This window comes from Mycolicibacterium vinylchloridicum (assembly GCF_013404075.1).
Lineage (GTDB): Bacteria > Actinomycetota > Actinomycetes > Mycobacteriales > Mycobacteriaceae > Mycobacterium > Mycobacterium vinylchloridicum.
The window spans coordinates 114,779-172,449 of the sequence record NZ_JACBJQ010000003.1 but is presented as its reverse complement, the minus strand read 5'-3'; the positions used below and the strand labels follow the sequence as shown (position 1 = coordinate 172,449).

General features: G+C 64.7%; 52 protein-coding genes and 1 pseudogene (2 of these 53 running past the window's edge). 38 read left to right on the top strand and 15 right to left on the bottom strand.

Going from position 1 to position 57,671, the window contains the following annotated elements:
* The 3 genes from HPC46_RS04375 to HPC46_RS04365 all read right to left on the bottom strand — a co-directional run.
* Positions 1-455 carry the 5' portion of a cytochrome P450 gene (locus HPC46_RS04375; RefSeq protein ID WP_179467171.1) on the bottom strand. Its footprint begins 775 nt before the window's first position, so 455 of the gene's 1,230 nt are visible here — the first part of the coding sequence; the start codon lies at positions 453-455; the stop codon falls past the left edge of the window.
* A 30-nt stretch (positions 456-485) separates the two neighbouring features.
* A complete protein-coding gene (locus HPC46_RS04370) occupies positions 486-1,352 on the bottom strand; it encodes an SDR family NAD(P)-dependent oxidoreductase (RefSeq protein ID WP_179467169.1) in 867 nt (288 codons plus the stop codon).
* Between the two features lie 77 nt (positions 1,353-1,429).
* Positions 1,430-1,630, bottom strand: a complete 201-nt coding sequence (locus HPC46_RS04365) for a ferredoxin (RefSeq protein WP_179467167.1) — start codon at positions 1,628-1,630, stop codon at positions 1,430-1,432.
* Between the two features lie 76 nt (positions 1,631-1,706).
* On the opposite strand from HPC46_RS04365, the gene HPC46_RS04360 reads away from it, so the two are divergent.
* The 12 genes from HPC46_RS04360 to HPC46_RS04305 all read left to right on the top strand — a co-directional run bounded on the left by HPC46_RS04360 (position 1,707) and on the right by HPC46_RS04305 (position 17,706).
* On the top strand, positions 1,707-4,109 hold the full coding sequence (locus tag HPC46_RS04360) for a CaiB/BaiF CoA-transferase family protein (RefSeq protein WP_407665463.1): 2,403 nt from the start codon (positions 1,707-1,709) through the stop codon (positions 4,107-4,109).
* Positions 4,106-5,563 carry an aldehyde dehydrogenase gene (locus HPC46_RS04355; RefSeq protein ID WP_179467165.1) on the top strand — a complete coding sequence of 486 codons (1,458 nt, stop codon included), beginning with the start codon at positions 4,106-4,108 and terminating at the stop codon, positions 5,561-5,563. The genes HPC46_RS04360 and HPC46_RS04355 overlap by 4 nt, the downstream gene beginning before the upstream one ends.
* 44 nt (positions 5,564-5,607) lie before the next feature.
* Complete coding sequence (locus HPC46_RS04350) at positions 5,608-7,131, top strand: aldehyde dehydrogenase family protein (RefSeq protein WP_179467163.1); 1,524 nt, start codon at positions 5,608-5,610, stop codon at positions 7,129-7,131.
* A 78-nt stretch (positions 7,132-7,209) separates the two neighbouring features.
* Positions 7,210-7,863, top strand: a complete 654-nt coding sequence (locus HPC46_RS04345; RefSeq protein ID WP_179467161.1) for a TetR family transcriptional regulator — start codon at positions 7,210-7,212, stop codon at positions 7,861-7,863.
* A 713-nt stretch (positions 7,864-8,576) separates the two neighbouring features.
* On the top strand, positions 8,577-9,287 hold the full coding sequence (locus tag HPC46_RS04340; RefSeq protein WP_233716225.1) for an MlaE family ABC transporter permease: 711 nt from the start codon (positions 8,577-8,579) through the stop codon (positions 9,285-9,287).
* Positions 9,284-10,138: an ABC transporter permease gene (locus tag HPC46_RS04335; RefSeq protein ID WP_179467159.1), complete on the top strand. Its 855-nt coding sequence runs from the start codon at positions 9,284-9,286 to the stop codon at positions 10,136-10,138. The genes HPC46_RS04340 and HPC46_RS04335 overlap by 4 nt, the downstream gene beginning before the upstream one ends.
* 23 nt (positions 10,139-10,161) lie before the next feature.
* Positions 10,162-11,475: an MCE family protein gene (locus tag HPC46_RS04330; RefSeq protein ID WP_233716209.1), complete on the top strand. Its 1,314-nt coding sequence runs from the start codon at positions 10,162-10,164 to the stop codon at positions 11,473-11,475.
* Between the two features lie 39 nt (positions 11,476-11,514).
* Positions 11,515-12,543 carry an MCE family protein gene (locus HPC46_RS04325; RefSeq protein WP_179467155.1) on the top strand — a complete coding sequence of 343 codons (1,029 nt, stop codon included), beginning with the start codon at positions 11,515-11,517 and terminating at the stop codon, positions 12,541-12,543.
* On the top strand, positions 12,540-13,805 hold the full coding sequence (locus tag HPC46_RS04320; protein WP_179467153.1) for an MCE family protein: 1,266 nt from the start codon (positions 12,540-12,542) through the stop codon (positions 13,803-13,805). The genes HPC46_RS04325 and HPC46_RS04320 overlap by 4 nt, the downstream gene beginning before the upstream one ends.
* Positions 13,802-15,121, top strand: coding sequence for an MCE family protein (locus tag HPC46_RS04315; protein ID WP_179467151.1), 1,320 nt, complete (start codon positions 13,802-13,804; stop codon positions 15,119-15,121). The genes HPC46_RS04320 and HPC46_RS04315 overlap by 4 nt, the downstream gene beginning before the upstream one ends.
* Positions 15,118-16,257, top strand: a complete 1,140-nt coding sequence (locus tag HPC46_RS04310; protein ID WP_179467149.1) for an MCE family protein — start codon at positions 15,118-15,120, stop codon at positions 16,255-16,257. Before HPC46_RS04315 ends, HPC46_RS04310 begins: the two co-directional genes overlap by 4 nt.
* Positions 16,258-17,706, top strand: a complete 1,449-nt coding sequence (locus HPC46_RS04305) for an MCE family protein (RefSeq protein ID WP_179467147.1) — start codon at positions 16,258-16,260, stop codon at positions 17,704-17,706. It abuts the gene before it with no gap.
* Here HPC46_RS04305 and HPC46_RS04300 read toward each other — a convergent pair.
* Genes HPC46_RS04300 through HPC46_RS04290 form a run of 3 tightly spaced genes read right to left on the bottom strand, consistent with a single transcriptional unit; the run spans position 17,703 to position 21,141 of the window.
* Positions 17,703-19,034, bottom strand: a complete 1,332-nt coding sequence (locus HPC46_RS04300) for a protoporphyrinogen/coproporphyrinogen oxidase (RefSeq protein ID WP_179467145.1) — start codon at positions 19,032-19,034, stop codon at positions 17,703-17,705. The two genes, HPC46_RS04305 and HPC46_RS04300, sit on opposite strands and share 4 nt — an antisense overlap.
* Positions 19,031-20,047 (bottom strand): LLM class flavin-dependent oxidoreductase, encoded by a 1,017-nt coding sequence (locus HPC46_RS04295; protein WP_179467143.1) that lies wholly within the window; start codon positions 20,045-20,047, stop codon positions 19,031-19,033. Before HPC46_RS04295 ends, HPC46_RS04300 begins: the two co-directional genes overlap by 4 nt.
* On the bottom strand, positions 20,044-21,141 hold the full coding sequence (locus HPC46_RS04290) for an LLM class flavin-dependent oxidoreductase (RefSeq protein ID WP_233716208.1): 1,098 nt from the start codon (positions 21,139-21,141) through the stop codon (positions 20,044-20,046). Before HPC46_RS04290 ends, HPC46_RS04295 begins: the two co-directional genes overlap by 4 nt.
* 67 nt (positions 21,142-21,208) lie before the next feature.
* Here HPC46_RS04290 and HPC46_RS34845 point away from each other — a divergent pair, with 67 nt between their 5' ends.
* Both HPC46_RS34845 and HPC46_RS04285 read left to right on the top strand, forming a co-directional pair.
* The gene (locus HPC46_RS34845) at positions 21,209-22,117 is read left to right on the top strand and encodes a DUF1295 domain-containing protein (RefSeq protein WP_233716207.1); all 909 of its coding nucleotides are present in this window, start codon (positions 21,209-21,211) and stop codon (positions 22,115-22,117) included.
* Entirely contained in the window at positions 22,117-23,673 is a 1,557-nt protein-coding gene (locus HPC46_RS04285) for a phytoene desaturase family protein (RefSeq protein ID WP_325096565.1), read from the top strand. Before HPC46_RS34845 ends, HPC46_RS04285 begins: the two co-directional genes overlap by 1 nt.
* Positions 23,674-23,695: 22 nt before the next feature.
* On the opposite strand, the gene HPC46_RS04280 is transcribed toward HPC46_RS04285, so the two are convergent.
* Both HPC46_RS04280 and HPC46_RS04275 read right to left on the bottom strand, forming a co-directional pair.
* Positions 23,696-25,141: a carotenoid oxygenase family protein gene (locus HPC46_RS04280; protein WP_233716206.1), complete on the bottom strand. Its 1,446-nt coding sequence runs from the start codon at positions 25,139-25,141 to the stop codon at positions 23,696-23,698.
* Between the two features lie 340 nt (positions 25,142-25,481).
* A complete protein-coding gene (locus HPC46_RS04275) occupies positions 25,482-26,801 on the bottom strand; it encodes a protoporphyrinogen/coproporphyrinogen oxidase (protein ID WP_179467137.1) in 1,320 nt (439 codons plus the stop codon).
* Positions 26,802-26,907: 106 nt separating this feature from the next.
* Here HPC46_RS04275 and HPC46_RS04270 point away from each other — a divergent pair, with 106 nt between their 5' ends.
* Together HPC46_RS04270 and HPC46_RS04265 are read left to right on the top strand one after the other, a co-directional pair.
* Complete coding sequence (locus HPC46_RS04270) at positions 26,908-28,059, top strand: acyl-CoA dehydrogenase family protein (RefSeq protein WP_179467135.1); 1,152 nt, start codon at positions 26,908-26,910, stop codon at positions 28,057-28,059.
* A gap of 49 nt (positions 28,060-28,108) precedes the next feature.
* Positions 28,109-28,774, top strand: a complete 666-nt coding sequence (locus HPC46_RS04265) for a hypothetical protein (protein WP_233716205.1) — start codon at positions 28,109-28,111, stop codon at positions 28,772-28,774.
* A gap of 5 nt (positions 28,775-28,779) precedes the next feature.
* On the opposite strand, the gene HPC46_RS04260 is transcribed toward HPC46_RS04265, so the two are convergent.
* Positions 28,780-29,805 carry an LLM class flavin-dependent oxidoreductase gene (locus HPC46_RS04260; RefSeq protein WP_179467130.1) on the bottom strand — a complete coding sequence of 342 codons (1,026 nt, stop codon included), beginning with the start codon at positions 29,803-29,805 and terminating at the stop codon, positions 28,780-28,782.
* 61 nt (positions 29,806-29,866) lie between these two features.
* Complete coding sequence (locus HPC46_RS04255) at positions 29,867-30,508, bottom strand: TetR/AcrR family transcriptional regulator (RefSeq protein ID WP_179467128.1); 642 nt, start codon at positions 30,506-30,508, stop codon at positions 29,867-29,869.
* A 96-nt stretch (positions 30,509-30,604) separates the two neighbouring features.
* Here HPC46_RS04255 and HPC46_RS04250 point away from each other — a divergent pair, with 96 nt between their 5' ends.
* From HPC46_RS04250 to HPC46_RS04200, 11 genes are all read left to right on the top strand, one after another.
* Positions 30,605-31,711, top strand: a complete 1,107-nt coding sequence (locus HPC46_RS04250; protein WP_179467126.1) for a spirocyclase AveC family protein — start codon at positions 30,605-30,607, stop codon at positions 31,709-31,711.
* Positions 31,708-33,063: a protoporphyrinogen/coproporphyrinogen oxidase gene (locus tag HPC46_RS04245; RefSeq protein WP_179467124.1), complete on the top strand. Its 1,356-nt coding sequence runs from the start codon at positions 31,708-31,710 to the stop codon at positions 33,061-33,063. The genes HPC46_RS04250 and HPC46_RS04245 overlap by 4 nt, the downstream gene beginning before the upstream one ends.
* Entirely contained in the window at positions 33,060-33,872 is an 813-nt protein-coding gene (locus HPC46_RS04240; RefSeq protein WP_179467122.1) for a hypothetical protein, read from the top strand. Before HPC46_RS04245 ends, HPC46_RS04240 begins: the two co-directional genes overlap by 4 nt.
* The gene (locus tag HPC46_RS04235; protein WP_233716204.1) at positions 33,869-35,443 is read left to right on the top strand and encodes a phytoene desaturase family protein; all 1,575 of its coding nucleotides are present in this window, start codon (positions 33,869-33,871) and stop codon (positions 35,441-35,443) included. Before HPC46_RS04240 ends, HPC46_RS04235 begins: the two co-directional genes overlap by 4 nt.
* Before the next feature lie 23 nt (positions 35,444-35,466).
* Positions 35,467-36,210 carry a hypothetical protein gene (locus tag HPC46_RS04230; RefSeq protein ID WP_179467120.1) on the top strand — a complete coding sequence of 248 codons (744 nt, stop codon included), beginning with the start codon at positions 35,467-35,469 and terminating at the stop codon, positions 36,208-36,210.
* Between the two features lie 194 nt (positions 36,211-36,404).
* Complete coding sequence (locus HPC46_RS04225; RefSeq protein WP_179467118.1) at positions 36,405-37,979, top strand: AMP-binding protein; 1,575 nt, start codon at positions 36,405-36,407, stop codon at positions 37,977-37,979.
* Positions 37,980-37,981: 2 nt separating this feature from the next.
* Entirely contained in the window at positions 37,982-39,145 is a 1,164-nt protein-coding gene (locus HPC46_RS04220; protein ID WP_179467116.1) for an acyl-CoA dehydrogenase family protein, read from the top strand.
* Positions 39,142-40,281: an acyl-CoA dehydrogenase family protein gene (locus tag HPC46_RS04215; protein ID WP_179467114.1), complete on the top strand. Its 1,140-nt coding sequence runs from the start codon at positions 39,142-39,144 to the stop codon at positions 40,279-40,281. Before HPC46_RS04220 ends, HPC46_RS04215 begins: the two co-directional genes overlap by 4 nt.
* Positions 40,282-40,299: 18 nt before the next feature.
* Positions 40,300-41,106, top strand: a complete 807-nt coding sequence (locus tag HPC46_RS04210) for an enoyl-CoA hydratase/isomerase family protein (protein ID WP_179467112.1) — start codon at positions 40,300-40,302, stop codon at positions 41,104-41,106.
* A 37-nt stretch (positions 41,107-41,143) separates the two neighbouring features.
* Entirely contained in the window at positions 41,144-41,812 is a 669-nt protein-coding gene (locus tag HPC46_RS04205; protein WP_179467111.1) for a hypothetical protein, read from the top strand.
* 8 nt (positions 41,813-41,820) lie between these two features.
* Positions 41,821-43,017: an aminoglycoside phosphotransferase family protein gene (locus tag HPC46_RS04200; RefSeq protein WP_179467109.1), complete on the top strand. Its 1,197-nt coding sequence runs from the start codon at positions 41,821-41,823 to the stop codon at positions 43,015-43,017.
* Here the strand turns inward: HPC46_RS04200 and HPC46_RS04195 are convergent.
* A complete protein-coding gene (locus tag HPC46_RS04195; protein ID WP_179467107.1) occupies positions 43,006-43,731 on the bottom strand; it encodes a hypothetical protein in 726 nt (241 codons plus the stop codon). The two genes, HPC46_RS04200 and HPC46_RS04195, sit on opposite strands and share 12 nt — an antisense overlap.
* A 6-nt stretch (positions 43,732-43,737) precedes the next feature.
* Complete coding sequence (locus HPC46_RS04190; protein ID WP_179467105.1) at positions 43,738-45,057, bottom strand: protoporphyrinogen/coproporphyrinogen oxidase; 1,320 nt, start codon at positions 45,055-45,057, stop codon at positions 43,738-43,740.
* A 111-nt stretch (positions 45,058-45,168) separates the two neighbouring features.
* Here HPC46_RS04190 and HPC46_RS04185 point away from each other — a divergent pair, with 111 nt between their 5' ends.
* Positions 45,169-45,795 carry a TetR/AcrR family transcriptional regulator gene (locus HPC46_RS04185; protein ID WP_179467103.1) on the top strand — a complete coding sequence of 209 codons (627 nt, stop codon included), beginning with the start codon at positions 45,169-45,171 and terminating at the stop codon, positions 45,793-45,795.
* A 72-nt stretch (positions 45,796-45,867) separates the two neighbouring features.
* On the opposite strand, the gene HPC46_RS04180 is transcribed toward HPC46_RS04185, so the two are convergent.
* A complete protein-coding gene (locus HPC46_RS04180) occupies positions 45,868-46,611 on the bottom strand; it encodes a hypothetical protein (RefSeq protein ID WP_179467101.1) in 744 nt (247 codons plus the stop codon).
* A 71-nt stretch (positions 46,612-46,682) separates the two neighbouring features.
* Here HPC46_RS04180 and HPC46_RS04175 point away from each other — a divergent pair, with 71 nt between their 5' ends.
* The 8 genes and pseudogenes from HPC46_RS04175 (at position 46,683) to HPC46_RS04145 (ending at position 53,311) form a co-directional block, all read left to right on the top strand.
* Positions 46,683-47,315, top strand: coding sequence for a TetR/AcrR family transcriptional regulator (locus HPC46_RS04175; protein ID WP_179467099.1), 633 nt, complete (start codon positions 46,683-46,685; stop codon positions 47,313-47,315).
* 210 nt (positions 47,316-47,525) lie between these two features.
* Positions 47,526-48,704 (top strand): spirocyclase AveC family protein, encoded by a 1,179-nt coding sequence (locus tag HPC46_RS04170; protein WP_179467097.1) that lies wholly within the window; start codon positions 47,526-47,528, stop codon positions 48,702-48,704.
* A 22-nt stretch (positions 48,705-48,726) separates the two neighbouring features.
* Complete coding sequence (locus HPC46_RS04165) at positions 48,727-50,427, top strand: nitric oxide reductase activation protein NorD (RefSeq protein ID WP_179467095.1); 1,701 nt, start codon at positions 48,727-48,729, stop codon at positions 50,425-50,427.
* The gene (locus tag HPC46_RS04160) at positions 50,408-51,232 is read left to right on the top strand and encodes a CbbQ/NirQ/NorQ/GpvN family protein (protein ID WP_179467093.1); all 825 of its coding nucleotides are present in this window, start codon (positions 50,408-50,410) and stop codon (positions 51,230-51,232) included. The genes HPC46_RS04165 and HPC46_RS04160 overlap by 20 nt, the downstream gene beginning before the upstream one ends.
* Positions 51,225-51,407 (top strand): annotated as a pseudogene (locus HPC46_RS34835) (helix-turn-helix domain-containing protein); the annotation flags it as partial. The gene HPC46_RS04160 and the pseudogene HPC46_RS34835, both read left to right, overlap by 8 nt.
* 12 nt (positions 51,408-51,419) lie before the next feature.
* Positions 51,420-51,866 (top strand): hypothetical protein, encoded by a 447-nt coding sequence (locus HPC46_RS04155; RefSeq protein ID WP_233716203.1) that lies wholly within the window; start codon positions 51,420-51,422, stop codon positions 51,864-51,866.
* Between the two features lie 120 nt (positions 51,867-51,986).
* Complete coding sequence (locus HPC46_RS04150; protein WP_179467091.1) at positions 51,987-52,691, top strand: hypothetical protein; 705 nt, start codon at positions 51,987-51,989, stop codon at positions 52,689-52,691.
* A gap of 23 nt (positions 52,692-52,714) precedes the next feature.
* Entirely contained in the window at positions 52,715-53,311 is a 597-nt protein-coding gene (locus HPC46_RS04145) for a TetR/AcrR family transcriptional regulator (protein WP_179467089.1), read from the top strand.
* Positions 53,312-53,324: 13 nt separating this feature from the next.
* On the opposite strand, the gene HPC46_RS04140 is transcribed toward HPC46_RS04145, so the two are convergent.
* Positions 53,325-54,398: a spirocyclase AveC family protein gene (locus HPC46_RS04140; protein ID WP_179467087.1), complete on the bottom strand. Its 1,074-nt coding sequence runs from the start codon at positions 54,396-54,398 to the stop codon at positions 53,325-53,327.
* Positions 54,399-54,672: 274 nt separating this feature from the next.
* Here HPC46_RS04140 and HPC46_RS04135 point away from each other — a divergent pair, with 274 nt between their 5' ends.
* Positions 54,673-55,443, top strand: coding sequence for a hypothetical protein (locus tag HPC46_RS04135; RefSeq protein WP_179467085.1), 771 nt, complete (start codon positions 54,673-54,675; stop codon positions 55,441-55,443).
* 11 nt (positions 55,444-55,454) lie between these two features.
* Positions 55,455-57,050 carry a phytoene desaturase family protein gene (locus HPC46_RS04130; RefSeq protein ID WP_179467083.1) on the top strand — a complete coding sequence of 532 codons (1,596 nt, stop codon included), beginning with the start codon at positions 55,455-55,457 and terminating at the stop codon, positions 57,048-57,050.
* A 7-nt stretch (positions 57,051-57,057) separates the two neighbouring features.
* On the opposite strand, the gene HPC46_RS04125 is transcribed toward HPC46_RS04130, so the two are convergent.
* Positions 57,058-57,671, bottom strand: the 3' portion of a protein-coding gene (locus tag HPC46_RS04125) for a hypothetical protein (protein ID WP_179467081.1). 145 nt of this gene lie beyond the right edge of the window; only the last 614 of its 759 coding nucleotides appear in the window; its start codon lies beyond the right edge, outside the window — the gene reads right to left on this strand; it ends in the stop codon at positions 57,058-57,060.

Sequence of the window (57,671 nt, the reverse complement as noted above, 5' to 3'; positions counted from 1 at the left end):
AGAAAGATCTTCGCCGGCAGCTCATGAGCGAACTCGGAGACGAACTCCGCCTCACCCCTGGCGGCGAACTTGTCGATGAGGTCATTGACCACACCGCGGATATCGTCCGAGAGCCGTTTCATCCGCTGCGGGCTGAAGAGCGGCTGCAGCGCGTGGCGATAGGCGGTGTGCTCTGGCGGATCGATCTCCAGCGGAATGAACCTGCCGAAGTCGGCCGGGGTGACGAGGTTGTTGGGGTAACTCGAGAACGTCGCCGGGTCGGTGAGTACCTCGTGAATCTCCTTGTATCGCGTCACAATCCAGTGGCCGCCGTGGGCGGTCGAATACACCACCGGACCCATCGCGGCCAGTTCGGCCATCTTGGCCTGCATGACATCCACCGGTTCGGCCAGGCTCGGGTCATAGACGTCGAAATCCGTCACCAGGTGAGCGGGAACTTTCTCAATCGTCGTCATGTCAAAGTCTCCTCGGCGATCGTCAGGCGGTCAGGCGACGGGCTGCGGGTTGAGGTCATCGGGGAACCACATGCCGACGCGGGCCAGCGTGCCGCCGTCGGTCGCGCCGATGACCGCGCCGGAGATGTACCCCGAGTCGTCGGACACCAGGAACAGCGCGACCTTCGCGTTGTCCGACAGTGACGGCGGCCGGGGCAGCTTCAGCGGGATGGGTGACACGGTCGGGTTCCACGGCCCCGCCGATTCCTCGTAGGACATTCCGACCACCGGCGAACCGGGCGGCATGAGGAAGTTCGGCGACATCCCGTGCGTCGGTGCGATCGCGTTGACGCGAATGCCGTACCGGCCCAGATCCAGGCTCAGCCCGCGCACCAATCCGTTGACGCCCGCTTTGGTCGCGCAGTAGAACGCGATGCTCGGATAGGCCACCAGGGACGCCGCCGACGACGTGGCCAGGATGGTGCCGCCGCCATTGGCCTTGAGATGCGGGACCGCAGCCTGGGCGGTGTAGATGACGCCGCTGAGGTTGACGCCGAGAACGTCCTGCCAGTCGGCTTCGGTCATGTCTTCGAAGGCGACGGCATCCTCGCGACCGAGTGCCGCCGCGCCGCCGCGGGACACGATCCCGGCGTTGGCCCAGGCGATGTCCAGCTTGCCGTAGTGCTCGACCGCCTGGTCGATCGCCGCGGTGATCTGGGTCTTGTCCGACACGTCGGCGGTGATGGCTATCGCGTCACCACCGTCTTCGGTCACCAGCTTCAGAGTCTGCTCGGCACGATCGGAGTCGATGTCGACGATCGCAACCTTGGCTCCCTCGGCACTGAACAGCTGCGAACAGTGCCGGCCAAGGCCCGAACCGGCGCCGGTGATGACGGCGACCTTGCCCTCAAGTCTCATGCCCTCTCCTCTGTCGTCGGCAGATCGTGTGACGTGCCACACTTGTCGATAAACCTTACGTGCGTAGGTTTACTGCGTCAATCAGAATCCTCGTCGATGACCAGTGCCAGCTCCGGACAGGACGTTGCGCCGGCACGCGCCGCTTCCACTTCAGCAGCCTCGACGACGCGTTCCTCGAGGATGCAGAAGCCTTCGTCGTCGATCGGAAAGATATCGGGCGCAATGGCATAACACTGCGCGTGGCCCGCGCACTTCGCGCGAATCAGCCGGATCTTCATCGGTCGACATCCCCTTCGGTCATCATGATCTGTAAAACTATAGTCGTTAGGTAATAGCGCGAACGAGGAGATCTGCGTGTCGATGCCCGATGCCCCACTGACAGGCCTGCGGATTGTCGACCTCACCGAGGGGCCGGCCGCCCAGACGGCACGCATCCTGGCCGACCTCGGCGCGGACGTTCTCATCGTCGAACCGCCAGACGGCTCCCCGTCACGACGGGCAGCCCCACTCATCGGCACCCAGAGCCTGCCGTTCGCACTGCACAACGCCAACAAGCGCAGCGTTGCCCTCGACGGCGGCAAGAAACGCGACCGGCGGAGGTTCTTCGATCTGGTCGCAGGCGCCGACATCCTCATCGACAGCGGAATCCCCGGACATTCAGCGGATTTCGGCACGTCGTGCATCGAGCTCGCCGACACCTATGAGCAGTTGGTCGTCATGTCCATCACCGATTTCGGTGCTACCGGCCCCCGGGCGAGGTGGACCGCAACCGACCCGGTCCTGTATGCGCTGTCGTCGGTCCTGTCACGGTCGGGCCCGCCCGGTGGCACGCCAGTGCTCCCGCCGGACGGCATCGCATCGGCCACCGCGTCGGCACAGGCCGCGTGGGCCGTTCTGGTCGCCCACTACCAACGGCTGCGTACCGGGCGCGGCGACTACGTCGACTTCTCCCGCTACGAGGGGGTCTTGCAGGCGCTGGACCCGCCATTCGGCTCTCACGGCCAGGCCGCGGCGGCGCGCGGCGTGAACAACGCCCGACGCGACCGGCCCAGAGCGCAGGATTCCTACCCGATCGTCGCCTGCCGAGACGGGTGGGTGCGCATCTGTATCCTCGCGCCCAGGCAGTGGCGTGCCATGCGGGCCTGGCTGGGTGAACCCGAACAGTTCCAAGATCAGCACTACGACACCATCGCCGGGCGGGCGGCCGCAGCCGAGAGGATCGGTGCTGCGATCACCGCGCTGTTCGCTCCGCTGAGCATGGCGGAGTTGGTCGCCGCCGGCACCGACCGCGGGGTGCCGATCGCCGCGGTTCTCACACCACGGGAAGTGCTGTCCCAAGACCACTTTCATGCCACTCGCGCCTGGACGGCAATCGAACTCGACAACGTCGAGACGCTGACGGTTCCCGACGGGTGCGTCGTCGTCGATGGTCACCGGGCCGGCATTCGATGGCCGGCACCAGCGCCCGGCACCAGTGAGCCCGACTGGCTCGCCGACCCCGTAGCGGTCGACGTCGAACCGGGCGGCCCAAGACCGCTGAGCGGAATCACCATTCTCGATCTGGGCGTCATCGTCGCCGGCGGTGAGCTCGGACGACTGTTCGGCGATCTGGGTGCCGAGGTGATCAAGGTCGAGAGTCCGACCTACCCCGACGGGCTGCGCCAGAGCAAGCCCGGCCAGGCGATCAGCGAGTCGTTCGCCTGGACTCATCGCAATCAGACCGCATTGGGACTCGACCTCCGGAACAGCCGTGGCACCGAGCTTTTCGGCCAGCTGGTTGCTGCGGCCGATGCCGTGTTCGCCAACTTCAAGCCTGGCACGCTCGCATCACTCGGGCTGTCCTACGAGGCTCTTGCGCGGTTCAACCCCGAGATCGTGCTGACCGAGAGCAGCGCCTACGGCGACACCGGCCCGTGGAGCGCCCGGATGGGCTATGGGCCGCTGGTGCGATCGTCCACCGGCATCACCCAACTGTGGCACGCCGACGGCGCACATCACCAGTTCCACGATGCGGTGACGGTGTTTCCCGACCACCTGGTGGCCCGGCTTGTCGCCGTCGCCACCCTCGGCGCTTTGATCCGGCGAGATCGGACCGGCCGGGGTGCGCATGTCCACCTGTCCCAGGCCGAGAGCGCGACAAGCCAGCTCGATGTCACCTATGCCGCGACGTGGGCGCACGAGGCCGGCCTGACGGTGCTCGGCGATCCCAGTGTGCACGGCGTGTATCCGTGCCAGGGCTATGACGAGTGGTGCGTGATCACGGTCGGCGCCGAGGCCGACTGGCCGGCGATCGCAGCGACGTTCGGGCGCAACGAGTTAGCGGACGATCCCCGCTTCCTCACCGCGGCCGGTCGCTGGGAGTCCCGCCGCGCGCTGTACGCGGTTGTCGCCGAGTACACCCGTTACCGGTCACCGCAGGCGGTCGCCTCGGCTCTACAGCAGCTCGGGGTACCGGCGGGACCGATGTATCGGGGCGCTGACGTGCTCACCGACCCCCAGGTCCGCCATCGCGAGCTGTACACGGAGATGGTCCACCCGTTGTTGGACGCCGCCTTGCCGAGCGAGACGCGTCCCGCCCTCTACCGCCACATCCCGGCAGCGGACCTGCGACCAGCACCCCTCCTCGGCGAACACACCCGCGAGGTCTGCCAGCGCTTGCTGGGGCTGAGCGCCGACGACATCGACCAACTGATCGCGGACCGGGTGCTGCACGCCGAACCCGCCACGACCTCGACATTCGAAGGGCAACTCGCATGAGCGCCGACAACACCGACGGGCTGCTGTACGTCGGCGGTGAGTTCCGTCGCGCAGCCGACACCGTCCCGGTGATCGAACCCGCTACCGAGGAAGTCCTCGGCCATGCCGGCTGCGCCGGCGAGTCGGACATCGACGCGGCCGTCGCTGCCGCCCACGGCCCCGGTGCCAGAGCCTGGTCGGCCGCCGATCCTGCCGAACGCGCCCAGGTGCTCAAACGGTATGGCGCCGCGCTGCAGTCCCGCGCCGCCGAGACCGCGACGCTCGTCAGCCGCGAGAACGGCATGCCGATCTCACTGTCCCGGGGTGTGAACGGTCTCTTTCCCGCCGCGCTGGTCGGCTACTACGCCAAGCTGATCGCGAACTCCGAATGCGAGCAGACCCGGCCCTCCCTCATCGGGCACACCATCGTTCGACGGGAGCCCGTCGGTGTGGTCGGCGCCATCACCCCGTGGAACTACCCCCAGGCCCTCGCGGTGATGAAACTGGCTCCCGCGCTGGCCGCCGGCTGCCCCGTCGTACTCAAGCCCGCCCTCGAAACCGCAATGGATTCCCTCATTTTCGCCGAGGCCGCCGTCGAAGCCGGACTGCCTCCCGGAGTGCTCAGCGTGGTACCCGGCGACGCGACGGCGGGCGCCCGCCTGGTGAGCCACCGAGGCGTAGACAAGGTGGCATTCACCGGATCCACCGCCGCCGGGCGGATCATCGGGACTACGTGTGGACAGCTCATTCGCCCGGTCACCCTGGAACTGGGCGGCAAGTCGGCAGCGATCATCCTCGACGACGCGGACACCGAAGCCACCGTCGCCGGCCTGCGCTCGGCATCGTTCGCCAACAACGGACAGACCTGCCATCTCAGTTCGCGGATCCTCGTACCCCGCTCCCGCTATGACGAATTCGTCGAAGCCATTGCGGCACTGGCGCACGGCCTGGTGGTGGGCGACCCGCTGGATGAGCGGACCGAGATCGGACCGCTGGTCAGTGCCCGGCAGCGCGACCGCGTGCTCGGCCACATCGCGGCGGCCGAGGCCAGCGGAGCCCGGCTCATCGCGGGCGGGGCCGCACCGGATCGACCTCGCGGATGGTTCGTCACACCAACCGTATTCGCCGACGTCGACAATGCCGACCGCATCGCACAGGAAGAGATCTTCGGTCCGGTCCTGGTCATCATCTCCTACCGAGACGATGACGAGGCTGTCCGGATCGCCAACGACTCCGAATTCGGTTTGGCTGGAACGGTGTGGTCGACGGACGTCGAGCGCGCCACCGGAATCGCCCGTGCGATACGCACCGGCTCGATCGGCGTCAACGACTACCAGCTCGACATCCGTTCACCGTTCGGCGGTGTCAAGGCCAGCGGAGTTGGCCGTGAGCTCGGGCCGGAAGGGCTTGAGGCGTACCAGATCAGCAAGTCGATCTATCGGGTGGGCGAACCCATTGCGCCGATTCGGCACTAAACCTTACGATTTTAGATAAATAGAACGAGAGCAACGGAGCGACCATGTCTGGCCCGATGATCACTGTCCGGCGACCTCATGACGGCGAGATCGTCGGGGAGGTCGCCGATCTCGACGCGACGCAGGTCGCGGCGCTGTGCACCGATCTGCGGGAGGCTCAGCCGGCGTGGGAAGCACTGGGACCGCGCGGCCGCAGCGCTCATCTGCTGCGCTGGCTCGATTGGTTGCTCGACAACGAGCAGCGACTGCTGCGGCTGGTCCAAGAGGAGACCGGCAAGTCGTGGGCCGATGCGGCCATGGAGATGTCGGTCGTCGTCGACGTGATCAACTACTTCGCCAAGAACGCCGAAGCGTTCCTCGCCGATCGGCGGGTCAAGCCCGCCGGTCCGGCTAACGCGTTGCGGCGGTTGCGCATTCAGGTTCGTCCGTATCAGCTGGTGGCTCTGATCACGCCGTGGAACGGTCCGCTGGCCGGTCCCATGATGGATGTCGTCGGAGCCTTGATCGCGGGCGCGGCGGTGGTGTCGAAACCCTCGGAGGTCACGCCGTTGGCGTGGGCCGAGGCCGTCCGCGGCTGGCGAGAGGAGATCGGGGCTCCCCCGATCCTGGCCGTCGCCACCGGTTCGGCTGCCACCGGCACCGCCGTTGTCGACCAGGCCGACATGGTCATGTTCACCGGGTCGGTGCGGACCGGTCGCGCCATCGCGGTGCGCTGCGCGGAGCGATTGATTCCGTGCAGTCTCGAGCTCGGCGGCAAGGATGCCTTCATCGTTCTCGCCGATGCCGACCTGGACCGCGCCGCCGCCGGCGCGGTGTGGGGCGGCATGACCAACTCTGGTCAGGCGTGTATCGGCGTCGAACGCGTCTACGTCGAATCGCCGGTGTACGACGAGTTCGTCACGCTGGTCACCCAGAAGGTGAGCGCGCTTCGCCAGGGAGTCGATGCCCCCGGCAGCTTCTCGTGCGACATCGGCGCGATGGTGACCGCATCCCAGGTCGACATCGTTGCCGCCCACGTCGAGGATGCCGTCGCCAAGGGCGCGCGGGTCCTGGTGGGAGGGCAACGGGGACAGGGTAATTCCTTCGAGCCCACGGTCCTGGTCGACGTCGACCACAGCATGCGGTGCATGCGCGAGGAGACGTTCGGACCGACCTTGGCGATCATGCGGGTGGCCGACGCCGACGAGGCTATTTCGTTGGCCAACGACTCCGACTACGGGCTGAGCTCCAGCCTGTGGACTCGCGACCGTGACAAGGCCGATCGGCTGTGCCGCCGGATCGAAGCCGGTTCGGTGTCGATCAACAACGCCCTCGTCGCCACCTTTCAGTTGCCGGTTCCCATGGGCGGCTGGAAGAACTCCGGGCTCGGCACTCGGTTCGGAGGAGCCCAGGGCGTGCTCAAGTATTGCCGTCAGCAATCGATCGTCGAAGAACGCGTCACGCTGAAATCCGAACCGCTGTGGTATCCGATCGTTCCGGCCCGCTCGCGGTTGATCGCCCGCGCGGTCCGATTGCTCGGCGCCCACGATTGGCGACGACGCTTGGGCCTGGCCGGAGCGAACCGTTGAAGCCCGTCCCCCTCGGTATAGTGACGCCCATGCGACGAGCAGCCGGGCGGTCTTCCCGCAGGCTCAGGGACCATTGAAATGGCCCGTCCGTCCAAACCGCTGATCAGTCGCACCGCGGCCGTCGAGGCGTCGATCGAGATCATCGACTCCGAGGGGCTGGCCGCGTTCAGCCTGCCCCGCCTCGCAGCGCATCTGGGCGTCCGCGCGCCATCGCTCTACCATCATTTCGCCGACAAGAACGAGATCCTGATCGCCGTCGCCCGCCACATCGGCGGCAAGTCGGTGATCAAACCGCGGCGCCCGCCCGGACCCGACTGGCCGGAGTATTTCGTCAGTTTGGCGCTGAACTTCCGGCAATCGGTCCTCCGCCATCGCAACGCGGCGTCGGTTCTGATCGAGCATCTGCCGCGTGAGACTCTGATCGGCAGCTTCGAGGACGCCGCTGCGTTCCTCAGCGACTCCGGCGTCCCGGTGCACTTGCACGCGCAGATCCTCGACGGCATGGAAACCCTCTGTGTCGGCGCGGTTCTGACCGAGGCCGTCCGTACGCCTCGGGGCCGAACCGCCCTGTTTCCCCCGTTCGACCCCGACAAGTACCCCAACCTCGCCGACGCCATACAAGCCAACGACCTCACCGTGAAAGAGCTGTTCGCCGAACGGATCCGGAGCTTCCTCTACGGCGTGACGCTCAGCGACTCGTACCGGACCGACGCCGAGGAAACGTCGGCCTGACCGTTTCCAGTGGCCGCGGTTCGTGCGCGGCGCCGCGTAGTGGACGTGGCCGACAGCGGCACGAGTACTCGTCGGGGCCTTCCAGATCTCCGGGTGTCCGTGCAGGGTGGTCCGGTCGACTCGAAATTGACGAGGCCTTATATATATGCGCTATCAGCGACGAGCCGACAGCAACCCTCGGCAGATCCAGCCCCGCATTCGCCGGAGCTACCGCAGCACATGTGTCCCGGGTTTGCCGGCCGCCGCAGGCCCCGCCATCCCCGTGCGCCCATGCAGGCCGGCGATCACCGATCATTTGCCCACCCAGGCCATGCAGTCTGCTATTTTAGTCAAAAATAGATTAAAATTTATCGACACGGCTCGCTCCTCCCGGCAGTGGAGAGGCGCGGTCAGAAGCTGCTTTGCACCGGATGCGACATGAGGTATCTTTATGAGACTCTACAGCTCTAAATAGCTTCATGCCTGTTCGGAGCCATTTACGGCGCTGAGTGTGTGCCGCAGCTCGGAGGCATTGCGGAATGGACAAAATATAATGTACGTTCTTTGTTGCATGTAATGGAGACCTGCGTCACACTGTTCCGAAGCCGCAGACCGCACCACGATCGGAGGTCATGATGGGGCAAGTTGCTCCGGCAACGCCTCAGCGAAGCCTGACCCGCGGTGCTGTGTCGGCGGTGTCGAAACCAGCAATCGCGGTGGGTGGCTTCGTCGCGATGTGCCTCGACACGTTCGTGCTGATGTTCAAGCCGCCGTTCGCCTGGCGTGAGTTCCTGTTGCAGAGCTGGTTCGTGGCACGGGTGTCGATCGTGCCGACCATCATGTTGTCGATCCCGTTCACCGTTCTGACGGTGTTCGTCCTGAACATCCTGCTGATCGAGTTCGGCGCTGCCGACTACTCGGGCACTGGCACCGCGCTCGGCGCCATCACCCAGATCGGCCCGGTGGTCACCGTCCTCGTGGTCGCCGGCGCCGGCGCCACGGCGATGTGCGCCGATCTGGGAGCGCGCACAATTCGCGAGGAGCTCGACGCGCTGCGGGTACTGGGCATCAACCCCGTCCAGTCACTGGTGGTGCCCCGAGTACTGGCCGCCACTCTCGTCGCCTTGCTGCTGAATTCGATCGTGTCGGTCATCGGCCTCGGCGGCGGCTTCCTTTTCTCCGTCTTCGTCCAGCACGTGACACCTGGCGCGTTCGCCGCCGGGATGACGATCCTGGTAGGTCCGGTCGAGGTGATCGTCGCCCTGTGCAAGGCGGCGGTCTTCGGCTTGGCAGCCAGCCTGATCGCCTGCTACAAGGGCATTTCGGTGGGCGGCGGTCCCGCGGGCGTCGGCAATGCGGTCAACGAGACCGTTGTGCTGTCCTTCATGGCCTTGTTCTTCATCAACGTCATCGCGACCGCCATCGGCGTCGAGGCGGCAAAATGACAACGGCTCGGCCGAGCAAGCGCCTCGGCCGGCTCAGCAACGCCGCCAAGGGTTTCGCCAAGGGATGGGACGCCATCGGATTCCAGATGGCGTTCTACACCAGAACCATCACCGAGATCCGAAACGCGTTCGTCCACTACAAAATCGAGATCGTCCGGCTCATCGCACAGATGAGTTTGGGAACCGGCGCCTTGGCCGTCATCGGTGGAACCGTCGTGATCATCGGATTCCTCACGTTGTCGGCGGGGGCGATCATCGCCGTCCAGGGATACAACTCGCTGGCCGGCATCGGTGTCGAGGCACTCACCGGCTTCATCTCGGCCTACGCCAATGTCCGGATCATCGCCCCGGTGGTGGCGGGTATCGGGCTGGCCGCGACCATCGGCGCGGGCGCCACAGCCCAGCTCGGCGCGATGCGCATCAGCGAGGAGATCGACGCCCTCGAAGTGATGGGCATCCGGTCGATCGCTTACCTGGCCTCCACCCGAGTGGTGGCCGGGATCATCGTCGTCATGCCGCTGTACTGCATCGCGGTACTCGCCTCGTTCTTCGCGGCCCGGATGGGCACCACCTTCGGCTACGGCCAGTCCACCGGCGTCTACGACCACTACTTCAATACGTTCCTGCATTCGACCGACCTGATCTGGTCGTTCTTTCAGGCCGTGATGATCGGCATCGTCGTGATGCTGGTGCACACCTACTACGGATATACGGCAACCGGCGGGCCGGCCGGCGTCGGTGAGGCGGTCGGCCGCGCGGTCCGTACTTCGCTCATCGCGGCCGCATTCGTCTCGGTCATCATCACGCTGTCGGTGTACGGGCAGTCCGGCAACTTCGACCTGTCCGGGTAGCGATGTTCGACGACCGTAGGGATATGCGTATCAAGCCGGCCTGGTGGACGGCCATCCTGCTGGCACTGGTCATCTTTCTGGTTCTGATGACGATCACGTTGTTCACCGGCACATTCCGCTCCTTCGTACCGGTGACGCTGACCTCGGACCGGTCGGGTCTGATCCTGGAATCGGGCGGGAAGGTCAAGCTGCGCGGAGTTCAGGTCGGCCGCATAGCGTCGGTGACGGGGACCGGCACCAATGTCTCCGTGCGGCTCAACATCTTTCCCGAAGCGGCCGCTGACATCCCCCAGAACGTGGGTGCGCAGATCAAGGCCACCACGGCGTTCGGCGCCAAGTACGTCGACCTCATCTATCCGGATAAGCCCAGCAAGCAACGGATTACGGCCGGCACGGTGTTGACCTCCCGCAATGTCAGCACCGAAGTCAACACCGTCTTCGAGAACCTGAGCACGTTCATCGCGAAGCTCGACCCGATGAAACTCAACGCCACGCTGACCGCCCTCGCCGACGGAGTGCGCGGACAGGGTGAGCGGATCGGCCAGGCCACGGTCGACGCCAACGAGGTCCTACTCGCCATCAATCCGCGGATGGACACCGTCGCCGCGGACTGGCGGGCGTTCAACGGGTTCTCCTCCACCTACGCCGACGCCGCTTCGGACATCATGAAGATCCTGAACGCGGCCAGTGTCACCGGCACGACGATCACCGATCATTCCGCGCAACTGAACACCGCACTGCTCAACAGCATCGGGTTCTCGCAGAGTGGCGCAAATGTGCTCGGCCGCAACGGCAATGACCTGGTTCACCTGATGGACACGCTGGTCCCGACAACCGACCTGCTGCACAAATACGATCCGACCTACACCTGCACCCTGCAGGGCTCGGTGTGGTTCCTCAACAACGGCGGTCTCGAGGCGATGGGCGGCAACAAGAAGTCGGTCATCCTCGATGCCGCCCTCATGCCGGCCGAGGATCCGTACAAATACCCGGACAACCTGCCCATCGTCGCCGCCAAGGGCGGCCCCGGCGGGAAGCCGTCGTGCGGATCGCTTCCCGACCCGAGCAAGAACTTCCCTGTGCGCCAACTGGTGACGAACACCGGCTGGGGTACCGGGCTGGACTTGCGGCCGAACCCGGGCACCGGCAACCCATGGCTGTACAACTGGTTCCCCGTCACCAAGGGCGTGCCGGAACCGCCGAGGCCGCACGGGGACGGTGTTCCGGCGATCGGGCCGGTCCCCTATCCGGGGGCACCGCCCTACGGCGCCCCGCTCTACGGGCCCGACGGCACACCACTGTATCCGCCGGGACCCGCGTATCCGCCCGGACCCTGAACCGACCCCCATCACGAAGCTCATACCAAGGAGAAGTAGGTGCGAGACAACCTGGCAGGCGCCGTCTGGCGACTCGCCATCTTCGTGATGGTCTGCGTGCTGGGCATCTTCGCGATCTTCGCGATCTTCGCGCAGCTGAGATTCCAGGACGAGGACACCTACCGGGCCGAGTTCAGCGATATCACCGGGTTGAAGTCCGGCGCCTTCGTCCGGATCGCCGGCGTGGAAGTCGGCAAGGTGAGCGACATCTCGATCCGCCCCGACACCATCGTCACGGTCGAATTCACCACCGACCAGTCGGTGGTCCTGACGCACGGCTCACGCGCGGTCATCCGTTGGGACAATCCGCTGGGCGACCGCTACCTCGAGCTCCAGGAGGGCGCCGGCGACACCAAGCGGCTGCTCCCGGGACAGACCATTCCCGTCAGTCAGACCGCTCCCTCGGTCGACCTCGACGCGCTCATCGGTGGGTTCCGGCCGTTGTTCCGCGCATTGGATCCCGAACAGGTCAATGCCCTTACCGGGCAATTGATCCAGGCTTTGCAGGGGCAGGGTGGCACCATCAACTCGTTCCTGAGCCAAACCGCGCAGTTCACCAGCACACTGGCCGACCGCGACGACCTCATCGGAGAGGTCATTCACAATTTGAATGTCGTACTCGGTTCACTCGCTGACCAGAACAAGCAATTCGACAAAGCGTGGTCGGCCACGTCCGAACTCGTGAAGGGCCTCTCGGCCCGGCGGGACGACATCACCAACGCGGTCGCCTACACCAATGCCGCGACGCAGTCGATCGCCGATCTGATGTCTGCTGCCCGTCCCCCATTGCGCGATACCGTCGCACAGACCGACCGGGTCGCGGGCTTGGCGATGGGCGACTATGACTTCCTCGACCACCTGCTGGCGACGTTGCCCGACGCGTACCGCGCGCTGGCCAGACAAGGCGTGTATGGCGACTTCTTCAGCTTCTACCTGTGCGATCTGTTCCTCAAGATGAACGGTAAAGGCGGCCAACCGGTTTACATCAAGATGGCCGGGCAGGACACCGGGAGGTGCGCGCCGAAGTGAAAAGCTTCTCCGAACGCAATCCACTCATCATCGGGGGCGTAGGCGTCACCGTGCTCGCCGTCGTCATGGTGGGAGCGCTGCAGTACAAGAGCCTGCCCTTCTTCAACAACGGGCAGACCTACTCCGCATACTTCAGCGAAACAGGTGGTCTGGCAGTCGATGCCCCGGTGCAGGTATCCGGATTCAAGATCGGTCAGGTCACCGACCTGGAACTGGACGGCAACCGTGTCCTGGTCACCTTCGAGGTCGACAAGGACATGCCGCTGGGTGATCGCACCGAGGCCGCCATCAAGACGCGGACATTGCTGGGTTCCAAGATCCTCGAGGTCACCCCGCGCGGAGAGGGGACGCTGGCCGGTCCTATCCCGGTTGATCGCACCACACCGCCTTACCAGCTTCCCGATGCGCTCGGCGATGTCGCCACCGCAATCAGTGGATTGGACACCAACCAGCTGTCCGACTCGTTGTCCACCCTGGCCGAAACCTTCAAAGACACCCCGGCGGATCTGCAGGTCGCGGTGGCGGGTGTGGCGCGGTTCTCCGATACTCTGGGCAAGCGGGATCAAGAGCTGCGCAGCTTACTCACCAACGCCAATAAGGCGACAACGGTTCTGGCGCAACGCAGTTCCGATGTCGCGAGTCTCATCAACGACACCAACGCACTCCTGGCGACGTTACAGACCCAGAGCGGATCACTTGACGCCATCGCGGGGCATTTGTCGGCCGTCTCCACGCAATTGTCCGGATTCGTCGCCGACAACCGGGGCAAGCTGAAGCCGGCGCTCGACAAGCTCAACGGTGTCCTGGCGCTGGTCAACAAGTACAAAGGCAACGTCCAGCAATCGCTGAAGCTGCTGAATGCCTATGCGATGTCGTTCGGGGAGACCTTGTCGTCCGGACCGTTCTTCAAGGCTTACCTCGCCAATCTACTTCCCGGACAGTTCGTTCAGCCCTTCATCGATGCCGCATTCTCCGATCTGGGCGTCGACCCCAATGTGCTCTTGCCGTCACAGCTGGCTGATCCTCAAGTAGGCCAGCCGGGCACGCCGCCCCTCCCGATGCCGTTCCCCCGCACCGGCCAGGGCGGCGAGCCGAACCTGTCGCTACCGGAGGCGATCACCGGCAACCCCGGTGACCCGCGGTACCCGTATCGTCCGCCGCTGCCCGCTCCGGCACCGGGTGGGCCACCGCCCGGGCCGCCCGCTGTCATCGGACCTCCACCGACACCGCAACCGTTCCTCGTCGAGCCGGATCAGCCATGAGCAAACGCGGTATCACAATACTGGTCTCGGTCACGCTGATCCTGACGCTGGTCGTCGGCGCCGGCCTGCTGCTGCGGACGGCCTTCACCGCCAATCGGGTTCATCTGACGGCCTATTTCGACAACAGCAACGGTGTCTTCCCCGGTGACGAGATCCGCATCCTCGGCGTTCCGGTGGGCGCGATCGAGTCGATCGAACCCCAGCCGGAGTCGGTCAAGGTGAAGTTCTGGGTCGACAAGAAGTTCAAGGTTCCCGCGGACGTCCAGGCAGCGATCCTGGCACCGTCGCTGGTGACCGCTCGGGCCATTCAGCTCACTCCCGCCTACACCAGCGGCCCCGCAATGAAGCCCGGTGGGGTGATCCCGCTGAACCGAACTCTCGTGCCGGTCGAATGGGACGACCTGCGCGAGCAACTCGAAAAGCTCACGCAGACATTGCAGCCCGACGAGCCCGGCGGTGTGAGCCCGCTTGGCGCCTTCCTCAACACCACCGCGGACAACCTGCGTGGCCAGGGTGCCGATATCCGGCGGGCCATCATCAAGATGTCCGAGGCGTTCTCGGCGCTCGGCGACCACAGCAGGGACATCTTCGGAACCATCAAGAGCTTGTCGACTCTCGTCACCGCCCTGCAGGCCAGCACCGACGTGATGCGGATGCTCAACGGTAATCTCGCGGCGGTGAGCGGTCTTGTCGCCAACTCCCCCAACGAAATCGGTCAGGCGATCGGTGACCTCAACACCGCTGTGACAGATGTCAGAGCGTTTCTCACGGAGAACACCGAAGCGGTCGGTACCACTTCTGACCAACTGGCGACGCTGGCTGCCGCGCTCGGCGAGAGCCGGGATGAGATCCAGCAGTTCCTGCACATCGGACCGACGACAGTGCAGAATCTCTCCAACATCTACCAGCCTGCACAGAACGCGCTCACCGGTATTCTCGCGCTGAACAACTTCGCCAATCCGGTGTCGTTCCTGTGTGGGGCCGTGCAGGCGGCGTCTCGGCTGGGCGCCGAGCAGTCGGCAAAACTGTGTGTTCAGTATCTCGCTCCGATCATGAAGAACCGACAGTTCAACTTCTTGCCGTTCGGTCTCAATCCATTTGTCGGGGCCACTGCGCGCCCCAACGAGGTGACGTACAGCGAGGATTGGCTGCGACCCGACTACCGGCCGGCACCGCCGCCGGGTAATCCGGCGCCGCCGGCCGCGACTCCGGCTCCCCCGGCGGACAACCCGGCGCCGCTGCCTGCCGAGGCCGTCGCGACCAACCCGGACTCCGGGTTGACCGGGATGATGACCCCGCCCGGGGGCGGATCGTGAGGCGCCGCGGCACAACGCTTCTCGCGACGGCCGCGATCTCGCTCGCGGCCACAACACTGTCCGGATGCTCCGAGTGGGAAGGGGCGAACTCCCTGCCGCTACCGGGCACCGAGGGTAACGGTCCCGGCTCGTTCGAGGTCCGCGCTCAGATGCCGGATGTGACGAATATCCAACGCAATCAACGTGTTCGCGTCGGTGACGTCACCGTCGGGCACATCACCGAGATCCAACGACAGGGTTGGCACGCGCTGGTGACGATGCGCATCAACGGAAACGTCGATCTGCCGGAGAACGCCACTGCCAAGGTCGGCATGACCAGCCTGCTCGGCACCCTCCACGTCGAATTGGCCGCTCCGACAGACCAACCGCCTCGTGGCCACCTGCACCAAGGGTCACTGATTCCGCTGTCCTCGGCGGGCGCCTACCCGACCACCGAACAAACCCTCGGCTCGCTGTCACTGTTGCTGAACGGTGGCGGGATCGGGCAGCTGCAGGACATCACCAAGGCCTTCGCGACGGCGTTCACCGGTCGAGCCGAGGAGCTCCGGAGTTTCATCACCCAGCTCGATATCTTCGTCGGCAAGTTGCGCGAACAGACCACCGATATCATCGAAGCGAATACCAGCCTCAACAGGCTGGTCGGGCAAATCGCCGAACAAAAACCTGTGCTGGACAATGCGTTACACACCATCCCAGATGCTCTCGCCGAGCTCAACAAGCAACGCGACACGCTCATCTCGGCGATCGACAAGTTCGGCAAGTTCAGTGCGGTGGCCGCTGACGTCACACACCAGACCCGCGACAGCCTGGTGGCCAACCTACGCAATATCGCACCCGTGCTGAAATCCCTTGCCGACGCCGGCCCGGACATGACCCGGTCGCTGGGCCAACTGGCCACGTTCCCGTGGCCCAAAGACAATCTGCTGAACTGGTTCCGCGGCGACTACGCCAACCTCACCGCCATCGTCGACTTGACGCTGAGCCGAATCGACTCCTCGATCTTCACCGGCACCCGATGGGAGGGCGACCTCACCGAGCTGGAGATGCAGTGGGGCCGCACGATCGGACAGATGCCCAGCCCTTACACCGCCGGCAATCCGCTGGTGGCGCCCTACCACCTCGACCAGGGACCGTAGATGCACCTGAACAGAGGCATCAAGATCCAGTTGGCCATCTTCAGCACCGTGAGCCTGATCGCCGCACTGATCATGGTGTTCGGCTATATCAAGCTCCCCGTGCTGCTGTTCGGCGTCAGCCGCTATACCGTCACGGTGGATCTGCCGCGCTCCGGCGGCCTGTATGCCACCGGCAATGTCACCTACCGCGGGGTCGAGGTCGGCCGCATCGACAGCGTGAAGGTCACGCCGAACGGCGTCGCGGCCACGTTGTCGCTCAAATCCGGTATCGATATCCCGTCCGACGTCAAGGCCGAGGTGCACAGTGTCTCTGCGGTGGGCGAGCAGTACGTCGCGCTGATACCGCGCAGCGCGGATTCCGCACCACTCAAGGACGGCGATGTGATCCCGATGGCGGATACGTCGGTACCGCCGGACATCAACAGCCTGCTCGACTCGGCCAATTCCGGTCTGGACGCGATACCCGGCGACTCGCTGACCACCGTCATCAACGAAAGTTACACAGCCATAGGCGGGTTGGGACCTGAGCTGTCCCGCATCGTCAAAGGCTCGACCGCGCTGGCGATCGACGCCCGGGCAAACCTCGATTCCCTCACGACCCTCATCGACGGAGCAAAGCCGATACTGGACACCCAGACCGACACCTCCAGCTCGATCGACGCGTGGGCCGCCCAGGTCGCCGACATCACCACCCAACTCAAGACTCAGGACAAGTCCTTCGCCGGACTCATCGACAATGCCGGACCCGCTGCGGCACAGGGCCAACAGCTGTTCGACCGGCTCGATCCCACCCTGCCGACCATCCTCACCAACCTGTCGGGTATCGCCGACGTGGCCCTGACCTATAACGCAAGCGTCGAACAGCTGCTGGTGCTCGTGCCGCAGACCGTCGCGGAGGTCGCCACGCTCGCAGTGCCCAACCACGACACGAAGCAGGCGATGCGGGGCCTCTACCTGAGCTTCAACCTCAACATCAACATTCCACCCGCATGCACCACCGGGTACCTGCCGACCCAGCAACAGCGCACCCCGGACCAGCTCGACTTCCCCGACCGCATGCCCGGCGAGATGTACTGCCGCACCGCACAAGATGCGACGTTCGGTGTTCGCGGCGTGAAGAACACCCCGTGCCCGACCAAGCCGGGCAAGCGTGCGCCGACGGCCAAGATGTGCGAAAGCGACGAGCAATACGTTCCGCTCAACGACGGCGAGAACTGGAAGGGCGACCCGAACGCCACACTGTCGGGCCAGGCGATCCCACAACCACGCACGGGGAGTGCTCCGGTGCCACCGCAGCCGGCTCCCCAGTCCATCAACGCGGTACCGTACGACCCCGCTACCGGCACCTATATCGGCCCGGACGGAAAGCCGTACACCCAAAGCAATCTCGCGCAGAACGCGCAGGCGCACCAGACCTGGCAGTCGATGCTGACCCCGCCGGCGGGTTAGCCCGAACGCCGGCCGCCGAACAGACCGGTGGCCAGCAGCCGGTCGGCGGCCCGCAGCCCGGTCATGGTGGCGTATTCGATGTTCTGCATGCATTGCGAATCGCCGGCGAGCTGAACTCGGGTGTCGGACTGACACGACTCCCGGAAGCGACCGAGGTCGCGGTAGCAGCCCACCGTGTTGAACTCCTGCCGCCACCGGGTGACGCGGGTGAACTCAGTCTGTGCGACGAGGCCGGGAATCACGTCGTCGACCGCGGCGAGAACTGTGGCACTGATGTCGTCGTCGTGATCGTCGCGATGGTCTTCGCTCCAGGAATCCAGCAGGGCCACCGTCAGCAGACCCTTGTCGGCGGGTGCCCGGTCGGGCGCCTTGTGGTGATCGAACAGGATTCCGGTCAGGAACGGGTGCGAACTGCGCGGCACCTGGATGTAGGTCGTTTCCCGGGCCGGCCGGGCACCCAGGGCGATGTTGGCCACGATCACGTGACCGTTGCGGACTCGGGTCAGGTAGTCGCGGCGCCAATCATTCATGGCGATGACGATCTTGGCCGTCATCTCGCCGGGAGTCGCGACGACACAGGCCGCGGCCGAGTCGATGTGGTCGCGCCCGTCTGCGTCGGTCCAGGACACCGTCACGCCGTCGGGCCCTTCCTCGACCTCGTGAACGTCGGCGTGGACAACACACTCGAATCCCTGCGACAGCCGTTCGGGGAAGGAGGCCATGCCGTTTCGGAAGCCCAGCAGGTTCGCGCCCGCAAACAGCGTGATGATCGCGAGGAAATCGACACGGGAGGCGCTGTCACCGCTAGTTGCGAAGATTCCGCGCATCGTCGTGTCGGTCAGGTACTCCTGCAGTTCGGCGCTGAGATGGGCACGCGCCCAGTCGTTGAGCGACTGGGTGTCGTAGCGACCGGCCTTGGGCATCCGGTCATAGGTGGCCAGCCGCGACCGCACCAGTTCTGGCGCGAGTTTGGCGAGTTCGGCCTTCGCGCGCGACGACAACAAGCCCGTCCCGACGATCGACCGAACCATATGCTCGCCGTCGAGATCGTGAACGACGCCGTCCCGCACCGTGGACAGGACGAATCGCCCGGGCACCAGATCGTCGGCCATCCCGATCTCGGCGGCCAGCGCGCGCAGTGTGCGGTAGGTACTCGGAATGAAGAACGCCCCGTCGTCGATGACGAACCCGGACTGACGGGTGGTCGACATCTTTCCGCCGGTACGCCCGCTCGCCTCCAACACTCGAACCGAGAGCCCCCCACGTGTCAGCCGATGCGCGGCAGCCAGTCCCGATGGACCGCCGCCGACGACGATGACGTCGCTCACCGTTTGAACGCGTCGATGATCTGGAGGTAGCAGTCCTCGGATTCTTCGGCGGTGAACGGTGGAACGTAGGACGTGTGCAGCGCCAGATGCGGAAGGTCGCGGTAGCGGTCGAGTTTCTGCCGGCATTCCTCCGGCGTGCCCGAGATGGAGAACAGCTCCACCAGTTCTTCGGGGGTGTCCTCGAATGCGGCGGGACCCTTCTGCATCATCGCTACCCGCAGTTCGTTGACCAGATCGAGCACGCCTTCGATTTCGGCGACGACGTCGGAAACCGGGTGCGCGATATAGAAGCCCACATGCTTTTTCGCCCGGGCCATAGCGATATCACGGTCCGGGTGGACACAGCAGATGATCTCGCAGGACAGATCCAGCGTGTCCACGTCACGTCCGGCTGAGCGGGCGCCCTCGGTGACGTTGGGCAGGACGATCTGCTCGTAGAACTTCGGTGTGTAGAGGTAGCCCACCCAGCCGTCCGCCTTGGCACCGACCAGCCTCAGCAGGTTCGGTCGCATGCCCGCCACCAGGATCGGGATCTGCCTGGTCGCCGGTTCGCGCAGACCCCACGGGTTGATCGGCGGTGCCGCGAACTGGTAGTGCTTGCCCTCGAAGTTGGCGACCTGCTCGCCCGCCAGATAGTCCCAGGACCGGCGGAGCACGTCGACGTATTCGCTCAGGCGACCGATTGGTGTCTTGAAATCGGTGGAGTGGAAGGCGCCGAGGAACTCGGGAACACCGGTGCCGAGGCCGAGTCTCATTCGGCCGCCGGATAATTCATCGACGTCGGCGGCGGCGTTCGCGGCCTCGAACGGTGAGCGGGTGAAGGCGGTCGCCAGGCCGGTGCAGAGCTCGGCCCGCGAGGTGGCCATGGCCGAGGTGGCCAACATGACAAAGGGGTTGCGATAGAGCTCGTAGGTCCAGATGGATTCGAAGCCGGCGTCATCGGCCATCGTGGCGTACTGCGGGATCCGCTCCAGCGGAGCGGTCCGGCTCGGCATGGTGATTCCCAGTTTCATCGCGACACCTCTCGGGTTGTGTTCAGGGCGGGTAAGACGGTTCGTGCAAAACGCTTTTGGTTGGCCAGGGCGGCTTCGGACGAGAGGTTGCCGAACGCCGAGACCACGATCAGTCCGCCGGCGTTGGTCCGCCGCACTGTCTCGCGAATCTGGTCGATCACCTCGTCCGGCGTTCCCCAGGGCTGCAGGTCGGCGAGGAATCGCGCAAAGGTCTCGCGGCCGTTCTTTTCGATGCTCCTGGCGATGTTGCCGTAGTACTCGTAGCCGGGGATCGTCGCCATCGCGGGATCGGCGAATCCGTAGTGATCGATCGTCGAGCGGTAGTACGCAACGATCTGCTCGTAGAGATCGCCTGCGGCCGAACGGTCTTCGTGGCACGCGTTGAAGACGACGACCATCGGTTTGGGCGGCTCGCTTCCCTGGTGCAGGCGATACTGCTCGGAGTAGCGCTCGACGTCTCCGATGGTCTGTTCCCAGGGTTTCTGCAGGAAGATCATCATCCCCGCGCCGACACGGGCGAGCGTCTCGGCCGACGCCGGTGAGATCGAGGATGCATAGACCCGGCCCCGCAACGGCGCCAGCGGCCGCGGGCGCAGCTCGACACCACCGATCCGACCGGATTCGAACGCGTCGAGAATGTCGGCGGCATAGCGGTCGAACAGTTCGCGCGACTGGTCCATCGGCACGCCGAATCCGTCGAACTCCTGGCGCGCCAGCCCACGCCCCATGCCCAGGATCAGCCGGCCGCCCGAGAGGTGGTCGAGCACGCAGATGTGTTCGGCGAGACGGACCGGGTCGTGCCAGGGCAGGACCGACACCATGGTGCCGAGCTGAATGGCGGTGGTGCGGCCGGCGACCCACGTCAAGAATTGCAGCGGGTCGGTCGACATCGAATACCCGGCGAAATGGTGTTCCACCGCCCACACCGAATCGAAGCCGAGGCCCTCAGCCGCATCGGCCAGCGCCATCTCGGTGCGCCACACCTCATGATCCGATCGACCGTCCAGGTTCTGGAAGAAGTGCCCGTGCCCGATACGCATTCCTTCGACGCTCTCGTTGTTAACGTCCGTGCACACCTTCTGAGATCGTGCCATTTACAAGACCATAGCAGTCGGTTCATTTTTTGTGACCGATCGTTATCATTCTTGCTAGGGTCGCAGTATGGATCAGCTAGTGAGCCACCTCGGTGTGGACGCGTCGAGCAACCTGAGCGTGTTCGTGTTCTGCACGATCTTCACCTTCGCCGTGGTGACGGCACTCTGGGTGATCGGTCTGCTGCAGGGCAACCACTCGATGATGGACGGCTGGTACGGTTTCTCGTTCGCGGTGCCCGCCTTGCTCGCCTATGTGATCGTCGGCGCCCAATCGGTCACCGCGGCGCTGCTGCTCTTCATGGTGATGCTTCACGGCGGCCGTCTCGGCTGGTACCTGGCCGCCCGCTGGCGCCGGTATGTGCCCAAGTACGGCGGCGATCCACGCTATCTGGGCTTTGTCGAGCAGATGAGCCCCGGCTATTGGTGGAAGAGCTTCTTCCGGGTGATGGAGCCGCAGGCCGTCGTCATCGTCCTGATCGGGATGCCCGCCGTGGTCGGCATCCTCGCCAACCGCGAGCCGAATGGCGGCGTCGGTTTACTCGCCTTCGCCGGGCTGGTGGTGTTCGGCGTCGGGTTCTATTTCGAAACCGTCGCCGACGCGCAGTTGCAGTCGTTCCTCGCCTTGCCCGAACGCCCCCGCTATCTCAACACCGGCGTATGGACACACAGCAGGCATCCGAATTACTTTGGCACCACGACGGTCTGGTGGGGTATGTGGCTGGTCGCGGTCGCCGGAAATCCAGACTACTGGTGGACTGTGGTGGGCCCGGTGCTCAACACGATCATGCTGACGTCGGTGCTCGGTTCGGCGTTCCAGGACAACTACATGGGGTCGCGACCGGAGTACCAGGAGCTGATGGTACGCACCCGGAAGTTCCTGCCCCTTCCGCTGTCGCGAGAAGCCATGGCGCGCAACCACGATCGGCTGATTGCCGTGCGCGCCAACAGCAAGCTCTCCGACAGCAACTCGGCGTGATGTACGACGCGATCATCGTCGGCGGCGGCCATCACGGTCTGACTTGTGCGGCGTATCTGGCCAAGGCCGGTAAACGCGTCGTCGTGCTCGAGCGCAAGCCATGGCTCGGGGGCATGACCTACTCGCAGGAGACCGTCACGTCGGCACCGGGATTCGTGATGAATCCGTGTGCGGTCGATCTGCTGTTCACCAACCTGGAACCCTCGATCATCACCGAGCTGAAGCTCGAGTCGTTCGGCCTGCGTCAAGCGACGCCGGAACCCTGGGGCTCGTATCTTGGACCCGAGGGCGAGTCGATCGGGCTGTGGCGCTCGCTGGACCGCACGGTCGACGAGATCCGTCGCTACTCGAAGCGCGACGCGGCCAAATTCGCTGAGCTGTGCGCAATGTGGTGCAACTTCTGGTACGTCGCTGCCCCCTACCTGATGGATCACCCCACCCGTCCGCGCGCGCGGACAGTCGCCGAGCTGGGCTGGCGGGTGCTGCGCAAGCGCAAGTCGCTCGCGCCCGTAGTCCGCATGCTGATGGCGTCACCGCACCAACTCATCGAGACGCTCTTCGAATCAGAAGCCGTCAAGTCGCTGCTGGCGGTGTATGCGTCGGGCTCGGAGGCGCCCCTGCGCGAACCGGGATCGGGTGCCGTCCTTGGCGTCATCATGATGCACATCGGGTGGGGCATCAAACGTCCGATCGGCGGGATGGCGGAGTTCACCAGGGCACTCACCGCGTGCGTGCATCATCACGGCGGCGAAACCCGCACGGGCGCAGCGGTCGAAGAAGTCGTCATTCGCGGTGGGATCGCGACGAGGGTCCGTCTCGACGATGGCCAGACATTGACGGCACACCAGGTCATCGGGGCGATCGATCCCGTCACGCTGATGTGCGGCTTGGTCGATTCCGCACATGTTGCCGACACAGTCTTGGACGAGGTCCGCAATATCCGCATCAATGGCTGGGGTATCAACAACACCAAAATCGATGTCGCACTGGAGCACCGACCCGAGCTGTTGTGCGAGCGGCCCGAGCTGTGGGGCAGTTACATGCTGATCGCCGACGATCGGGCGTACGTCGACCGTGCGCTGGACGGCGCGATGCGCGGCGTCCTTCCCGCCGAGACGCCGATGTGGGCGCTGATGCCGTCGGCGGCGGACCGTTCCCAGGTTCCGGCAGGTAGCGCCGGCGACACCATGTACCTGTTTTGCACCGCGGTGCCGGACAGCTTCGCCGACGGCAGCGACTGGGCGGCCCATCGTGAACCGTTCGCCGATCAGGCGATCCGCACCTTCGACAGGTTCGCGCCCGGTTTCGCCGACGCCGTCATCGGCAGCTGGGTGAAGAGCCCCAACGAACTTCGGGACATGACTCACGACGGCAGCTACGTGGTCGTGGACATGTCGCTGAACCAGATGGGTCCGAACCGGCCGACGCCGGCGCTCTCGGGTTACCGCACCCCGATCCCCGGGCTGTGGCACACGGGCGCCGGCGCGCATCCCATGGGCGGGGTGCACGGTTGGGCCGGCCGCACCACCGCACGACAGGTGCTCAAAGCGCTCTGAGCTCCCGCCGTGCGGTATGCGGTCAGCGGAAGTCCATCCAGTGCCCGTGTGGCGTCCAGCCCATGTGGAACGGCAGTTCGATCTTGCAGATGGGTCCGGCGGTGATGTCGTCGGTATCGAAGATCTGGAATTCGCCCTTGCGCTCGCCCCACCAGGCGACCGGCACGATGATGTAGCCGTCGCCCTCGGCGGAATCCTTGGTGCGCGGGGCGAACGAGCCTTCCAGAACGGCGGCCAGCGCCTTGTCATCCCGGATCTGATAGACCTCTTCGGTGCACTTCTCGACGTCGTTGCGGATCAAGCTGTCCATCCGCATACCGCGGCGCTTGGGCTGACCGCCGATCTGGAAGCCGTAGCGGTGCCCCTTGCCGTAGTAGCGCTGGTCGACCTTCCCGATCTCCGACGGTAGATCGGACAGCTGTTCTGCTGTGGTCGCGCCGGTCGTGAGGTCGACGGTCCAGCGGCCCAGATAGCTTGCCGCATTGGAGAAGAACAGCGCGGCCTGATCGCCCTCGTTGAAGTTGTTCTCCATCGGGAACGGCGGCTCTTGGAAGATCGGCGCGTCGAGCACGAGCTTGTCGCCGCGGAGGTTGGCGGTCATCGTGTGCATGACGTACTGCGGCTCGAGACCGGTCTTGATCCAGCGCACCTCGCCGTTGATGTCGTGGCGCGGAATCAGTGCGAGCGTGATCGGCAGGTCGACCTCCCAGCCGAAGACCGGCTTTCCCTTCTCATTCCTCTTGGCATCGATGATGAAGGGCTGGAAAGGCATCACCACCCACTCGGGCGTCAGCCAGATATCGTGGGCCACAGTGTTGTACGGTGCATCGTCGAGCGCACGCGAGAGCACCGTGCCGTCCGGCTGGATGTAGTGCATGGTGATGTAGGGCGCCTGGTCGCCGTAGGTCCAGCCGTACAGGATCCCGCTGTCCTCATCCCACTTCGGGTGGGCGCAGAAGGCGCCGTCGCCGTAGGCGACCTTGTCGTGGATGCCCCGCGACATCGCGGGCGCCCAGTCGACAATGCCCTTGGTCTCCAACGTGATCGGATCGATCACGCTGGGTGGGCCGCCGAGCTCACCTGAGGCGATGAGCTCACCGCGATGCGGGAAGATGTTGATGAAGTTCGTGCCCTGCGGCGTGTGCGCGTTCTCCGGCGTGCGCTTGACCGTGCCATAACCGTAGTCGCGGTAGTCGCCGAAGCCGCCATCAGAGTACTCGAACATGCTCCGGCCGTACTTCTCTTCGAGCAGGTACTTAGGCGTACGGATCCACCGGTTGCGGAAGTCGGCACGGCCGTTCTCGAAGACGAGGCCCTGCACCATGCCGTCCATGGCCAGCAGGGGGGTACCGCCCTGGGCGAACGGGCGCTTCCAGCACGGCCCGGTCCGATAAATGCCGCCGGCCAGATCCTTGGGAATCTCGCCGTGAGTGACGATGCACTCTTCCACGGTCGCTTCGAAACGCATCGGCGCAAATGGCCCCTTGGTAGTCACCGAGTCCGGTAACGCATAGCTCATCGGCTGTCCTGTTCGTCGAGGTGATCGGAACGCCCGGCACTGGACGTCCATGGTGTCGATGCTAGTCAGGAGGCGAGAAAATGTAAACGATCGCTCACAATATGACCCTCGCCGACGCCGTACCGGACAGTTGCTGACCGCCAGCAGTCTTACGCCGTTTCAGGATCAAAGCACTTCAGAGCTACTCTTTTGGCCGGAAGCCGCGACACGCCATGTTCGAAATCCCGACTCTTGTCGGACATATCACAGTCTGTAAACGATCACTCGCGTACCCGATCTGCGGTCCGAGCTACCGCCGCAACGCCCCGTCGAGTAGATGCTCGGCCGCCCGGGTACCGAACTCGACCGCGGTGTTCTGCCCCGCAGCTGACATGAAATCGGCGGCGTACTGGACCGGCGACTTCGGATCGAGAAGGGCGTTGAGCCGCCCGATCTCCCGATACGAACCGAGTCGCGTGAACGGCAACGCGCGCCGCCAGCGCGTGACGTGCGCGTAGTCCACCGTTGCCCGCAGTTCCGGAAACGACGCGAACACGCTCGCCAGCGTGTGTTCGACCAGCACCTCGTCGGGTGCGTCGATCATTCTCTCGGATGCCCCGGTCTCCCATAGACAGCTCAACAGCCCTCGGCCTGCGGGCGCACGATCGCGCGACTTGTTGTGATCCAAGAAGATCAGGGCGATGTCCGGGTTCTCCGATGACGGGTACATCAACAGAAAGGCCGGACAGTCGGGGGGCCGGCTGGTCCCGATCGCGACGCTGATGCATTGGGTGTAATCGAGACTGTCCGAAAGCGATTCGAGCAGATCCCGATCGTCGGGGCAGATGGCAACCGCTTCGGGGAGCACGCAGCTCACCACTGCGCCGTCGTAGTCCGAGACGCCGGTCGGGCGACTGACCCGGACCCCACCACCCGGCAGGCGTCGCACCTCCGTCACCGGCGTCGCGAGTTGCACCGGAACGCGTTCGCACAGCGCGTCCACCATGCGCGCCTGGCCGCCGGCCACCGTCTGGATCTTCGCCGTGAAGATGTTGGCGATGCCGGAGAACAGCTCGACCTTGGATACTTTGTCGGAGTTCGCGATGAGCATCGTCCGCACGATCGGCTCACACAGGTAGCTGTCCAGTTCCGCACCGAGTGCCCGCACGGCATAACCACGCGCACTCTCGGTGTCCAGAGGTGCGGACTTGGCCATGTCGGCGTAGTCCAGCCGTCCGCGCAGCTTGGCCATCGTGACGTCCACCGCCAGTCGGGCCACCCGCGCCTTGGCGCCCAGCGACAGCAGCGGCGTGCGGATACCGGTGCGAGCCATCCTGGTCATGTCCAGCAGATGGATCGTGCCGCTCCGTTGGATCCCGACATATGGTGCGGTATCGACGATTTCGATGCCCAGCTCGTCGGCCAGCCGCAGATATCCGTGATAGGTGGAGCCCAGCGCGGATGCGCCGGTGTCGATCGCGTAACCGCGCTCGCGTACGGTCTGCACCCTCCCACCCGCGGTACGGGTCGCTTCAAAGACGTCGACGTCACACCCTGCTTGCTTCAGCCGGTACGCGGCCGTCAGCCCGCCGAGGCCGGCTCCGACGACCGCCACACGACTCACCACCATCGCATCCTCCCGTTTTGATCGTCGACAAGTCGATCTGCTAACGACCGTTGACCCTACGATATTTGCGGCGTACTGTCTCAAAAACATCCCAGCGCAGGGGCCCGACATGACGATTCACACATCTGCACCGGAGCTTGCCGAGATCCGTTCGGCGGTACGGCAACTCGTCGATTCGTTCGGCGGTGCCGACTACTACCAGCACGAGGTGGACGCCGGTGGCCACTGCGGCGAACTGTGGCGTGCGATGGGATCCGGCGGTTACCTCGGGGTCCACCTGCCCGAAGAGTATGGCGGCGGCGGGCAGGGCCTGTCCGAGCTTGCGGCTGTCGTGGAGGAAACCGCGTTCGCCGGGTGTCCCCTGCTCGCACTTCTCTTCTCTGCGGGCGTCACCGGCACGATCCTGGATCGAAGCGCCAGCCCCGCCCAACGTGAGCGCTGGCTGCCGGGCATCGCGGCTGGTAGCACCAGACTGTCCTTTGCGATCACCGAACCGGACGTCGGGTCCAACAGCCATCGCATCGCCACCACCGCGACCCGCACCGGAGATCGCTACATCCTCAACGGGCAGAAGGTCTTCATCACCGGCATGGAATCGGCGGACTGGGTGATGGTGGTGGCCGCAACCGCCGACTGCGGACCCGGCCGGCTCTCGGTGTTGCTCGTGGAGACCTCATCGCCGGGCCTGACCTGGACGCCGATCCGCACGGTGATGAACCAGCCCGATCGCAGCCATCTGGTGTTCTTCGACGATGTCGAGGTGCCGGCCGACCAGCTCATCGGCGTGGAGGGTTCGGGCTTGAAGGTCGCGTTCACCGGTCTCAACACCGAACGCATCCTGACCAGTTCGATCTGCACGGGAGTCGGTCGCTACGCCCTGCACCACGCGGTGACCTACGCGAAGCAGCGCCAGGTGTGGGACCAACCGATCGGAGCGCATCAGGCGGTGGCCCATCCGTTGGCCGCCGCACACATCGATGTCGAAGCGGCGAGAGCGATCACCGATCGCGCTTGCGCCGGTTACGACGCGGGCGGCGACGTCGGCGAGTTGGCCAACATGTCCAAGTATCTCGGCGCCGCGGCCGGCTTGAAGTCACTCGACGCAGCGGTCAACACCCTGGGCGGCAACGGCGTCACCTACGAATACCGGCTGGCGCCTTACTACTGGCTCGTCCGCATGCTCAACATGGGTCCGGTCTCGAAAGAGATGATCCTGAACTTCGTCGCGGAGCGATCCCTCGGACTACCTCGGAGCTATTGACGCAATGGAATACCGAGTTCAACGCGTTCTCATTTGGACCGGGCCCGCCATGCTCGTCCTGTGGCTGGGCGCCTTCGTGTTCATCGCAGGGTTCATGCCACCGTCGGCCCCCAGCGACACCGCGAGTGAAGTGGTCGCCCGCTATGCCCGCGACCACGTCGGCATCAAGATCGGCATGGTGGTCTCCATGCTCGGGTCGGCGCTGCTGGTGCCCTGGGCGGTGGCCATCAGCGGCCAGCTCAAACGAATCGTCGGCGCCAAGGCATTGGCCGATGTCCAGATGGTCTCCTGTGCACTGCTGTCACTGGAGTTCATCACCCCGATCGGCGTATGGATGGCAGCGTCATTCCGATACGACGGTCGTGGACCAGAGATCACACAGGCGCTTCACGACCTCGGCTGGATCCTGTTCGTCACCGTCATCTGGTCGCTGTGGGTCCAGCTCATCGCCATCGGCGCCGCCATCCTGATCGATCGGTCCCCGGCACCGGTACTGCCGCGGTGGCTCGGCTACCTGCAGATCTGGGTCGCCCTTCTCATCCTCCCCGCAGGTGTGGTGCTGTTCTTCAAGACTGGGCCATTCGCCTGGAACGGTCTCGTCGGGATCTACATCCCTCTTGTCGGTTACGCAGTCTGGATGATCACGACGACGATCATCGTGGACCGCGCCCTGGTCAAGCAGATCGGCGAAAGTACCCGCGCAGCACGCGGCTGAACACGTCAGCGGGCGAACGTCGTAACCATATTGCGAAACGCCGCATCGCTTTCCGCGCCGCTGATCGGCGGCACGTACGGGGTGTGCAACACGATGTGCTCGAGCAGGCCGTCGAAACGCGCAAACTGCTCGCGGGCCTCGTCGGGTGTGCCACTGATCGCGAACGTGTCGAGCAGCGCGTCCGACGTCGCTTTCTCCAGGCCGGCAGGCCCTTCCGTGAACAGCGCCTGGACCACCGCATCCCGGTCGTCCTGCAGTCCCATGAACTCGATCACGGTGGCGCTGACCGGGAATGCCACGTAGTTGCCGACGTTGATGCGGGCGATCCGCCGAGCCTGCTCACGATCCTCGGACACACTGCACAGGATCAGCGACGCGATATCGACGTCAGCGGGATCCCGCCCCGCCTTCTTCGCTCCCGCAGCGATATTGGGCCGGACATGCTCGCTGACGAAACTGGGCGTGTTGAGGTAGCCCAGCACTCCGTCGGCCACTTCTCCCGCCATCTGCAGCATCGCCGGTTTGAGTGACCCCAGGTAGATGGGTATCCGCGGCCGTGCCAGTGTTCGCCCTCCCCACGGATTGAAGGGCGGCTGCGCCAGCGACAGGAAGCGGCCCTCGTGTTCGATCGGTTCGCCAGTCTCGAAGTGCCGCCACACCTTGCGAACCGCGTCGATGTACTCCCGCATCCTGGGCAGCGGATGGCTGATATCGGCCCCGTTGTACACATCGGTCCATCCGGCCCCGCCGGTGCTGATCCCCAATATCGCCCGCCCGCCAGAGATTTCGTCGACGTCAGCCGCGGCGTTCGCCATCTCGAACGGGGTGCGGCTTGCGGCCGTTGCGATCCCGGTTGCCAGCTGAATGCGTGACGTCGCTCTGGCGTTGAGTGCATGGGTGATGAAGGGATTGCGGAAGAATTCGTAGTCCCACAACGAATCGAATCCGGCGTCATCCGCGAGCGCCGCGAGCTCTGGGTAGCGGCCGTAAGGCTGGTTGAGCATCGGTAGCGACACACCGATACGACTCATGAGCACCTCCGAATTGGTCGGTGCAGATGACTATAGCGCGGTGTAAACGATCGTTTTCGGACTATTCGCGTCGCCGACCCCGCGGAATCGCGTACTGTGCCGCGATCCGGTTCCGGAATGCCCGGATCTCACCGGCGAAGTCATAGCCGTCGCGCCGAAGCGCCGATCGGAAGCACAGCCCGATCGCATACGACACGAATATCTCGGCCTCGCGGGCGGGATCGAGATCCGGCCGGACCGAACCGTCGCCCTGACCGGTCGACAGGTGGGCCGTCAACTCGGATTCGTACTCGGCGATCAACCGGTCGAACCAGCCCGCGAACCCCTGCAACGGGCCGGGCGTCTCGAACGTCAAAACGATCATCGCGCGCATGGTTTCGGGTTCCCGCTCGACGGCGTCGAGGAGATCGTCGAGTTGCCCGAGCACGTGGTCGAGTCCCGTTCCCGTGCGTTCACGGCGCACCGCGGGCAGCAGTTGACGAGCGAACTGCTCGAAAACGGTCTGCAGCAGGGCGTCTTTCGATCCGTATCGATCGCGCACCATATTGCGGCTGAAGCCGGCGTTGGTCCCGATCTCCGCGGCGGTGGTGCGCTCGTAACCCTGCTTGGCGAACAGCTCGATCGCCGAGGCGACCAGCGCGAGGGTGGATTCCTCGACGCGTTCCCGGTTCGACTTGGGCTGGCGCTTCACGACCGCGACCACAACCGGAGTCTATCCCATCATCTGTCATCCAACAGATATCTGTTCGGAAACAGAAAACGTCTGTTCACGAACAGACGATGGTGTTATCGTCGTCACATGCCCAATGAACGTCCGTTAACAACGGGCGTATCCACCCCGGTCGCGGCCGGTCCGAATCCCGATGACGCCGCACGCAATTGGGCCAAGGTATGGGTTGTCCACGGCTTCCTGTGGTTGGCATTGATCGCCTACTGCTGGTCGATGTGGGTGCTGTCCGGCGACTTCACGCCCAATACCCTCGGCCGGGGCCAGGAGCCCACCTGGTACGTCATTCTGGTCCGCGGCGTCGAGGTGGTCTTCGGGATCCTCATCACCGGCTGGATCCTGTGGCACTTTGTGATCGGCCCCAAACTCCGCACCGGCCGATTCAGCTTCGACGGCCTGTTCTTCCTGGCCGGCTGGCTCATGTTCTTCCAGGAGCCCTGGATCAACATGATCACCTACCAGTTCCAGTACGCGACAACGTTCGTCAACTTCGGCAGCTGGCTCCCCCACATCCCATGGTGGAGCGCCGGCAACGGGCAGCTGATCCCGGTGCCGATGGTGTACTTCACCGCCTACCTGTGGATGTGCGCGATGTCCGGGTACGCGGGCTCGAGGTACATGGCGTACCAGCGCCGCAAGGATCCGTCCCGGAGTGCGCTTCGTCTGATCTTGCAGACCTACCTGGTGATGATCATCGGCGACATCATCGTCGAGCTGCTGATGACCAGAACCCAGCTGATCAGTTATTCGTCGACGATCCCGGCGCTGACGATCTTCGCAGGCACCGACCATCAGTGGCCACTCTACGAAATGTTCAGCTGGCCAGGAACTTTCATCATCCTGTCCTGTCTGCACTTCTTCCGCGACGACACCGGCCGGTCGTGGCCCGAGCGCGGCATCGACAAGCTCAACTTCAAGCGTGAGGGCGTCAAGACCTTCGCACGGTTCTGCGCCATCGCCGGCTACTGCCAGCTCGCGATCCTCATCGCCTTCAACATCCCCTACTCGCTGTACGCACTGCATTCCGGACCGATGCCGAAGCCGTTCATCGAACGCGAATGGCGTAACGGCGGCGTATGCGGACCGACGACCGCCTTCGACTGCCCCGACCCGACCAAGCCCATCTCACGGGAGTCCGCTCCCGAACGTCCCGAGCTCTTACCTGAGAGGAATCCATGACAGCACACAGCACGGCGGCGGTGATCGGTGGCGGTGCCGCCGGCATGGCGGCCGCGTACGAACTCAAGAAGGCCGGCTTCGCCGTCACCGTGTTCGAAGCCCGCGACCGGGTCGGTGGCCGAATCTGGACGGTCCGCAAGGGCGACTTCGTGATGGATCTGGGGACCGCGGTCTATCTGGGGACCTACCGCGAGGCTGTCGCGATGATCCACGAGGTGGGGCTCACAGGAGAATTCGTCGAGACCCCGGTGATGTTCGGGATGCCGCGGCAAGGTACCCAGCACTACCTCGACCTTGCCAAACCCATCAGGTCGAGTATCGCGACCAAGGTGATTTCGTGGCCCGCGAAGATCAAGGCCCTTCGCCTGTTCGCCGACGTCTTCAAACACCGGGCTTCCCTGGGCTACGACACCTATGACGGACTGGCGGAAATCGACACCGAGACGGTGCTCGACTACAGCCAGCGGGTGCTGAACACCGAGCTCGCGCGCTATATCTCAGCGCCCTTGGTCAGTGGCACCTGGGTGCACGAAGACCACGACACCTCGGTTGCCTTGCTGCACTGGACTGTTCGCAACATGCTGGTCAAATCGGTCTTCAACCTGACATCCGGCGTGGCCGGTCTGCCGGTGAAACTCGCGACCCTGGTGGACACCCGACTCGAACACACCGTCACCAATGTCACCGACTCGGGCGGGACCGTCGAGGTGACCTACTCCTCGCCGTCGTCGGGTGGCGAACGCACCGAGACATTCGATGCCGCCATCATCGCGACAACCGCGGCACCGGCCCTGTCCATGTACCCGCAGATGGACGACAACCACCGCGGGCTCTACGAGACCGCCCGCTATCACCGGCTCGGGAACGTCTCACTGGGCTTTTCGGCGAGGCCCGACGACCCGGGCACGTTCTCGATGATCTCGCCCTACGACGACCCCGACACCATCGCGGTGATCGCCGATCACAACAAGGCACCTGGGCGCGCACCGGCGGGCAAAGGGCTGATCTCCGTTCTACTGTCGCCGTCCTACCTCGATCGCACCGATGACAAGGACGACCAGCACCTCCTCGACCATGCCCTGGAACGCGTGGCCTACTACTACGGGAACGTGCCCGGTGAGCTCGAGGAGTACGCGCTCATGCGCTGGCCGGAATCGGTTCCGGTACTCGGCAAGGGCCGCTTCAAAGTGATTGCCGACTTCCGCAAGAAGATCGACCACGGGGCCCGCGTTCAGTTCGCGAGCGATCTCGACCGCATCCCGGGCCTCAACGGTGCGCTGGTCAGTGGACAGGAAGCCGCCGCTCGGGTGAGCCGGCAATTCGCCAACCGCGTGGTCGTGCCGGCGACATGACAACCATCAACCTGGCGATCGCCGAACCGCCGTGGACAATGACCACACCGGGCGCCCCGCAGCTCGTCATCACCGTGATCCTCGGCGTCGTCGTGGGCGCCTTCGCCATCGCGGCGCTGATCGAATGGCGGCGCTCCGGCCATCCGACATTCCTCCTGATGCTCGTCGGCGGTTACCTCTGTTCCTTCAACGAGGCCACCGTCGACGTACTCGGGCACTGTCATTTTCCTGGTGACGGCGTGATCGCCTACCGCTTCTTGGACCGCAGTGTGCCGGTGTGGGTGGTGCTCGCGTACGTCGTGTTCTTCGGCGGGCTGTCTTATCTGATGGCCAAGGCATTTCGCAAGGGCGCCAGCCGCTCTCAAATGTGGTCGGGCATCGCGGTCTTCGGTGTGCTCAACGTGCTGCTCGAGATCCCGATGCTCGGCTCGGGTCTCTACGTCTACTACGGCGACCAGCCGTTCACTGTAGCCGGCTTCCCGATCAGCTGGCTGGTGATCAACAGCCTGGGGTCGCTGTTCGCCGCCGTCGTGGTGACGCGCCTGGATTGGCTGTTCACCGGCACCCGCCAGCTGTTGATCGTATTGGTCCCATTCGTGACGTACATGTCGTCATGGGTGCTGGCCATGCCCTACTTTGCCGTCACCAATACCGACGCTCCCAGCGGTGTGCGCATGATCGCCGCCGCAGTCAGCATCGTGCTCGGCTTGCTCGCCACCGACGTCCTGATCCGATTCGGCACGGGCCAGCTGCGCCTGATTCCCCCGCCGGAGAACGCCGCCAACAACCGCGAAATGGTGCAATCATGATGAGCAACAACATCTTCGACTATATCGTCATCGGCGCCGGGCACAACGGCCTGTCCGCGGCGTGCACACTGGGCGAGTCGGGCCGGTCGGTCGCGGTCGTCGACCAGCTGCCGTTCCTCGGCGGACTCTCCGCGAGTCGCGCCTGGGTGCCGGAGGCTCCCAACCATCTGTTGTCGGTGGGCGCGATGGACGACATGCTGATGGCTCAGACTCCTCTCACCGAGGAGCTGGGTCTGAAAAGGTATGGCTACCAACCCATCCCCTTGGATGCCCCCTACGGGTGGATCAACGAGGACGGCGAGACGCTCTTGCTGTTCCGGGACTTCGACCGGGCTCTTGCCGATATCCGTTATTTCAGCCCGAAGGACGCCACGACCTACGCCGAGATCAAGCCGACGCTGGACATGATCATGGATCTCGTCGAGCGACTCGTCGTCCGGTACCCGACGCTGACCAAAGGTGATCTGGCCAAACTGGCCGTCAAGCTGGTCCCGGATCGCACATCGCGCGCGCTGCTGTCCAAGATGCTCGTCCTGAGCGTGTTCGAGATGATCTCCGAGACGTTCGAAAGCGATGCGATGCGCGGCCTTTGGGCGTACTGGACCTCCATGCTCGGGCCGGCCGACCTCGAGGGCACCGGCGTCTACCTGATGGGATACCACGCCACCCACCGCAAGCAGGGTGTCCTGCGCCCACGGGGCGGAATGACCGGCCTGATGAACGCGTTTGCGGGTAAGATCGCCGCACAGAACGGCGAAATCCGCCTGGGCGCAGGCGTTGCGGAGATCACCCTCTCCAGTGGCCGCGCCGTCGGCGTCCGGCTCACCGACGGCACTGAAATACAGGCCCGCCACGGCGTTTTGGCCAGCTGCGCGCCGCAGGTCACGCTGTCCAAGCTCCTGCCGGAGGGCACACTCGATCAGCGGTTGACCAACAAGGTGGCCATGATCCCGGCCAACGGCGTCAACGTCGCGGCGTTCAAGATCGACTTCGCCGTCGCCGGCCGCATCGACTATCCCAAGGCGGCAGCCAAAAGGCGCGATGGATTCGACGTGCGCCGCACCACGTTGATGACCGGCACCCTCGAAGAGCACTACCAACACCTGCTGACCACCAAGCGGGGCGAGATCGCCGAGTCGCCACCGGTATACATGGCGGTTCTGTCGGCCAGCGACCCGACGATCGCCCCCGAAGGGCAGGACGTTCTCTACCTGCACTCGAATGTCCCTGCCGACCCCATCGGTGGGTGGGAGGCCAACAAGGACCTCTACACCCATACCATCGTGAAATCCGCCGAACGGTTCCTCTCCGGTCTGGACGCCGAGATCGGGCGAGTCGTGCACACCCCCAAGGACTTCGAGGATCGCTTCAGCACCCCGAAGGGTTGCTACTTCCACGTCGACATGACGCCGCTGCGGTTAGGCACCAACCGGCCCGCCCGTGAACTCGGCGGTTATGCGACCCCCGTCCCGGGACTGTATCTGGCCGGTGCCGGATCGCATCCCGGCGGCACCGTCAACGGCTGGTGCGGGCGGCTGGCCGCACAGACCGCGATCGCCGACGAATCCTAGAGAGGGCCAACGTCATGCGACACATGAACATCACCGCCCAGAAGATCTGTGTCTGGTGCGGTCCGGTGATGATCTTCACCTGGGCCGCCGCATTCGCGTTCCTCTGCAAGTTCATCCCGCCGCCGGCACCGTCGCTGACCCGCGAACAGCTGGTGGCTCAGTTCAGCGAGAACACCAACCTGATCCGGCTCGGCCTGGTGATCAGCGTGTTCATGTGCGCGCTGCTGGTGCCGTTCTGCGCGGTGATCGCCGCGCAGGTACGCCGCATGGAAGGCGTCCGCTCCGTTCTCGCCGAAACCCAGCTGATCTCCGGTGGGCTGCTGTGCGTCGAGTTCCTGCTGCCGTTCGCGGTCTGGCAGACGGCGCTGTACCGGCTGCACGAGTGGAGCCCGGAGATCGTCCAAATGCTCAACGACATGGCCTGGTTGACGTTCCTCGGCATCATCTCCTCGGCCTGCGTCCAGGTCGCGGCGCTGGGACTGGCCGTCCTCCTCGACAAGGGGGACAAGCCGGTATTCCCGCGCTGGTTTGGCTATTTCAACATCTGGGTGTCGATCATCTGGATCCCGGCCGCCATCATCCCGTTCTTCAAGTCCGGCCCGTTCGCCTGGAACGGCGTGGGTTCCTGGTGGATTCCGCTGTGTGTGTATTTCAGCTGGTTCGTCATCACGGTCGTGTTGTTGCTGCGGGCGATCGCCGATGACGAACGCCAGCAGACCGCCCCCGTCGCCACCGCTAGGAACACACCGGCAGTTCCGGTCGGCTGACAGCCGGCGGTGACGTCCCGGTCGTCATCGCTGTGAACAGCTTCGCGATCCGGCGGGCGGCTCTTCGCGGCGGTCCCGCCCTGACCGGCGCCAACAACGCATCGTCCGCCCGAATTTGCTTCACCAAAGTCCGTTAACGACAGTTCATATCGGGGTACCGTCAACGCAGATGCCACGCTATAGTTATTTTTGAGATGACCAGTCACGTTATTCCTGAGTTGCTTCGTGCCAGAGCCGGAGCCACACCCGACCGGGTGTGTTGCGCCATGGACGAGAAGACCTACACCTACGCCGAGATGGATCGCATCTCGGATCGGATCGCCGCAGGGATCGCCGGCCTGGGCGCCGGTCCTGGTGAGCGCGTCGCGACGTTGGCACCCAACCGGCCCGAGCTGCTGGAGCTCTTCTACGGGCTGGCCAAGGGCGGGGCCGCGCAGGTCCCGCTCAACGCCTATCTCAAGGGTGAATTCCTGCTGCACCAGCTGCGCCAGTCCCGATCACGCGTACTGGTCACCGATGCCGCCGGCCGGGCCGCCCTGGCCCCGATCCGCGCGCAGCTACCCGAGTTGCACACGGTCATCATGCTCGACGACGACGAGGACGACGAGATCGCGTACACAGCCATCCGCGATCACGACGGCCCTGTGCCGGCGCTGTCACTTTCACCCGCCGACACGATGTCGATCCTGTACACCTCCGGCACGACGGGGCTTCCGAAGGGATGCGTCGCCAGCCACGGGTACTACCTCCGTAGCGCGCAAGTGCTCGGCGACGCACTGGAGATCGACGACTCCGATGTGCTGCTCGCCGGACTACCGCTGTTCCACGCCGGCGCCCGGCTGGTAACCGTCACGCTGCCCCTGCTGTTCGGTATCCCCGCCTACCTCGAGGGCACGTTCAGTGCCCGTGGCTATTTCCCGCACGCCAGGGAAGTCGGGGCTACCGTGATGATCGCGGTCGGCGCGATGGGCGCCGCGATCCTGGCGACCGACCCCACCGATGGCGATCGGGACCACAGCGTCCGGCGGATCATGTGCGCTCCGCTGTCCCTCGAGTCGCAGGCCATGTTCCGGCAGCGCTTCGGCGTGGAACCCTGGGTGGATGTATTCGGCCAAACCGAATGCATGCCGATGACGTTGACCGCACTGTCATCGGACCGCCGGGATCCGAACGGCTGCGGGATCGCCGCCCCCGACCTCGAAGTCGCGCTACTCGACCCCGACGGCAATGTGCTCGAGGGCGAGGCGTCCGGCGAGATCTGCATCCGGCCGCTGGCCCCGCACGCCATGTTCGAGGGCTACTTCGAGCAGCCCGAAGCCACGGTGGAGGCATTCCGCGGATTGTGGTATCACACCGGCGATTTCGGTCGCCGGCTGCCCAGCGGTGCCTTCGCCTTCGTCGACCGATTGAAGGACTGCTTGCGCCGTCGCGGTGAGAACATCTCCAGCTTCGAAGTCGAACAAGCCATCGACCATCACCCCGCCATCGTCGAATCCGCCGTACACGCAGTGCCGTCCGAGCTCGGTGAAGACGACCTCAAAGCCGTCATCGTGGTCAGCAGCCCGATCAAACCCGCCGAGCTGTTCGACTTCTTCAAGAACTCACTGCCCTATTTCGCGATCCCCCGGTACGTCGAGGTCATCGATGCATTACCCCGCAACGGGGTCGGCCGGGTGCTCAAACACAAGCTGCGCGATATCGGAACCGGCGGCAACACAGTTGATTTCGAAGAGCTCAACCTCACGGTCGCGCGAGAGGACCGGCGCTAGCCATGGACTTCACCTTCACACCGCAGCAACAGGACCTGCAGGCCCGCGCGGAGAAGCTGGGCCGCTCGTTCGCCGACGAAGCCCCGTCCTGGGACGAGTCTGATCAGGCGCCCTACCGGGAGATCTTCGAGCGGGTCGGCGCAGAAGGATTCTTCGGGATCGCGATGCCGACCGAATACGGCGGCCAAGGCGGCGGTGCGCTCGAATACCTGATCGTTGTCGAGGCACTGTTCCGCCACGCCCAGTCCTGGTTGCCGCCGGAACCGGTGTTCTGCACCAGCGGCCCCGGCCCCTCGATGCTGCTACTCGGAGACGACGCGGTGAAGGAGAAGTTCCTCCATGACATCGTGGCGGGCCGCCGCGCCTGCAATATCGCACTCACCGAACCCGATGCCGGATCGGCGCTGACCCACCTGACCACCACGGCGGTGCGCGATGGCGACGATTTCATCGTCAACGGCCACAAGAGTTTTCTCACCGGGTCGAATGTCAACGACCTCAATGCCACCTTCGTCCGATTCGATGACATCCCCGGTGCCAAGGGAATTGGTGCCCTCGTCGTCGACACCGCGATGCCCGGCGTCGAGATCCGCCGAGGCCCGGTGTTCATCGGCGACCGTGGCATCCATCACGGCGAGATGATTCTGACCGACGTGCGGGTGCCCGCCGAGAACATCATCGTCGGGCCCGGCCAGTTCGCCCGGCTGATGACCGCGTTCAACCTGGAGCGGTTGCACAACTGCGGATTCTGGCTCGGATTCAGCCAGGCCGCCTACGACGAGGCGGCGGCCCACACGCAGCGGCGCGAGGCCTTCGGCAAGCCGGTCATCGAGTTCCAATCCGTCTACCACAACCTCGCGGACATGTGGGTGCAGATCGAGGCCCTTCGCCTGCTGGCCTACCGGGCGGCGGCCTCGGCGATCGACGGCCGCTTCCCCCGGCTCGCCGAGGTCACCCAGGCCAAACTCTTCGGCGCCACGGTCGGCCCGCAGATCACGCTCAAAGCGATGGAACTGCACGGCGGATACGGTCCGACAACCGATTTCGCCATTCAGCGGATTCATCGCGATTGCGTGACCAATGTGGTGGCCGGCGGCGCCCCCGCTGTCCTGCGCAACGGCGTCGCAGCGGGACTGTTCCCTGACCGGAGGTTTCCGCAGGGATGAGCCTGACCGTCGAACAACTCGATTTCCAAACGGCGGTCCGGGATTTCTGCGCACGCGAGTGCGCGACCCGCGAGCAGCGGGAAGCGCTGCTCGACCCCGATGAAGAAGACCAGTCGACCCGGCTGTACGGCAAGCTCGCAGACCTGGGTTGGCTCGGTGTCGCCATTCCCGAGGAATACGGCGGATCGGGCGGCACCTACGTCGAGCAGACGATCCTGTTCGAGGAGTTGTGGCGTGGCCTGGCCCCGGTGAAAGCACTCGGTCCGACAACGACGGTGGCCGGGTGCTACAAGCGGTTCGGATCCGAAGACCAGAAGCGCGAGGCACTGGCGGCGATCGCCGACGGTGAGATCATGTCCATCTCGATCTCCGAGCCCGGCGCCGGTTCCGACGTAGCCGCGATCATGTGCACAGCCACCCCGGTCAGCGGCGGTTACGTCCTCAACGGCCAGAAGACGTGGTGCTCATACGCGCACCGCGCAACCCGGATCCTGTTGGTCGCGCGCACCAGCCGCGAGGCCAAACCGCATGCCGGGCTGACTATTCTGCAAGTGCCTGCCGATGCCGATGGCGTGGAGACGCGCCGTATCGCAACCTTGGGCGGCCGCGAGGTCAACGACGTCTTCTTCACCGATTGCTTCGTCTCTGACGACAATGTCGTCGGAGATGTCGGCCGCGGCTTCCCGCAGATCATGGCCGGACTGGACGGCGAACGCCTCCTCGGTGCGGCCGTCGGCCTCGGTCTGGGTCAACGGGCGCTCGACGACACCATCGCCTACGTCAAGGAACGCAAGCAGTTCGGCAAGGCGATCGGGACCTTCCAGGCGTTGCGGCACCGGTTGGCCGACCTCGCCACCGACCTGGAGTGTGCACGCCTGCTCACCTACGAGGTCGCCGCGCGGCTGGAGCGTGGGGCCGATCCGGTCACCACACGGCTGACGTCGATGGCGAAGGTCAAGACATCCGAGGTCGCCAAGCAGATCGCGCTCGAAGGTATGCAGATGATGGGCGGCTACGGATATGCCTGTGAGTACGACATGGAAAGCCACGTCCGGCATTCCCTGGTCCTGCCGATTTATGCCGGCACCAACGAGATTCAGCGAGAGATCATCAGCGGCTCACTCGGCCTGCGGTGACACTGCGAGGAGAAATCGATGACGTCCCTGACCGATGAACTGACCGACACCGACGTCCTGGTCACCCGCGACGGACCTGTCGGCATCGTCACCATCAACCGGCCGCACCGGCTCAACGCCGTCACGCCGGCCGCCGGCGACCGGCTGTCGGCGGCGTTCCAGTCCCTGGAGGCCGACCCTGACGTTCGCGCCGTCGTCCTGACCGGTGCCGGACGCGGGTTCTGCGCCGGCGCCGATATCTCCGGCGACGTCGGCAACGCGCGCGATGTTCTGCTGCACACCTGGAATCCCCTGGTACAGATCATGGTTGGCCTGGAGATCCCGATCATCGCCGCACTCAACGGGGTCGCGGCCGGAGCGGGGGTTTCGCTCGCCCTGGCATGCGACCTCCGGGTGGCTGCAGAATCCGCACGAATTCAGCTGTCCTTCACCAAAATCGGGCTGCTGCCCGACGCGGGTCTGACCTGGTTCCTCCCTCGCATCGTGGGGCTCGGGCGCGCCAACGAGCTGGCACTACTCGCCCGGGACATCCATGCACCCGAAGCACTGGACTGGGGACTGGTGAACCGGGTGTGCGACGACGGCACCGCGATGGACACCGCGATCTCGATGGGTCACGACATCGCGGCACTGGCCGGCAGCGTGGGTGCGGTCAAACTTGCACACCGACGGTCCTTCGATGCTGCCCTGCCCGACCAGCTCGACTTCGAGGCCGACACCCAGGGCTGGCTCCAGCAACAACCTGACTTCGCCGAAGCAACAACGGCTTTCGCCGAGAAACGCGTTCCGGTCCGAGCAAGCCGGACACCAGGACACCTGCCGTGACCGCGCACATCAACGTGCCTGCATCTGGGTGGGGCTGATGTTCCTGCCGCTGTTCTGGCTGGGCCTGATGGTGGCAGGGTGGTTCCCACCGCCGACACCGAACATGACGGCCACCGACGTCGCGCAAATGTTCGCCGACGACCGCGCGCGGATCCGCATCGGAGTGCTGATCCTCACCAGCGCCGCTCCCCTGCTGGCCTGCTACGGCGCCGCGCTGACCCACCAGATCAAGCGCAGTGTCGGTGCAGGGTCACCGCTGGCGACCGCGCAAAGCCTAGTCGCGGCGTGCCTGATCCTGGAATTCATCTTCCCCCAGATGATCTGGCAGGCCGCCGCGTTCCGCGGTGATCGGGATCCCGCTTTGGTCCAGCTCTGCTATGACATCGGCTGGCTGCTGTACATCGGCGTGGTCGGGACGGCGATTGCGCAGATGGTGCTCTGTGGCGTGGCGATCCTGCTGGACCGCAGACCCCAGCCGCTCATCCCGCGGTGGGCGGCCTACATCTGCTTCTGGGCGGGCCTGGGGGTGGCCGGCGGTTCGTTCTGTGTGTTCACCCAGACCGGACCCATCGCCTGGAACGGCCTGATCGCGTTCTGGCTGCTCGCTGTCGCGTTCTTCGTGTGGATGCTGACGATGAGCGCAACGATGCTGCATGCCAACCGGATTCCGATGGAATCCGGCCAACCACTGGCGACGCCTGCATAGGAGGCACCGTGTCCGGACCCATCGCAACGAAACTCAAGACAGCGAGTCAGGTGGGCCGGATCGGCGCCCATGTGCTGTACGAGCAGCTACGTCGACCCAAGCCGACGTCGCTGGCCGAGATACCTCCGTCGGTCGATGCCCTCACGCCGGAGTGGCTGACTGCCGCCCTGTGCAAAGGTCACCCGGGTGCCTGGGTGACCGGCGTATCGACCACCTCGGGCAGCGACGGATCGACCACCCGGCGGGTGCTCCGGATCGACTACAACGACGTCGGCCGGGCTGCCGGACTTCCGACCTCGGTGTTCTGCAAGTCGACACCACGCTTCACCTCGCGTGCCGTCACCGTCCCTGCCGCCGCGCTGGAATGCGAAGCGCTGTTCTACGACCGGATCCGACCGGGGCTGGACCTCGACGCGCCACACGGCTACTACCTGGCCGTCGACAATCGATCGGGTAGATCGATGTTTCTGATGGAGGATGTCGCGACCACCCGGGGTGTGGTTTTCGGCGATCCCACCAAGCACTACATCGACCGTTCGCGCGCCGAGTCTATCGTGACCACGTTGGCGACACTGCACGGAAAGCTCTGGGAAAGCCCGCGCTTCGCCGGCGATCTGGCTTCTGTCAAAGACACCCTGCGGTGGCAGACCGACGTCAACGACACGATCGCCTTCCCCAAACGCACTGTGATCGGGTTCGATCGCGCGGAGTCGGTGTTTCCCAGTGCGTTCCGCACCCGGCGGGGTGACATCTTCGACGCGCTGATGACATCGTTGGCCCTGCACAAATCCGCCCCGACGACGCTGCTGCACTCCGACGTTCACTCACGCAACTGGTATCTCACCCCCGATGGCGGTATGGGCCTGTACGACTGGCAGCTGATCAGTCGAGGATCGTGGGCGATGGATGTCGCCTACGCGCTGAGCTCGGCACTGACCGTCGAGGACCGACGCGCGTGGGAACGCGACCTCATCACCCTCTATGTCGATCGACTGGCCGCAGCGGGCGGACCACCATTGACCGCCGACGACGCCTGGCTGACCTACCGCCAGCAGCCGTTCCACGGTCTGGTGTTCTGGCTCTACACCATCGGCGCGGGCCGTATGCAGCCGGCGATGCAACCTGACGAGGTGTCACTGGCCAACCTCGAGCGGATGACGAACATGATCGTCGACCTGGACAGCTTCGATGCGTTACGGCGATAGTCGCCTGGCGTAGCCGGCTGCGGAATATTGCCGCTCCTCGTCCCTGATCGCCCGGAACAGCATGAGCGACAGGGTGATCATCCACACCGTGAAGACGGCCACCGGTATCCAGAACGCCAGCAAGCCATTCCACGCCAGCACGCCGTCTTTGAAGAACGGGATCAATGTGCCGGGCAGGAAGATCAGCTGCGCCCACAGGTTGAACCAACCGAGCCAGCGGGGAAAGACCGGATGTGGTGATCGGTCACCGAAGATGGCGAGCGTGATCGCCAGTCCCTGGACCGTGATGACGGGCACCGGGATGAGAAAGCACAACCACGCCAGATCGTTGAGCCGCTGAGTGATCTCGATATTGTCCTCGGGGCGGAAGGCCGCCGCCTGCCAGAACACCGAGGGCATGACGAAGATGATGATGAATGCCGCCCCCAACGCCAGCTGGGTATAGGCCATCACCGACGAACGGCCTTCGATTCGCTTGAGCTGTACGGTGATCACTGCGGTCCATGCCCCGTAGAGTGCGCCGCCGGCAAGGACGCACACCATGCCCGCCCGGATCCCCACCGCGTTGTCGGCATAGCGCGCAGCAACCTCGGCCGGTCCCAGGCTCGGGGCGATGGGCGGGATGAACCGGGCCAGGGCCAGCAGCCCGACCAACCAGACGAGGGCCGCGACCGGACCGGCCCACGCACAGATCCTCTGGTTTCGCGCGTTCACTGTCGCTTACCGATTGCGCCGCACCAGCTCCGCGGCGGCACGCTCGCCCCAGCGCGTCGCCGATTCCATCGAACCCGCACCGAACAGATCGCCGGCGACCTTGACCGGCCCATCATGTGGCAGCGCAGCAAGCAGACCGCGGGAGTGTCGCCAGAAGCCGGGGTCGGCCAGGTAGCCGGCCACCGGCCACCTTGTCACCACGCTCATATCGCGATGGCCGGCAAGTTCGGGGCAGAGCCCCTCGACGATGCCGGCCGCCCACAGTTCCAGTTCACGATCGGTCCGGTCGAGGTAACCGTCGGTGACAGTGGTGTCGGTGTAGATCGTCACCAGGCTGTGGCCGGCTGGGGCACGGTCGGCACACTTGTTGTGCTGCATGAAGATCAGCAACGCTTCCCGGTTCTCCACGGTGGGAACCAGGACCGGGTACGCGGCGGTCGCAGCGCGGACGGAGTAGCCGAGCGAAACGCTGATCAGTTTGACGTGGCGCAGTTTGTCGCCGAAGGCGGGTGAGGCGGACGACAGCGTCGGCCAGATCTCGGTCGCGCGGTTGTACATCGCGCCGATCACGCAGCCGTCGGCGGCGATCTCGTGCTCGCCCGACTGATCGCGGTATCCGACGCTGACACCCGTCGCGGTCTCGTCGACCCGGGTCACCGTGGCGCCGTATCGCACGTCGAGCCTCTTGGCGAGTTCGTCGGTGACGAATCCGAGTCCGCCACGCACCGTTTGCAGCGAACTCGACCACGCGCGAAGGGCGCCGAGCACGTTCACCGTCGATGCGTTGGCCGCGCCGCTTCCCACCGTCAGCCGCATCAGAGGGTCGATCAGGTAGTCGGCGACCTCCCCGCCGAATTGCTCGGCCGCGAAATCCGCGGCGGTGTGCTCCGGGTCGTCGAGCGAAGCCGAGCTGACCATGTCGTAGGAGTCGACGCCCGCAATAGCCGAGCGCTGCCGGAGAATTCCGGCGATCATCCGGAGCTTCGCACCCCAGGACAGCGCGGGCGTGAACGGAAGACGCCAGGGCTTGCCGGGATCGATATCGATGATCCGGCCGTCGCGCACGAGTCCGATCACCGCGGCAGTGTCGGCGACGCGTCCCTGCAGGCCCAAGTCTGCGATGAGCTTCAGATAATGCGAGTAGCCCGCGGTGAGCGCGTCCGGACCGGTGTCGACGACATAGCCACCGTGCACCTCGGTGCCCACCCGGCCGCCCGGCCGTGGGCCGGCCTCGAGCACGACGACCGTCGCGCCGCTCTCCGCCAGCCGGTAGCCGGCCGTCAAGCCGGACAGTCCGGCACCCACCACAACCACTGAATCCATCATCGCTCCGATGCTCCAAATTGTGAACGATCGTTAGCGTAACGTAACCGGCGTCACCCCGGAAGATCCGCGGTGGAGCGCCTCAGCGAGGCGCCCCTGCGCTAACGTGGACGCGTGGCGACCACACGAAACGAGCGTTCAGAGCGGATTCTTCGCGCGGCGATGCACCTGTTCCACGAGCGCGGGTACGACGGCGTCGGGGTCGATCTGATCGGTGAGCGGGCCGGAATGTCGGGCCCCGCGATCTACCGCTACTTCAGCGGCAAGGACGAAATCCTGATCACCCTGGTGGACGAGGCCATCGATCGCGTTCTGATGTCGACCGGCGGCGAATTCGACAACCCCCGGGACGAGCTCGAACACCTCATCCGCGGCCATGTGCAGCGCGCCCTGGAGGAACGCGAGCTGATGAGCGTGTGGACCAGGTCGCGTAACTCGATTCCGCAGCAGTACCGTCCCCGGCTGCGCTCCCGCATCAACAGGTATATCGACCGCTGGGTCGACTGCCTGGACGCGTGCTACCCGGGCAACGACCGCGACCTTCTGATCAGCGCTGTGCACGCCACCCACGGGTTGATCGATTCCACCGCGTTCTGGCCGAGCCAGTCGTTGAAGCTGCCCGCGCTCGACGACGTCTTGACGGGGATGGCGCTGTCCGGCCTGGAATGGCTGGCACAGGATCGCCGGCCCGCCGCCGCCCGCAAGCCGGCGCGAAAGGCAAACGCCGGCCGATCGGCCTGAGTCAGGCGTGTCGCGCCACAACGATCGTTAGCGGCGATTGTTCGTCCGCCCGACCGGCCCCAACGACGGGTATCACTGCGCCAGTGCGTGAGTGGCGGGCCGCGTCGTCCATGACGCGAACGGTACGCCCGCCCGGCGCGCGTCGGCGATGACGACGAAGCTCCACCCACACGCCGCGACACAGATCCCGACATACGGCCACGAGTGGAAGAACCCACCACCGAAGAACGCGATCGAGACAATCGAATAGCACACCGCCATCACGCTGTAGCAGATCCATTCCAGCATCGACTGGCCGCGGCCGTCCGGCCGGCGGCCCAGGAGCGCGCTGGCCGACGGCGCACCCCACAACAGCGTCGCCATGAACGACAACAGGTACAGGTCATCGGCGAGTGCGCCCTTGACCAGTGCCCAACTGATCACGCCTGCCGCGAGCGCGCCCAGAATCCGAAGTCGATGTTGTGCGTCGGTGCGCCCGGGCGACAGTTCGTCACGCCCGTATCTCATGGTCTGCCAGGCATACACGGTCTCGGCGAGGAACGTCACGACGATCGCGAACCAGAACATCTGCATGAACCAGTGGTCATACCGTCCGCCGAACCAGTCATTGAAGTGCAGCAGGTACGAGCCGTCGTGCGGCCACCACAGTGCGGTCATCCACAGCGCCATCGGGTAGACGCAGTCACGTCTGCCCATCCTCGCGCCCTCGATGAAGAAGACGAACATCGCCAGGATCGACAGCCCACCGATCGCCACAACCGCGACCGCATTGGCCGATATCGCAGCAAGGACCGTAGCCGGATCGTAGGTGCCCATGTTTTTGAAGCTTAGCAACTCAAAAATAAGCCTCGCCGGAGATTCCGTGGTCGCCCAGTAGTCTGTCACCCGTGGTCACGCCCCGTTCCGACAGCGGCGGGGATCTTCGCGCCCGCATCCTGAAGGCCGCGCACGATCTGTTCACCAAGCAGGGCTTCCAATCGACTACCACCAAAGAGATCAGCGCGCGGGCCAAGGTCGCCGAGCCGACGGTCTTTCGCCATTTCGGCTCCAAGGTCGAGCTGTTCGAAGCCAGCATTCTCGAACCGTTCAACCGGGTCGTGGACGAGTGGACACGGTCATGGGACGCGATGCCGACCGAGATCACCCTCGAACAGCTCGCCGAGGATCTTGTGGACGGCCTGTACACCCTGATCTGGGAGGATCGCCGAGTCTTCCGGGAGCTGCTCGCCGCGCGTTCCGATCCGCAAGCGGCGCTGCACCAGTCGGCCGTCGCGATCAGCGCACAATTCCGGGAGGGCTTCAGCGCCGTTCTCGACGTCGGGGTCGACATCGCGCGCTCCAGGGAACTCGTCTACGTCGACCCGCCGGCCACGATCGGCGCGGTCGCCAGCATGATCATCGGCTCGGTCCTGTTGGGTGATTGGGCCTATCCGGCGAACCGGCGTACCCCTGGCCGAACCCGCATGGTTCGCGAGATGGCGCGGCTGATCGTCGACGGTATCGCCCACCGCCATTCCTGACCCGCGGCAGCGACGCACGTCGACTGAGCGCTCATCGACATCCCTAATCACTTTTATAGGATCTAGCGTCTCACATATCCGACAGGCACCGCTGAACGCGGATAACATGGCTGATGGGTTGCAAGTACGACTATTGATGTCAGTGGTTGCTGACGTTATATTGGCGGGGTAACGCACGTCACAACGCAGCCGTTGGACGAGAGGAATCCCATGACTCGGCACCTGGATAACCCCATCACGGCCACCTCGGCCCCGGTCGACTCCGCATCCCAACCCAAGCGGAATCTGCCGGTCAACATCTTCGCGGCCTTGGGCGTGCTGTTGGTGTTGTTCGAGTGCTACGTCCTGATCAAATGGGTCACCGGCCCGTTCTTCGTGCGCGTGCCGAGCGGCCCCTCCGAACCTCCCGCGCTGATGAAGGGGATCCTCATCGCGTGGCAGGTCGGATCGATCCCGGCCACCTTGGGGCTGACGTATTGGTTCGTCATCCGGCCGTGGCTGCGTGACCGCAAGCTCGGCATCGACGGCATCCTCGTCATTTCCTTCTTGACGGTGTGGTTCCAGGATCCGCTGTCCTCGTATGGCGGACACTGGTTCACCTACAACACGTGGATGCTCAACTTCGGCTCCTGGGTGAACTCCGTACCGGGGTGGAATTCCTTCGGTAGGCCGGGGGCGATGCTGAGCGAGCCGATCCTGTTCACGCCGTTCGCGTACTGCTACATCTTCGTCATCGTCATGCTGATCGGCTCGTGGTTCATGCGCACTGTGCGGCAACGCTTTCCGAAACTGAGCAACCTCGGCCTGATCGCAAGTTGCTACGCGTTCATGATGGTCTTCGACTTCATCCTCGAAGGCCTGCTGTGGCTGCCGATGGGCATCTTCGCCTACCAGGGCGGGCACTGGGGAATTTTCCCCGACACTTACCACAAGTTCCCCATTCACGAAGCGCTGACGATCGGCGCCGTCTTCTGTGCCGTCGCGTGCTTCCGTTACTTCCTGAATGACAAGGGACAGATGATCTTTGAACGCGGAATCGAAGATGTTCGGGGCGGTGAGACCCGAAAGACGGTGGTGCGTGCCCTCGCGGCGATCTTCGTGATCCAGGCGACCATGTTCATCGGCTACAACGTGCCCAATTTCTGGGTCGGTATGCACTCCACCGAGTGGAACGAAGACATTCAGAAGCGCTCGTACTTCACCTCGGGCATCTGTGGCGAGAACACCGACCGCCCATGCCCCGGCCCCGCCGTGCCACTGGATCGCAACAACAACGGCAACCCGGTGGATGGCAGTTCGGGCTACATTGACCAGGGCGGAAAGGCGGTGATTCCCCCCGATGCGCCGTGGCAGCGGAAGGTCATCCCGTTCGATCGACCAGGTCAGTGACCAGCGCGGCTCACCGGGGCCTGTGGCCACAGGAAACCTCGCGCTGTCGTTGTTCGCAAGTGCCCTAGCCGGCAAGCCCGTGCCGCTGGAGCTCACCCAGGGCACGGTCGGCAGCAGTGACGGGTCGACGATCTTCGTCCCCGCGAGCCTGGATCAAGACTCCCTCGACGCGCGATACCTGGTGATCTGTCAGGCATCGCTGCAGCGCTCCGGCGCATACCGCAAAGATGTTCTGCGCAAACTCAATAGGGGCGGAAGCGATATCGCGCGGCGCTACCTGACACTGGAAGTGCTGCGGTCGTGTGCCGTGGTGGAGCAGATGCTGCCGCGGTCGTTCCTCGCCGCACTGCGCGACGCCGGCGCCGACATCGAGCCATCGGCCACGCCGACCGAATCACTGTCGCGGGCACGATCGACCGAGAGACTGCCGTCCCCGCCACCGTGGTTCGGTGAACTGGTGCCGTCGCGGATCCTCTCAGCCGGAAATGCCTCGGCTGCCGACGATTCGGCCGGCAAGGAAGTCACCGAACCGACCTCGCTTCCCGAGCCGGACGAGGACGAGGACGAGGACGCCACCTCCGGCGAACGCAGCCGAATCATGGAGCTGTTCTCCGCACCGCTGCGAAACCCCTTCGGCGAGGCGCTGCAGAAGCTGCTCGGGATGGGTCGTTCTCCTGGCGACGGAACAGCCGGCGACGAGGTCCCCATCGTGGGTGCCCGGGGCGGGCGCGGTCACTCCGCCAAAGGGCGTTTGGTGCCCGGAAGCGAACCACGCGTCGAGATGGCCGGCGAACTCGTGGTCGGTGCCGCCTATCCCGAGTGGGATACCCACCGCCGCGTCTACCACGAGGAGTGGACGGTGGTCGGCGAGTTCGACCCCGCCCCTGCCGGCGACGTCGAACCCACTGGCGCCCAACCAAACCGGCCACTTGTGCGATCCCTGGCGCGGCTGGGGTTGGCGTGGGAGAACCATCGCGCTGAGCCGATGGGCGACAACCTCGACCTGTCCGCGCTGATCGACCTACATACCAGCGTCGCGGCCGGACACGGCGGCGATGCGCTGGTGTACACGGCAGCCAGGCGGACTTCCCAGCGTCTCGGGGTGCTGATCCTGCTCGACGCCACCGGCTCGACGGCCGAGACCGCGGACGGCGAAACGGTGTTCGCCGCGCAGCGCAAACTCGCGTTCGACGTGACCTCCGCCCTCGACCAGCTCGGAGTGCGAACCGCGACCTACGGCTTCTACTCCCAGGGACGCCGCAATGTACGCTTCTTGCACGCCAAGTCGTTCGACGAGCCGTGGTCGGCTGCCGCGCAGCGCCGCTTGCTCAGCATCGGCCCGTCGGGGTTCACCCGGCTCGGGGCCGCGATCCGGCACGCGACGAACATCGTCGCCACCCGGGCCGGTACCGATCATCAGTTGGTCGTGGTGATCGGCGACGGGGTGGTCTTCGACCACGGGTACGAAGGCCGTTATGCATGCGAGGATTCCCGATTCGCCATCGAAGAAGCCGCGTTGCGCGGCGTCGCGATCGCCGGATTGTCGGTCTGCCCGACACCGGACGACTCGATATGGCCACCCGCCCAGCATCGCGTCGTCCGCGACGCGGCTGAACTGGCTCCCCACGTGCGCGACCTGTTCGGCGGGGCCCTCGGACGAGTCCGTGGTGTGCAGCGCCCACACCATCCACAAAGGAGTGTGTATGTCAGTGCAGGAGTTTGAACGCGTGGGCGTAGATCGCCAATCTGCAGATGTGCCCTACTACTTGCCGATCGGCAACGAGGTCGACGTGTTCCGGGCGGCGTGGGACATGGGCTTGCCGGTCATGCTCAAGGGCCCGACCGGTTGCGGCAAGACCCGCCTGGTCGAGCACATGGCGGCGTCACTGCAGCTTCCGCTGCACACGGTGTCGTGCCACGAAGACATGACCGCGTCGGACCTGCTCGGCCGATTCCTGTTGATCGGCGGCGAAACCCGGTGGGTCGACGGCCCCCTGACGACGGCCGCCCGCGAGGGCGGCATCTGCTACCTCGATGAGATCGTCGAAGCCCGGCAGGACGCAGTCGTGGCGATCCATTCCCTCGCCGACCATCGCCGCGAGCTCAGCCTGGAGCGGCTCGGCGGCCAAACCATCAAGGCCGCGAACGGCTTTCAGCTTGTGGTGTCATACAACCCCGGCTACCAGAGCATCCTCAAAGACATGAAGCCGTCGACGCGCCAGCGGATGATCGCGATCGAACTCGAGTATCCCGACCCCGCACACGAGGCAGAGATCGTGCGGCGCGAATCCGGCCATAGTGGTGCCCGAGTGGATGACCTGCTTCGGTTTGCTCAAGCGGTCCGGAAGGTGGCGCATCCCGGGTTGCGCGAGGTGTGCTCGACCCGAACCCTTGTCGCAGCCAGCCAACTGATGCGCGCCGGGCTCACCTTCCGCGACGCCACCATCGCCGCCATCGCGGGCCCGCTGTCCGACGACCAGGAACTGCGGCGCGGGCTCGTTGCGATGATCGAGTCCTACGCTGACTGACACCACGGATGGCCGACGGGCGGTAGCGGCCAAGAACCGGGAGCGCCTGCTCGAAGCCGCGATCGACATCTTCGCGCAGCGCGGATACCGGGGGACGACGACGCGGGACATCGCCGCGGCAGCCGGCATCACCGAACGCACACTCTTTCGGCAGTTTCCCTCGAAGGCGGCGTTGTTTCAGGAGGCGGTGGCCGGTCCGGTGGAGCACTTCTTCACCGATTTCCGCGAGTCCTGGGCGGCACGCCCGCGCGGGTCGCGCGATTCGGAGACCGAGATTCGTGAGTTCTTCGGGAGCCTTCGCACCGTGCTGGAAGGTGAGCGCGCCCTGCTGCAGGCTTTCCTGGCCGCGATGTCCGTTGGCGAAAGCGAGGGACTGGGCGATCTGCGGACAACGTTCACCCCGGTGATCGACTCGCTCGTCGAGATCTTTGCAGTCGAAGCCGAGCTGCGGGGCTGGAGCGCCGACCACGCCATTGCGGTCCGGCTGATCATCGGCATGGCGTTCTCCGCCACCGTGCACCGCGATTGGTTGTTCACCGACGGACAACTGGCCGATTTCGAATACCTGATCGACCAACTCACCCAGATGACGCTGTGGGGACTGCAAGGTCCTCGCCCCATAGAGCAGTCCTAGGTCCACGACACCACGACAGCTATTGTCGTGGTGTCGTAGTGGTGCTAGTTTCGGATCGGGAGACAGCGGAGTCGGCGTCACCTCGGCGCTGAAAACTTCCCTGCCTGAGAGGAATTGCTCGTGGAGGCACGGGTTCAGCGCGTCCTGATCTGGGCGGGTCCCACCATGGTGGTCATCTGGTTCGCCACCTTCATCTTCGTGATGGGCTTCTTTCCACCATCGCGCCCCAGCGCCACCGCCGACGAAATCCGTCAGCTCTACGCGGACAACACGATCTTGATCAAGCTCGGCCTTGTCGTTGTGATGGCAGCCTCGGCGCTTCTCGTGCCGTGGGCGGTCGCAATTTCCGGGCAACTCAAGCGAATTGACGGTGCCCGCGGTCTGGCCGCGACCCAGCTCGTCTCGTGCGGACTGCTGTCGTTGGAGTTCATCACCCCGATCGGGGTCTGGATGGCGGCCTCATTTCGCTTCGACGACCGCGCCGCCGAGATCACCGAGGCGTTGCACGATGTCGGCTGGATTCTCTTCGTCACCGTGATCCGGTCGCTGTGGGTGCAGATGTGGTGCATTGTGGCAGCGATATTCATCGACACGAACAACCCGCCCATCCTCCCCCGCTGGTTGGGCTATTTGACGGCTTGGGCGGCACTGCTGATCACGCCGGCGGGCATGGTGTTGTTCTTCAAGACAGGTCCGTTCGCCTGGAACGGCATCGTGGGCATTTACATCCCCCTGGCTGCCTTCGCCATTTGGATGGGTGCCATCAGTTACGAGGTCCACAAGGCGCTCACGCGTCAGATAGCAGAGGGCACGAACCCGCTCTAGGTCCCGCCGCATAGGCTTACGGGATGGATGAACCCACGGCCAGTGTGGTACGTGCGGCCCGGCAGGCCTTTATCAAGTACGGCCCCGATCGCACGACGATGTCCGATGTCGCACGGTCGGCGGGCGTGGTTCGGCAGACCCTGTATTACACCGTGTCCAGCCGCGATCAGCTCCTTGAACTGGCGATGGTGCAATGCTGCGAAGAGCTTCAAGAGCACATCGATTCGTGGAACCTCGCAGAATCCGACGACCTCGACGAGGCTCTCGTCGAATTTCTTGCCAGGGCAGTCGAAGTCACGCACGGACACGAGGAGCTGGCGGGCCTGTCGGCGGCCCTACCCGCCGACCGCGCCAAGGCGGTCTTCGGCGAATCGCACCCGATCGAGGCACTCATCCACTCCAGCCTGCGCCCGCTGCTCACCAGAGCAGACGCCGAGGGCCGGCTTCGGCCCGGTGTCACCCCCGAGGAAGCGAGCCGATGGCTGCAAGGCGTTTTGACATTTGCGCTGCTTCGCGATGATCCGAGGCCAGAAGCCTTACGGGACGAGTTGCGTAAGTTCGCCGTACCGTCGGTGTTATCCGCAGAGGCCAAGCCCGCTCGTCGACGCGGCAAGAAGTAATCGCCGACCGGAGTCAGCGACCGGTGTTCGAGACGAAGGTGTTCTTCACTGGCATCCGGAAGCCGGGACTGCCCGGACACGGTCCGTAGGCCGTCGGCGCTGCCAAGTTCGGATTGTCGGGGATGTTGCACAAACCGTTGATGAGATGGGCCGGATAGTCGTCCGGATACGGCGAGGCATGGAGTCCGGCGGGAATCTGCACCAACAGCAGGGCCCACATCGACATCGCGAAGACGGCGATGGTGGCCAATATCGTCACCGCGCTCCGCGCAGTCGGCCGAAAGCCTTCCAGGCCCCGTTCGACAATCGTCTGGCCCTTATCGTTCTTGAAATAACGGACGGCGGCGAATGTCGTGAAAACGATTCCTGTGGTGAGGTATTCAGCCCAGGCATAGCGCTGTCCGTTGGCGAACAGTGAGAAGTCCGCCGGCGCACCGGGCAGGCCCCAAAGGTTGGACAGGAACGTCGGCGCCTCCAGGCAGGCTCCGAGAATCAGCCCATACGCGTAGGCGAATGCCATCAGAGCCACCGTGCTGATCTGGGAGAACCGCCGCTGCACGACCCGCATGCCGTGATTGATGAAGATCGCAAAGCCCAGTAGCCCGAACGGGTAGATGAACATGATGAACACGGGCTGCGGCATCAGCCCGGCGGTGGGGTTGACCACACCCGGCGCGTGAGCGACCCAGGTGTTGAGGTTGAACCACTGCGAGCTGTACATGAAGTTCGGCTGCATCCAGTTGACCATCGGGTCCCAGAACAGGGTGAAGAACCCGGCGATGACGATGACCGCGTCGAACGCCAGGCGGCGCTGCCGAAGGCATTGGCGCACAACGTGAGTGCTGATCACGACGACGGCAACAGCCATGATCGTCTCGTATATCCGCGCCACCCACCATGACGTGTCTGCAGGGTTGCGGGTGGCCGAGACCTGCGTGGGGCCCGAGGCCAGCCAGGCGCCCCACGTCCACAACGCGTAGCCCACGATCAGGGCGCCGACGACGGCCAGGATGACCGGTGCCGGAACCTGCCGCACCGGCGCCGACGTCACGAAAGGCGCACGTCGATCGGCCGAAACGGTGGACATCAAGCCTCCATTCGGGGCCGCGAGATAGGCACGATGCGACCGCCTTCGCACTACCGTACAGCATCACACGACAGTCCGACAGACAATGTCGCAGTGTCGTGTGCGAATGGAACGCGATCGCGAAGAACTGGGCATTGACACCTCCGCGTCAGCGTGCCTATTTTGAGACTGAACTATCAATAAATAGACGATCTCTCGCTCTTCATCTGCCGCACAGGGCTTTCCGGTGTCATGCCGAGCAACTTCACATGTGCACAAATCAGAAGGAGTGACCATGGCAACTGGTCGAAGCCTGTTCTCCGAACGCAGTCAACGCGCGATCCTCTGGTGGGGCATTGTCTTAGCCCTCGTCTACATCGCGGCGTTTGCTCTTCTCCTGCAACAGGTTCCCCTGAAGAATCCGGCGTGGTCGGCCGAGCAGGTGGCGGACTGGTACGTCCACAACAGCACCCGCATCAAATGGGGTGCGGTGATCTGCAGTTGGACCGGTGCGTTCATGATGCCGATCTTGGCCGTGGTGGCGGTGCAGATGGCCAGAGTGGAGACCGGCGGGCTGAAGATCTGGAGCATTCTGTCATTGGTGAGCGGTGCCCTGATGTCGCTGTTCTTGATGCTCCCGCCGATGTTTTGGGGCGTGGCCGCCTATACCGCCCCGCGTAGGAATCCGGAAGTCACGACCCTCATGCACGAGCTGGCCTCGCTGACCATGACGACCACCGACCAGTTCTACATCTTCATGTGGGTCGGCGTGACCGTCATCTGCTTGCGTCCGGCCACCCAGCTGATCAAGAACAATCCCTTCCCGCGATGGTGGGGGTGGATGTCGCTGTGGATCACGATCATGTTCGAGGCTGGCGCGATCGCCTTCATCCCTCGCAGCGGACCGTTCGCTTGGAACGGGTTACTGGTGTTCTGGTCTCCGCTGATTCTGTTCACCACCTGGATCGTGATTCAAAGTTGGTTGGTCTTTCGCGCACTGCGTGGCCAAGTCGCCGATCCCGATCCCGAGCTCGCGCCGAATCAAGCCGGCGCCGGCGTCTTCTGAACAGCGAAACTATGAACACGCGCGAGCTGCACGACGCCTACGACTACATCGTGGTGGGCGGCGGCCACAACGGGCTGAGTGCAGCGTGCACGCTGTCCGCGTCCGGGGCCACCGTGCTGGTCTTGGAGCAGCGCCCGCATCTGGGCGGTCTGGCCAACAGCGGGGCGTTTTGCCCCGACGCGCCCGACCACATTCTGAGCCTGGGTGCAATGGACGACATGTTCATGTCGTGTACGAGTTTCATCTCCGATCTCGACCTGCAACGCCACGGCTACGACAGCGCTCCCGTGGAGGCACCCTACGGCTGGATCGGCGAAGACGGTTCCACGCTGCTCCTGTTCCACGATCTGAACCGCACGCTGGCCGAAGTGCGGCGGTACTCCGCCGCCGACGCCCGCAGCTACGCCGATCTTCAGCCTGCGCTGTCGTGGATCTTCGAGGCGCTGAGCGCGGTCATGCCGCATCACCCCGCACAACTACCGAAGGCAGAGTTGGGCAAGCTGATGCTCAAACTCGCACCGAGCCGGGCGATTCGGCGTCAGCTGGGTCGCATCATGTCGCACAACCTGGTCGACCTGATGGCCGACACGTTCTCCTCCGACCAGATGCGTTCGCTGGCCACCTACTGGGGCAGCATGATCGGGCCAGTCGATCACGACGGCGGCGGGTTCTACTGCGTCGGGCTGGCTGCGGTGCACCGCGAGCCGGGCGTGATCCGGCCACGCGGCGGAATGGGTGCGGTCATGACCGCCATGGCGCGGTACGCCACCGAACGCGGCGCCGATATCCGCACCAGTACGGCAGTCAACCGGGTGACAGTCGTCGGCAACCGTGCCACCGGTGTCGAACTCGCCAACGGCACCGAGATCCGCGCCAGACGTGGCGTGCTGGCCGCAGTGCCGCCGCAGCTGGCCTACGGGGGTCTACTCGAGGACGGGGTGCTCGATACGGCCACCCGGGCCAAAGTCGCCGTACTGCCTGCAAGCGGCAATAATTCGGCAACGTTCAAGATCGATATCGCACTGTCCGGCCGGGCCACCTACCCCGCAGGCGCGGCCCAGCGCGCGAAGATCGACGGGTTCGACATCCGCAAGACCGCCCTGATGACCGGGACGTTCGACGACAACATCCGCCAGCTGCAAGCCATCCGGGTCGGCGAGTCGTTACCCAAACCGCCCGTGTACATGGCGGTGTTGTCCGCCAACGACTCCGGGCTGGCGCCCGAGGGCCAGGATGTCGTCTACTTGGCGGCGAACGTGCCCGCCCAACCCCGCGACGGGTGGCCGAATACCAAGGCGGCGATATCGGCGGCGATCATGGACTCGGTGTCCACCCACCTGAGTGGTTTCGACGCAGAGATCGGCCGGATCGAAACCAGCCCAGCCGATTTCGGTGAGCAGTTCGCCACCCCGAACGGCTCCTACTTTCATGTCGACATGACACCGCTACGGCTGGCGATGAACAGGCCGGCACCGGGTCTGGGCGGATACCGCTCACCGGTGACCAACTACTTCCACGCCGGCGCCGGATCGCATCCCGGTGGCGGGGTGAGCGGGTGGCCGGGGCGGCTGGCCGCACAGACGGCCCTTGGACAGTTCGACGCCTAGCACCGAATCACACCTCGGACAACGCCTTTCCGGGTATCGGCAGCGTGACGTCACCTGCCGCAGCCTCGGCGTTGATGGCGCGTATCGTCAGCACCGAGAAGATCACGATCCACGCGAAGAACACGATCATCGGCACGTAGAACACCAGGACCCCGTTCTGCGAGAACGGGCCGGTTTTGAAGAACAGCAGCAGGCTGGCTTCACACATGAAGAAGCTCGAGAAGAGATTGAAGTACGCCGACCATCGCGGGTAGGCCGGCCGCGCACCCTTGTCCATCAGGATGCTGACCGCGAGCGCAATCTGGAAGAGCGCAAACGGTGCTCCGGTGAAGAGTACGCCCAGCCAGCCCAGGTCGTTGAAAGCCTGCGTCACTTCAGGGGTCGTCTCGCCGGGACGCCATGCGGCAGCTCCGAAGAAGAAACCGATGAACATCACCACCACAACTTCGCAGGCGACCGCGATCAGCATGATGTTGAACAGGATCGGCCACTGCCGCTCACGTCGCCGCACCATCTGAATGATGCTCGCGCTCCAGGTCGTGTACAGAATGCTCGAGAAGATGAAGATCACCGTCGCGATCCTGATTCCCGTTGTGTGGGCGAGGTAGTCGGACACCACCT

Coding starts and splice junctions, on each gene's coding strand:
- HPC46_RS04370 (WP_179467169.1), bottom strand. CDS start 1,352: ATGAGACTTGAGGGCAAGGTCGCCGTCATCACCGGCGCCGGTTCGGGC.
- HPC46_RS04365 (WP_179467167.1), bottom strand. CDS start 1,630: ATGAAGATCCGGCTGATTCGCGCGAAGTGCGCGGGCCACGCGCAGTGT.
- HPC46_RS04355 (WP_179467165.1), top strand. CDS start 4,106: ATGAGCGCCGACAACACCGACGGGCTGCTGTACGTCGGCGGTGAGTTC.
- HPC46_RS04350 (WP_179467163.1), top strand. CDS start 5,608: ATGTCTGGCCCGATGATCACTGTCCGGCGACCTCATGACGGCGAGATC.
- HPC46_RS04345 (WP_179467161.1), top strand. CDS start 7,210: ATGGCCCGTCCGTCCAAACCGCTGATCAGTCGCACCGCGGCCGTCGAG.
- HPC46_RS04340 (WP_233716225.1), top strand. CDS start 8,577: ATGTGCCTCGACACGTTCGTGCTGATGTTCAAGCCGCCGTTCGCCTGG.
- HPC46_RS04335 (WP_179467159.1), top strand. CDS start 9,284: ATGACAACGGCTCGGCCGAGCAAGCGCCTCGGCCGGCTCAGCAACGCC.
- HPC46_RS04330 (WP_233716209.1), top strand. CDS start 10,162: ATGCGTATCAAGCCGGCCTGGTGGACGGCCATCCTGCTGGCACTGGTC.
- HPC46_RS04315 (WP_179467151.1), top strand. CDS start 13,802: ATGAGCAAACGCGGTATCACAATACTGGTCTCGGTCACGCTGATCCTG.
- HPC46_RS04305 (WP_179467147.1), top strand. CDS start 16,258: ATGCACCTGAACAGAGGCATCAAGATCCAGTTGGCCATCTTCAGCACC.
- HPC46_RS04295 (WP_179467143.1), bottom strand. CDS start 20,047: ATGAAACTGGGAATCACCATGCCGAGCCGGACCGCTCCGCTGGAGCGG.
- HPC46_RS04290 (WP_233716208.1), bottom strand. CDS start 21,141: ATGGCACGATCTCAGAAGGTGTGCACGGACGTTAACAACGAGAGCGTC.
- HPC46_RS34845 (WP_233716207.1), top strand. CDS start 21,209: ATGGATCAGCTAGTGAGCCACCTCGGTGTGGACGCGTCGAGCAACCTG.
- HPC46_RS04285 (WP_325096565.1), top strand. CDS start 22,117: ATGTACGACGCGATCATCGTCGGCGGCGGCCATCACGGTCTGACTTGT.
- HPC46_RS04280 (WP_233716206.1), bottom strand. CDS start 25,141: ATGCGTTTCGAAGCGACCGTGGAAGAGTGCATCGTCACTCACGGCGAG.
- HPC46_RS04275 (WP_179467137.1), bottom strand. CDS start 26,801: ATGGTGGTGAGTCGTGTGGCGGTCGTCGGAGCCGGCCTCGGCGGGCTG.
- HPC46_RS04270 (WP_179467135.1), top strand. CDS start 26,908: ATGACGATTCACACATCTGCACCGGAGCTTGCCGAGATCCGTTCGGCG.
- HPC46_RS04265 (WP_233716205.1), top strand. CDS start 28,109: ATGCTCGTCCTGTGGCTGGGCGCCTTCGTGTTCATCGCAGGGTTCATG.
- HPC46_RS04260 (WP_179467130.1), bottom strand. CDS start 29,805: ATGAGTCGTATCGGTGTGTCGCTACCGATGCTCAACCAGCCTTACGGC.
- HPC46_RS04250 (WP_179467126.1), top strand. CDS start 30,605: ATGCCCAATGAACGTCCGTTAACAACGGGCGTATCCACCCCGGTCGCG.
- HPC46_RS04245 (WP_179467124.1), top strand. CDS start 31,708: ATGACAGCACACAGCACGGCGGCGGTGATCGGTGGCGGTGCCGCCGGC.
- HPC46_RS04240 (WP_179467122.1), top strand. CDS start 33,060: ATGACAACCATCAACCTGGCGATCGCCGAACCGCCGTGGACAATGACC.
- HPC46_RS04235 (WP_233716204.1), top strand. CDS start 33,869: ATGATGAGCAACAACATCTTCGACTATATCGTCATCGGCGCCGGGCAC.
- HPC46_RS04230 (WP_179467120.1), top strand. CDS start 35,467: ATGAACATCACCGCCCAGAAGATCTGTGTCTGGTGCGGTCCGGTGATG.
- HPC46_RS04225 (WP_179467118.1), top strand. CDS start 36,405: ATGACCAGTCACGTTATTCCTGAGTTGCTTCGTGCCAGAGCCGGAGCC.
- HPC46_RS04220 (WP_179467116.1), top strand. CDS start 37,982: ATGGACTTCACCTTCACACCGCAGCAACAGGACCTGCAGGCCCGCGCG.
- HPC46_RS04215 (WP_179467114.1), top strand. CDS start 39,142: ATGAGCCTGACCGTCGAACAACTCGATTTCCAAACGGCGGTCCGGGAT.
- HPC46_RS04210 (WP_179467112.1), top strand. CDS start 40,300: ATGACGTCCCTGACCGATGAACTGACCGACACCGACGTCCTGGTCACC.
- HPC46_RS04205 (WP_179467111.1), top strand. CDS start 41,144: ATGTTCCTGCCGCTGTTCTGGCTGGGCCTGATGGTGGCAGGGTGGTTC.
- HPC46_RS04190 (WP_179467105.1), bottom strand. CDS start 45,057: ATGATGGATTCAGTGGTTGTGGTGGGTGCCGGACTGTCCGGCTTGACG.
- HPC46_RS04180 (WP_179467101.1), bottom strand. CDS start 46,611: ATGGGCACCTACGATCCGGCTACGGTCCTTGCTGCGATATCGGCCAAT.
- HPC46_RS04170 (WP_179467097.1), top strand. CDS start 47,526: ATGACTCGGCACCTGGATAACCCCATCACGGCCACCTCGGCCCCGGTC.
- HPC46_RS04160 (WP_179467093.1), top strand. CDS start 50,408: ATGTCAGTGCAGGAGTTTGAACGCGTGGGCGTAGATCGCCAATCTGCA.
- HPC46_RS04145 (WP_179467089.1), top strand. CDS start 52,715: ATGGATGAACCCACGGCCAGTGTGGTACGTGCGGCCCGGCAGGCCTTT.
- HPC46_RS04140 (WP_179467087.1), bottom strand. CDS start 54,398: ATGTCCACCGTTTCGGCCGATCGACGTGCGCCTTTCGTGACGTCGGCG.
- HPC46_RS04135 (WP_179467085.1), top strand. CDS start 54,673: ATGGCAACTGGTCGAAGCCTGTTCTCCGAACGCAGTCAACGCGCGATC.
- HPC46_RS04130 (WP_179467083.1), top strand. CDS start 55,455: ATGAACACGCGCGAGCTGCACGACGCCTACGACTACATCGTGGTGGGC.